Origin of the sequence: Streptomyces sp. NPDC058685 (genome assembly GCF_042714725.1) — a bacterium.
Taxonomy (GTDB): Bacteria; Actinomycetota; Actinomycetes; order Streptomycetales; family Streptomycetaceae; genus Streptomyces.
The window spans coordinates 216155-273825 of record NZ_JBHXSL010000005.1 but is presented as its reverse complement, the minus strand read 5'-3'; the positions used below and the strand labels follow the sequence as shown (position 1 = coordinate 273825).

Here is a 57671-nt window from a genome sequence, read left to right as displayed (position 1 = left end):
GGCATGCTCTACGAGCTGCTGGCCGACGCCGGCAAGGGCGCGTACCACAACGTGACCAGCTTCCGGGTCCAGGAACCGGCCGGGTTCGACGCCGAGGTGATGCAGCGTGCCGCCGACGCGGTGGTCCGCCGCTACGAGATCCTGCGCACCGGTTTCGACTGGAGCAGCTACGACGAGCCGCTGCAACTGGTGCACCCGGACGCCGACCTCCCGGTCGGTGTGGACGACCTGCGGGGGCTGGACGACGCCACTCAGGCCGACCGGGTCCGGGGACACCTGAACGCGGAGGCGGGGCGCTGGTTCGAGCTGTCCGTCCCTCCGCTGATCAGGCTGCATGTGCACGTGCTCAACGACGCCGAGTACCGGCTCACCATCACCGACTGCCACGCCGTCCTGGACGGCTGGAGCCTCACCTCCCTCGCCGCCGAGCTGATCGACCGGCACCGGCGGGAGCGCACCGGCGCGGCCGCAGCGCCCGCCGGGCCACCGGTGCCCCGGTTCGCCGAGTACGTGGTACTCGAACGGGAAGCCGTGGCCGACCCGGCAGCGCACGCTTTCTGGGACGCCATGGTGGAGTCGTTCCCGCCGGTACGGCTCCCGCGCTCGGCCGGCGGGGACCAGGCGGACAAGTCCACCTGCGAGGCGCTGAGAAGCTACGGTCACCTGCACGCGGGCATCGACGCTCTCGCCGCCCGCGCCGGGGTGCCCCGCAAGACGGTGCTGTTCACCGCCTACTACCACCTGATGGGGCAACTCGCCGACGGTGACTCCTACTCGACCGGGTTCGCCACCAACGGGCGTCCGGAGCGGGCCGGGTCGGAGGGGATGCGCGGTGTCTTCCTCAACGTGGTGCCGTTCGGCGTGCGTTCCACCGCGACCAGCTGGGTGGACCTGCTGCGTGACGTCTTCACCGCGGAACAGGAGGTCATCCCGCACCGCCGCTTCCCGCTGGCCGAGATGCAGCGCGGCCAGTGGGCCGGTGAGGTGCTCGTCGACACCGCCTTCAACTACGTGCATTTCCACGGCCTGGGCAGCGAGCACAAGCAGGAGATCGAGGAGATAGCCCGCACCAACTTCGGGCTCATGGTGACCACCGGCCCCGGAGGCGTGTCGTTCGAGTCCGATGCCGGCCGCATGTCGCAGAGCGAGGTCGAACGGCTCGCCGACGCGTACTGCGCGCTGCTCACCGCGATGGTCGACGAACCGGAGGGCGTCCCCGGCATCCCGGTCGAGGTGATGGCTCCCCGGTCGGGGGAGAGCGCCGACCAGGTCCGTGACGAGCGCAGTGTGGTGGCAGTCTTCGAGGCCCAGGTGGCCGCACACCCGGACGGGGTGGCGGTTGCCACCGCTGACGGTGAGTTGACGTACGCGCAGCTCAACGCGCGGGTCAACCGCGTCGCCCACCATCTGCGCAGACACGGCGCCGGACCGGAGGCGGTCGTCGGGCTGTGCGCGGAACGCTCCGTCGAGCTCGTCGTGGGCATGCTCGGCATCCTCAAGGCCGGGGCGGCCTACCTGCCCATGGACCCGCGCGATCCGGGCCGCCGTCTGGACCGGCTCATCCGCGACACCGGTGCGGACCTGGTGCTCGCCCAGCCCGCATGGCGCCACGTCGTGCCCGAGCGGGCCGGCACCGTCATCACCCTCGCCGGCGCGAGCTTCGACGGCGAGCCGACGACCGACCCGGACCGCGGCCCGGACACCGACAACCTGGCCTGTGTGCTCTACACCTCGGGCTCCACGGGTCTGCCCAAGGGGATAGCACTGCCGCAACGGGCCATCGTCGACACCCTGGTGGAGCAGCGGGACATCGCCCTCGACTCCGGCGAGACGGTCCTGCACCTGAGCAGTTTCAACTGGGACGCGGCCATCTTCGAGATCTTCGGGCCGCTGCTGACCGGCGGCACCTGTGCCGTCTACCCGGCGGAACCCATCACGCCGGCCGGTATCGTCGCCGCGATCCGCCGGCACGGCGTCACCACGGCATTCCTCACCACCACACTGTTCAACCTCGTGGTGGAGGAGGGACTGGAGGACCTGGGAGGACTGCGCCAGATCTTCTTCGGGGGAGAGGCGGCGTCCCCGACCCATGTTCGCGAACTGCGGACCCGCTGGTCGGACATGCGCATCGCCAACGGTTACGGCCCGGTGGAATGCACCTTCGTCGCCACCACCCACCCGGTGCGCACCGTTCCTGCAGACGCGGTCAGCGTCCCGATCGGCCGCCCGCTGGACCGCACCACCGTCCTGGTACTCGACGACGAGCTCCACCCCGTCCCGGCCGGCGTCGCCGGGGAGCTCTGCATCGGCGGTGACTCCCTCGCCCGCGGCTACGCCGGGCAGGCCGGACTGACCGCGGACCGCTTCGTTCCCGACCCCCGCGGCGGTGGCCGGCGGCTCTACCGCACCGGCGACCGGGGACGTTGGCGGGCGGACGGCACCCTGGAGTTCGGCGGACGTCTCGACGGCCAGGTGAAGATCCGGGGCCGCCGGATCGAGCTCGGGGAGATCGAGGCGGTGCTGTCCTCGCGGCCGGACGTGGCGGTCGCGGCCGCGGTCGCCCGCACCGACGAGCCCGGCGACGCCCGGCTCGTGGCCTACCTGGTTCCGGCGGCCGGCGTCGCCGCGCCCACCGCGGACGAGCTGCGCCGCTGGCTGCGCGACCGCCTCCCGGCCTACCTGGTGCCGACGGCGTTCGTGCCGATGCCCGCACTGCCGGTGACGGCCAACGGCAAGCTCGACCGGGCGGCCCTGCCGGCACCGACCGGGCCCGCCGTCACGGACCGTCCGTACGTGGCGCCGCGCACCGACACCGAAGAGAGGCTGGCCAAGCTCTGGGCCGAGACGCTGCGGCAGAACCGGGTCGGCGTGCACGACGACTTCTTCGAACTCGGCGGCAGCTCGCTCGCCGTCGTCAGGGTCGCCGCCCGAGCCTGCGACCTCGGACTGCCGGTAGGCGTCGCCGACCTCCTGGAGCACCCCACCGTGGCGTCGCTCGCCGCCGCCATCGCCACACGGGAACCAGCCGGCGAAGGAGCCGCGCTGCGCCGGGAAGGCGATGTGCTGGTCGTGCTGCGCGAGGGCACGCAGCGTCCGCTGTTCTGCGTGCACCCGAGCGGCGGCAGCGTCGCCTGGTACCTCCCACTGGCCAAGGCACTCCCGCCCGGGCGGCCCGTGATCGGGCTGCAGGCCCGGGGCATCGACGGCGGCGTCGACGCCCACACGATGCAGGGCCTGGCCGAGGACTACGTGCGGAGGCTGCGCGCCCATCAACCGGAGGGGCCGTACGCCCTGTTCGGCTGGTCGATGGGCGGCAACATCGCCCAGGAGATGGCGATTCAGCTCACCGCGCAGGGCGAGCAGGTCGACACCCTGCTGCTGCTGGAGCCGGCCGTGCCGGACGAGGCCGGGATGTTCGCCGTCACCGAGGCGCTCGAGCTGCTCGACCGCGCGGTCGCCATGCGCGAGGCGATCCGTGAACTCTCCCCGGGCACCCCGGCCCGGCTGAGCCAGGAGCGGGAGCTGGTGACCACGCTGCTCGCCGCCGGCGTCAACAGCGCGGAGGCCGATCTCGGCGCCGACTGGCCGGTGGCGATGTGGACGGCACTGCTGCGCGCCGCCTCCACCTACCGCCCCGATCCGTACTACGGGCCGGTGCACCTGCTGGTCACCGCCGAGGCGGCGGACGCCGGGCCCGGACGCCCGTCCGTGGTCGCGGGCGAGAGCTACCCGGCCTACGAGCGGCGGTGCCGCGAGCTGTTCCCGGAGGGCCTCACCCTCCACCACCTGCCCGGCACCCACCGGAGCATGGTCGCCGATCCCGAGGTCGCGGCCGTTGCCGCCCTCGCCGCCGAGTTGATGGAGCGCACGGCATGACCACCACCGGTCAGGTCACCGACCGTTACCTGCTGGACGACGAGATCGTCGCCGATCCGTTCCCCTACTTCGCGCACCTGCGCACCACCGCACCCGTGCACTGGAGCCCGGTCCACCGGGCCTGGCTGGTCACCGGATACGACGAGGCGACCGCCTGCTTCAGCGACCCCGCGGTGTCGGCCGACCGGATATCCCCGATGCTGGCGCAGACACCGCTGCACCTGCTCAGCCCGGAGGCGTCCCGCGCTTTCGGGATCATGGCCGGCTGGATGGTCTTCGTCGACCCGCCCGAGCACCGCCGACTGCGCAGCGTCTTCCGCGGCGCGTTCGGTCCCCGGCAGATCCGCCGCAACCGGCCGATGGTGCAGGAGGCGGTGGCCCGGCTGACGGCCCGGGCCAGGGACGGCGGCGACGTCACCGATCTGGTGGCCGACTTCGCCCGGCCTCTGCCGGCCACCGTGGCGGCGGCCTGGATGGGGGTACCGGAGCAGGACACCGAACGGTTCCAGCGCTGGGCGATCCAGGTCGGTGACCTGGCCCTCGGTTCGGTGCAGTCGGCGGAGGAGCACGAGAGCTCCCAACAGGCCCTGCTGGATCTCTTCGACTATCTGCGGCGGCTGGTCCGTCGGCGGAGCGACGACCCGCAGGCCGACTTGATCAGCGCGGCGCTGGAGAGCGGTCTGGTCGGTGACTCCGTCAGCGAGGACGAGTTCGTCGCCATGCTCACCCATGTCGCGTTCGCCGGCGGGGAGACCACCAGCAACCTGATCGCCGTCGGGGTGTGGAACCTGCTGCGCCGGCCCGACCAGCTCGATCTGCTGCGCGCCGAGCCCGAGTTGGCGCCCGGCGCCGTGGAGGAGCTGCTGCGTTTCGACGGGCCGTCGAAGATGTCCGTCCGGCAGGCGAAGACCGATCTCTCGCTCGGCGAGCGGCTGTTGCGGGCGGGAGACCGGCTCTACCTGGTCACCGCGGCGGCCAACCGGGACCCGTCCCGGTTCGACCGCCCCGACGAACTGGACCTGCGCCGGCACCCGAATCCCCACCTCGGATTCGGGCAGGGAGCGCACTTCTGCCTGGGAGCACCGCTGGCCCGGCTGGTGGCCGGGGCCGCGCTCACCGACCTCCTGGCCGCCGCGCCGGATCTGGCGCTCACCGGCGCCCCGGCGAACTGGCAGTCCTCGCTCCTCAACCGGAGCCTCCAGTCGCTGCCGGTACGGCTCAAGTAGCGGCTCCCGCACCCCCATACGGGACCGGCCCTCCGGCCGGGCCCCTTCATCCGTCACCGGACATCAGCCGGGACAACCAACCCACCAGCACGAACGAGGAGAACCGACATGTCCGTCGACGAGGACAACCGCAGCTACCGGGTCGTGGTGAACCACGAGGAGCAGTACTCGATCTGGTTCGCCGGGCGCGAGCTGCCGGCCGGCTGGACGGCCACCGGATTCGAGGGGTCCAAGAGCGAGTGCCTGACCCACATCGACGAGGTGTGGACGGACATGCGGCCGCTCAGCCTGCGCCTGCGGATGGCCGCATCCGAGCAGTGACTCGACGGCATCGCGGCGGGTGGCCGGTGTTCGGCCGGGCCACCCGCCGCGATCCACCGGCCGGCGGTGCCGGCAACCCGGCACCCCTGTGCCGAAAGCAACCATGAGAAGAACAGCACACAGAGTGAGGCAGCGGGTAATGAGGGTCTTTTCCCATGGGCGTCTGGAGCGACTCGCCCGCGATCGAGGCATGCCCGAGGAGTACCTGCACGATCTGCGGGTGGTCTCGTCGGTGTTGCCGTTCAAGGTCAACGAGTACGTCGTGGACGAGCTCATCGACTGGTCCGCCGCTCCGGACGACCCGATCTTCCGGCTCACCTTCCCGCATCGCGACATGCTGCCGCCGGACATCTTCGACAGCATGTCGGCGCTGCACCTGGCCGCCGCCTCTCCCGAGGTCATCCGCAAGGCCGCCCGGGAGGTCCATGGCCGGCTCAACCCCAACCCGGGCGCCCAACTGGACACGAACGTACCGACACACGGCGGAGAGCCACTGGGCGGCGTCCAGCACAAGTACGCGGAGACGGTCCTGGTCTTCCCCTCCCAGGGGCAGACCTGCCACTCCTATTGCGGCTACTGCTTCCGCTGGCCCCAGTTCGTGGGCAACGCCGACATCCGGCAGGCCGCATCGGATATCGACCGGGTCGTCTCGTACCTGGCCGCCACCCCGTCGGTCACCGACGTCCTCTTCACCGGCGGTGACCCCATGATCATGAGTTCCACGGTGCTGGAACGGTGGATCGAGCCGCTGCTCGCCCCGGCCCTGGAGCGGATTCGTACGATCCGCTTCGGCACCAAGGCGCTCTCCTACTGGCCGGCCCGCTTCACCACGGACCGTGACGCCGACGATGTGCTGCGGCTGTTCGACCGTGCGGTGGCCCGCGGCCGGCACGTGGCCGTGATGGCCCACTTCTCCCACCCGCGCGAGCTGGAGAGCCCGGCGGTGCGGGAAGCGATCCGCCGCATACGCGCCACCGGTGCCGTCATCCGGGCCCAGGCACCGCTCATCGCCCACGTCAACGACCGCCCCGAGGACTGGGCCACGCTCTGGCAGAAACTGGTCGAACTCGGGGTGGTGCCCTACTACATGTTCGTCGAACGCGACACGGGCGCCCGCAGCTACTTCGGTCTGCCCCTGACCCGGGCGGTGCAGATCTACACGGACGCCATCCGGAGTGTGTCCGGCCTGGCCCGTACCGCCCGGGGACCCGTGATGTCGGCCGCCCCCGGCAAGGTGCTCATCGACGGCGTCGCCGACATCTGCGGCACCGAGGTGTTCACCCTGCGGATGCTGCAGGCCCGCGATGCCCGCCTGGTGGGCCGGCAGTTCCTGGCGCACCACGACCCGACAGCCGAATGGCTGGACGACCTGCGGCCCGCGCTCGGCTCGTGGTGGCCGCAATGAGGCGCGCCTCCGTTCCATCCCCGTGGCGCCGGACCCGGCCGGAGCCCCAACCCCCGCACGACTTGGAGGACATGATGGGGCCGACCGGCACCGACGCCGCCCGCACGGAGAGCGGCAGACCACCGAGCCTGTGGCGCAACCGTGAGTTCAATCTGCTCTGGGCCGGCCAGTGCCTCTCCGACCTGGGCAGCGCCATGGCCAATCTGGCCCTGCCCCTGCTCGTACTCCACTTGACCGGATCCCCGGCACAAGCAGGTCTCGTCGGCACCACCGGCCTGCTGGTCACCCTGGTCTGCCGGCTCCCCGCCGGCGTCCTCGCCGACCGCCTCGACCGGCGCCGGCTGATGATCGTCTGCGATGTACTGCGCATCGCCGCGTACACCGTCCTCGGATGCGCGGTCGTGGCGGGTACGGCGAGTCTCGTGATGGTGCTGGTCGTCGTGATCGCCGGAGCCGCGGCCAACGCCCTGTTCAGCACCGCCGAGCATGCCGCGATACGCAACCTGGTCCACTCCGACCAGCTCTCCACCGCGGTCGCCCGTAACGAGGCACGGTCCTACGGCACTTCGCTGGCCGGACCGCCCATCGGGGGACTGCTGTTCGGACTGGGCAGGTCACTGCCGTTCCTCGGCAACGCCCTCAGTCACCTCCTGTCGCTGGTGGCCGTCCTGCTCATCCGCCGGCCACTGCAGCAACCCCGGCAGGAGCCGCCCACGTCGGGCGGCGCGGCGGGGCTCGAGGGCGTGCGGTTCGTGCTGGGCAACCCGTTCCTGCGCGCCCTGCTGATGATCGCGGCCCCGCTCAACATGGCCTTCACCGGCATGATCTTCGCGATCGTCGTCTCCTTGCAGCGCTCCGGCACCTCCTCGTTCCTGGTGGGCCTGGCGAGCATGATCTTCGGCCTGGGAGGGTTCCTGGGCGCCTTCGCCGCCCCGGTCATCCAGAAGTGGCTGCGTCTGCCGCGACTCATCCTGGTACTGGCGTGGGCCACCGCCGCACTGATAGCGGTCAGCGCCCTGTTCTCCACCAGCGTGCTGGCCGCGGTACCGCTGGCCGCCGCGGTCTTCCTCGGCCCCACCTGCAACGCCGCCCTCTTCGGATACCAGGCGGCCATCACCCCGGACCACCTCCAGGGCCGAGTCGTCAGCGTGATCTTCCTGGCCGCCACCTCGGCGGCAGCCCTCGCACCCGGGCTGGCCGGCCTGCTCCTGGCGCACTTCTCCAGCGGGTCGGCGATGCTCGTCTTCTCCCTGCTCGTGGCCATCGCCGCGGTCACCGCCACCTTCAGCAGCGGGATCAGGTCGATGTCCACCACGCCGTGAGGCGCGGTCCCGCGACAACACCCGGTCTTCGCCGAATTCCCCTGCCCTTCCTGCGCACCGCGGGGACCCGCCGTACGAAGCGTGCCTGCACCGCCGCCGGCCACCGCGCCCACGGCGGCCCGACCTCCTGCCTTCCGAATGGAGCCCCATGAACACCGTCACGCCCGACCGAGCCGCCGAAGGCGGTACCACCGGCCGGACCGCGACACCGCGCCACTACCTGATGTGCGCTCCGACCCACTTCACGGTCAGCTACGCCATCAACCCCTGGATGGATCCCTCGAAGCCGGTCGACACCGCGCTCGCTCTTTTCCAGTGGGAACGGCTGCGCGCTCTCTACGAACGCCTGGGCCACCGCGTGGACCTGATCGAACCCGTCGCCGACCTGCCCGACATGGTCTACGCGGCCAACGGCGCCACCGTCATCGACGGCAAGGTACTCGGCGCGCGGTTCCGCAACGCCGAGCGAGCGGCGGAAGGTTCGGCGTACCTGGACTGGTTCCGGTCCGCCGGCTACACCGCGGTGCACGACCCCGAGCAGGTGAACGAGGGGGAGGGCGACTTCCTCCTCACCGACAGCTTCATCCTCGCCGGACAGGGCTTCCGCACCAGCCCGGAGGCCCATACCGAGGCCCAGAAGTTCTTCGGCAGACCGGTCATCGGCCTCGAACTCGTCGACCCCGCCTACTACCACCTGGACACGGCACTGTCCGTGCTCGACGGCGACGAGATCATGTACTACCCGGAGGCGTTCTCGGCGGACAGCAGGGCCGAGCTGAAGCGACTCTTCCCGGACGCGGTCCTGGCCACGGCCGAGGACGCCTCGGTCCTGGGCCTCAACGCGGTCAGTGACGGACGGCATGTGGTCCTGCCGCAGGCCGCGACCCACCTGGCCGAGCGGCTGTCGGCCCGCGGCTTCGAGCCCCTGGGAGTGGATCTGTCGGAACTCCTCAAGGGCGGCGGAAGCGTCAAGTGCTGCACCCTGACGCTGCGGGGGTGACCTGACCCGGGCATCCGGCCGAGTGTCTGCTCCACCTCCCCGGCGGCCCGGGCCGGTGGCGGCCTCCCGCCGCACCGTCCCGGGGCCGGGTGAGTCCTCGTCACTCGGTGGAGCGGCGGGGGGAATCGACGGAGGCCCCGAAGCCACCGGGAGAGCCATCGATCTCGGCCAACGCTGCCAGCGCGACGCGCAGTTGGGTACGCGAATCGATCCCGAGCTTCGCGTACGCGTGCAGCAGATGGTTGTCGACCGTCCGGATCGACACCATCAGCCGGCTCGCGATCTCCTGGCTCGCGAGGCCCTCCGCCGCCAGCGCGGCGATCTCGGACTCCCGGCGCGTCAGCGGGCGGACCACACCGACGCCCAGCGCCGGGGTCCGTGCACCGCCACACCGAGCGAGCGACTGCCCGGCCAGGATCGCCGCCGCGGCGGCCGAGCGGGTGTCTCCCTCCCGTTCAGCGGCTCGCGACGCCTCACGCGCGGTCTCGGCGGCCAGCAGATCCGCACCGGCCGACCGGCACAGCTCCGCCGCGTCACGCAACAACCGCGCCGAACCCGCCGCCTGAGCAGCGGCGGCGGCCGCCCGCGCCCGTGCCAGGGCGCTGTCACTGATCCGGGCCAGTTCGCCCAGGCGCTCGTGCACCCCGGCAGCCCCTCCCAGCCGGGCGACATCGCTGAGCAGCCAGCCTTCGTAGGCGTACATGCCCACTTCACCGGCCCGCACCGCCGCGTCCGTCAGCAGCCTCCTGGCGCGTGTGAGGTCTCCCTCCGCCGCCGCGGCCCAGGCAGCGGCCAGCTCCATGGAGAAGGTCGCCGACTGCTGCTGGTCCGCCGGTGCCCGGCCGATGGCCTCGAACATCGCCCGCGCGTCCGCGGCCGACCCCGCCTGGGCGTGCACCACGGCCATTCCGGCACAACTGATCACCAGCGGTCGGGGGTAGTTGTTCGCCCTGGCGAGCGAAATGGCCTCGCCGTACCAGTCGCGAGCCCTTTCCAGCCGTCCGGCCATCAGCTCGCACCGCCCCAGGTGGGCGGCGATCCATGCCTGGAGGTAGACCGCCTGGGCGCCCACCGCGCCGGTGTACGCCTCTTCGCCCACGGCCCGCGCCTCGTCCGGGCGGCCCGCCTCGGTGAGGGCGACCACCCGGTAGATGGCGGGCCCGCTGCAGTGCGCGGACGGGTCGGATCGGCCGCCCTCACCTGCGGCGTCCGTCATCTCCTCGTGGACCCGCCTGCTCAGCTCCACCGCTTCGCGGGTCCGTCCCAGATACGCGAGGGCGAGCGACTTCTGCAACTGGCCCCACATTCGCAGCCGCGGGACCTGCACCTGTTCGGCGTCCTCGAGCAGCGGCAGCACCCGGCGTATGTCGCCGCAGTACATGAGGTAGCCGGCCTCATTGATCCGCAGGACCCGGCGGGCGCCCGGGCCGAGTCCGGCACCGGCGGACGTGTTCACCTCGAAGGTGCGCTGCGCGTCCCCGAATCCCCAGAAGAGGTTCTGGGTGCGTTCCATGACCGCGGTCAGCAACTCCGTGTCCCCGACCGCCTTTTCCTGTGCCCTGGCCAGACAGTGCTCGGCTCGCTCCCAGTCACCGGTGTGGTGGTAGGCCTCCCCGCGCATGAGCCACACGCTGAAGGGAGCCGACGCGCCGTCGGACACCGAGCCCTGGGACGGGCCCGAGAGAAGCTCGAGTACGGTGGGGTAGTCGCGTACGTGGCGGGCCATGGCAGCGGCGGACATCAGCAATTCGGGGTCGACCGGGAGACCAGCGGCCAACTGCCAGGACGCCAGCCTCAACGCGTCCTCACGGCGGCGCACTCCGTGGGATCGCAGCGTCTCGACCTGCGCGGTGTAGATGGCCTGGCGCCGCCCCGGTGGGATGCGCCCGCGCAGCACATCGCCGTACAGGGGATGGACCAGCGTGCAGTACGTCCGCCTGCCCGTGGCATGGATCTGGATCAGCCCATGCCTCTCCAGCCATTCGACGTCACCGGGATCGGTGCCCACCGAGCGCAATGCGCCCAGGGGGACCGGCTCGCAGAGCGCCACCAGTTCCATGATGTCCTCGCGAGGACCGGACAGCCCATCGAGGCGCCGGCGGATGATCGACGACAGCCGTTTCGTCCCGCCGGGGCGGCCGTTGAGATGCCACAGACCGTCGCCGAGTGTCAGGGTGCCGTCGCCGACAGCACCGCTGACCAGCTCGTAGAGAAAGAGCGCGTTCCCCCGGGACGAGCCCACCAGGGTCTCGAGAGCGGCGTGCTCGATCGGGTGCCTGAGGCAGCGGCGCAGAAGGTTCCGCACCTGTGCGCGGGTGAAGGGGTGCACGGCGATACGGCGGGTGGAGTCGCTGCGGTCGATCGATTCGACCGCGTCGGACGGCGGTGCGCCGTCACGGACCGTGGCGATGAGGAAGACGGCCCGGGCCCACAGCAGATGGCCGAGCAGGACGGCCGACGCGCTGTCCAGCAGATGCAGGTCGTCGACAAGGAGCACGGCACGCCGGCCGGCTCTCTGCGAGCCGTCGTTGCGTCCCGGGTACAGCCCGAAGGTCTGGGCCGCGGCCTGGAACGCGGTGACCGCGTCGTCCGAGACGGCGTCCGAAGGCAGCAGGTGTGCCAGCGCCCCGAGCGGCAAGGTGGCCGCTGAGGCGGTGGCGACGGCTCGCTCGACCCGGTGGCCGTTCCGCGCGGCCAGACTCAGGCACTCCTCGGCGATGCGGCTCTTGCCCACTCCTGCCTCTCCGTGAATGAGCACGGCGGTGGTGGCGGGACTCTCCAGACAGGCTGCGAAAGCGTCGAGTTCGGCCTGCCTGGCGGTGAAGGGCCACCGTTGGCGCACGGGGGACGCCGGTCCCGAGGAGGGGCCGGACGGGAGATCCGGCCGCCCGACGGGAAGGGCAGAGAACCGGTTGGACTTCACGCACTACTCCCTATCGTCCGGACACACGATCCGGAGAAGCTGACGATGCGGCCCGGAGACCACTGCCAGCATGGACGTTCGATCGCCCACCGCGCATGAGTCGTGCCTACTCATACCCGCGGCCGATGGGCGGCCGACGACGTTCCACAGGCTGCCTCCTCCGGTCCCGCGGACCGTCCACGCGCCTGTCATGGGGCACGGGTTCGGGGCACAGGGCCTGACCCAGCACCCGGCGATCGCGAACGCCGACCTTCGCATAGACGCGGTGCAGGTGATTGCCCACCGTGCGCACCGACAGGGCGAGCTGGTCCGCGATCTGCGCGTTGCCCAGGCCTCTCGCCGCCAGCAGCGCGATCTCCATCTCCCGATCGGTCAGATTGTCCCGGACACCCTGCGGTGCCAGCCCGGGCGTACGGGCCCCGCACAGGGGCGCGAGCCGCTCGGCCCGGGCTCGGCAGGAGGCCGCCTTCCGCTGTGATCCGGCGCGGCCGTGGGCTCCGGCCGCCGCCGTCCATGTCTCGGCCGCCATCAGCCGCGCGCCCATGACGTCCGCTTCCTCGGCACACCGCTCCAGCTCGGCGCCGGCGTGCGCGGCCAGCGCCCCGGCCGTACGGGCACGGAGTGCGATCAAGGGGTTCGGACAGCGGATCGCGAGTTCGGTCAGCTGCGGGTGGACGCCGTGGGCGTCACCCAAGCGGGCGACGTCGTACAGGAGATGGGACGCGAGGACCACCAGCCCGGTCCGGAGGGCTGTCCGCGCACCGTCGCTCAGCAGTTCGCGCGCATCGCCGTAGCGTCCCAGGGCAGCGGCCCGCCATGCTTCGACGAGCCGGCATTCGGGACGTCGGCCGTGGTCGGGGAGCATCCGGTCGGCCTCGGCCCAGGCGTCGTCCGAAGCGGCCCGGTCACCGGTCACGGCGCAGACGAGAGCCCGCCCTGCCTGCCCCCACCAGAGACCGGACAGGAAGCCCTGGTCCCGTGAGGTGGAGACGACCGAGGCGAACCAGTAGCGCGCCCGGGGCATGTCGCCCTGGAGGTAGGCGATCCAGGCGAGGTCCGTGGCGGCACGGATCTGGGCCGTCCCCGCCCGCGTGTCCACCGCATGGTCGTACGCCTGGTGGGCCAGGTCCTCCGCCTCGTCGAGCCGCCCGGCCTCCGCGAGTGTCCGGGCCCGGGCGCTTCGCAGCATGGCGGGGTGTGCCACGCTGGCCGCACGGGCGCAGTCGGGCCGGTCGGCGTGCTGATCGGCGGCGGCCAGGGCGTCCTCCGGGCGCCCGGACTCGGACAGGCAGTAGACGCTCGGAACGGCGGCCATCAGCGCCGACCGGCTACTTCCGTCCGCCACCTCCTCCAGGAGCGTGTGTGCCCGGCCGACGTCACCGACGAGGGTCCACAGGGCTGCTTCGTTGGCCTTGAGCACGGCGGCGCTGTCGCCGTGAGGCGCACCCTTGAGCTCCCGATGGTTGACGGCGAAGGCCTCGTCGATCCGCAGGAGGCCCTGGGCCAGATTCTGGGTGCGCAGCACCACGCCGAGGAGTCGCTCGTCGGGTGTGGTGGCCAGCTCCAGCGCGCGCGCCAACGCGTCCTCCGCCTGCTGGGGGCAGCCGCACGCGTGCTGGAACTCGCCGAGCAGCAGGTACGACTGCGCGTCGGGCCGGACGTCGACCAGGGCGGTGACGAGGCGCAGCGCGGCCCGGAAGTCGTGTGCGTCGCGGGCGAGTTGGACGGCCTGCAGGAGGTCCTCCGGGGGGACCCCGACCGCGGCGTCGAGTCGCCAGAGCGTCGACCGCAGCAGCTCCGCACCGGCCGGACCGTCGCCGCTGGGGACGGCGGCAAGCTCGGCTCGCGCCAGCAGCATCGTGCGCTTGCGGTGCAACGTGGCGGTGGTGCGCAGCACTTCGCCGTACAGCGGGTCGGTCAGGTCGGCCAGCGCCTGCGGGCCTTCCCCCTGGATACGCAGCAGTCCGGCTTCCCGCAGTGTGTCGAGCACGTCCGGCGGGAAAAGCGCCGGCCGGTCCGGCCCGCACAGGGAGAGATGCTCCAGCACGGCGTGGCTCGGGGGCGCGAGTGTCGCCAGGCGGAACCGGACGAGTTCCACGAGGCGCGGCGGCGGAGCGAGCGGGGTGGTGATCCGCCACAGGCCGGTCTCGCGTACCAACTGCTGCCCGTTCAGCGCTCCGCCGACAAGTTCCCTGAGGTAGAGGGGCCTTCCTCCGCTGACACGGTGGAGCTGTCGTGCGGTGCGCCGTTCCACCGGGCCGTCGAGGACGCGTTCGAGCAGGGTCTGTACCGCTGTCCAGGGGAGGGGTTCCAGAGGTACGGGGTTCAGGTCCTGGGCGAGGTGGGCGCCGGCGGACTCCTGTCGGCTCTCCGGTGTGGCCGTGGCGATGAGCAGGAACTCACCTGCCGCCAGGAGCGGTTGGAGAAGCCCGACGGACTCGTCGTCCAGCAGGTGGATGTCGTCCACGAAGAGCACCGGCCGCCGCCCACGGCTCTGGGCCGTCCGGAGCCGGTCGGTGCGGAGTGTGAGGCGGCCGTGCGGGCCCGGAGAGAGCAATGGAGCCAGCGCACCGAGCGCCACGGAGCGTGAGGCGTGGGTCGCCGCGGCCCGGATGACCGGGTGTCCGAGCTTCCGGGCCGATTCCCACACCTCGTGCCCGAGTCGGGTGGCACCGGCACCGGCCGGGCCGCGGATGATGACGCCGCGACCGCCGGGAGCGGTCAGGAGGTCTGTGGCGTCTGCCAGTTCGGCCGTCCTGCCGATGAGCGGCCACGGCGGTGCGAGGGGGGATGTGTTCATGTGCTTCTCCAGGGAGCGGCATGGGTGCGCGACGGGTGAGATGCGTGTCGCGTGCCGTCCGGCGTGCGTGAGGGGTGGCGAGAGATGGTGCGCAGAGCGGCGCTGGGTGCTGAGAACAGAGATCCTCAGCGTTCGACCCAGGCGTGTGGCGCGGAGACCGCTGCGGCGGTCGGTGGCGGGAAGGGGCCGGGTCCGGAAGCCGGATAAGGGGCTAGATCCAGCCGATCGCGAAGCGGAAGGCGATCGACTGGAGAGCGGGCGCACGCCAGGGGCGGGTCGCCGCGAGGTGTCCCCGTGTGTCCGCTGCCAGGTGGAGGCTCGAGCACACGGACATGATCAGCTCCTCTGCACCATGGTGGCTCAGTGGTCCAGCCACTGGATGGTCGATTCCAGTCATTCACACACGTGCGCAAGGCGTCAAGATTGCGGATGCGAGGACATGGTGCCGCAGAGTTTGTTGATTGTTTGAGCATCAGGTGCGATCTCTCCGCTCAAACCGGTGCGTGGCGCAGGCGAGTTGGATGAGCAGGTGCGGAGGTCTCTTCCTTCGCGCCATGAAGGCGAGGGCGTTTGCGGCGGGCAAGCCGGACGAAGGGCTTCTCGATCGCAGGGCAACGCGGTGCCGCCGCCTCGGCTGGGCCTGGCCGGATGGCGCTGGACGTCTCCACAGGTCGTGCTGAGAAGATCGGTGGCGTACGGTCCGAGCCACCAGGACGTCGTGGCCGGCCGGTGGAACGAAGGAATGAGGACAGAGGTGTCAGTGGAACCGATCTCCCGGGAATCCGCGGTCGACCAGCTCGAGCGACGTCTGCAGGAGGACATACTCGGAGGCCGGTACGCCGTGGGCACCCTCCTTCCTCCGGAACGTGAACTGGCCGCCCGGTACGGCGTGAACCGCAACACGCTCAAGCACGCGTTCGTACGACTCGTCCAGGTCGGTCTCGTGGAGACCCGCCACGGTGTGGGCACGCGAGTCCGGGATTTTCACCGGCTGGGCAGTGCGGATCTGCTTCCGGCCCTCGTCGTCGCGTATCCGGCATGGCTGGCCGAGGTCTTCGAGGTCCGGCAGAGCGTGGGTGCGCTGATCGCGGTCCGGGCGGCGACGGAGTCCTCCCCGGAGGATCACGCGGCTCTGCGCCGGCAGGTGAAGGCGGTCGGTGAGGCGCAGTCCGTGGACGACACACAGCTCGCCGACGCGGAGTTCCACCGCCTGCTCGCCGTGGCCTCCCGCAACCGGGTCTACACCCTGCTGACGAACACGCTGCTCAACGCGTACCTGCCGTTGCGCGCTGCGCTCTCGGAGCCGTTCCGGGACGCGAAGGTGGCTGCGGCACGGCTGGAGCCTCTCGCGGAGGCGGTGTGCGCACGCGACACGGCGGCCGCTCGTGAAGCGTCGGAGGCGTATATGGCGGAGACGGAACGCTTGATGACTGCGGGACTGACGGCGGCGTCATGAGCGTGTTTTCTCGCGGCAGTCGGGGGTCCCTGCCCGTAGGCCGTCACGGCCCAGGCCGCTCCCGAAATCTGCAGGATTCTGGGAACCCCGCGTGAGCGACAGGCAATTCGTAGAGCAACTCTGTGCCAGGCCGGGCATGTACGGTTTGAACGGCACCTACCACCCAACCGCCATGCTTCTTATGGGATTCGACCTGGCCAGGGACGGTGCCCTGCTGCGGGGCTTCAGGGAGTGGTTGACCGTACGCAAGGGTGAACCCTCCAGCCTCGTTTGGTACGCGCTCGTGTTTCAGGAAGCACTCCCTGGCGTCAGCCTCCTGAACTGGGGACGTCTGGAGCCAGAGCAGGATCTGCGGGCTGTGGATCACCTCTTCTCGCTCGTCCTCGAATTCTTGGACGTGCGGGATGATGCTGATGTGTTGGCCCGGATGTACATGGAATACCACGGCCTGCACGCGCTGAATGGGACGGCGGATCAGGGGAGTCGGAATCCCTGACTCCCAGCAGCCCCGCCCGGGACGGAACGGCGCAGCTGTGCCTCGGCGACGTGATGGTCGGGGACCTCGATACTGCTGCGTGCCCAGGTGCCTGCGACGAGGACCTCGCCGAGGAGTCGAACATCGACATGGCCTGACACGCCCACGCGCGCCACTACGTACTGGTCGATCTGATCCGCACGCCGGTGCAGATACCCTCCGTGCCCGGCCAACCAGCCCCGGCCATCGCCTCCCTGACATCACGCCACTCCGCCGGCCGGCGCACCCCAATCAGTGCTGTGTGTTCGGGCGGGGCTGCCCTCCACGATGTACCGTGCCGAGCGCAGTTTGCTCGGGTGGTCGTCGTTCAGCAGTCTGGTGGTGATAAGAATTGCTTGGATGATGCTGACGCCTTTGTCTTTCAGATGCTGCTGGACGGTGTCCATATCGATGTTCGCGTCCAGTAGTTGTCTGCATTCATCGATCTGATCGCCGATCTGTTGCGCGCGTTCAAGGGTCAGCCCTTGTATGTTGGCGAGGAGCTCTTCCGCGGTGTCGCTTGGCATGTCCGGGATTCTCTCAGGAGCTTGCAGCCGCTCACAGAGGATATTGCTCCCGGCCCGCCCGGCTGCGCGCCCGGCGGTGCTCATCGGGCCGCGCCCCAGTCTCCCGGGCTGTAGGAGCACGCCCGGGGTTCCCTTGATCGTGTTGGTCTGGTCGGGGCGGTCACCGGACCCAGACGCCGGCTCAGGCTCGGGGAGTGGCTTTTCGCACGGCCGCGTGGACGGAGCGGGCCAGGCGGGCTCCCCAGAGGGAGCGTGGCCCGGCGAATGCGTGGATCTCGTCTCCGGGCTTCGGGATTCGGGCGGCGATGCACACGGCATCGGTCGGGGTGCCGGAGCAGTCGTGTCCCAGATCGAGGAGGGCCTGGACCTTCGCTTCGGTGGCCGTGGCTACGGCGTTGACCAGTGCCGCGTCGGACAGTGCCACGGGAACGGCGGCGACGATGTTGATGGTCCCCGGCCCCACCGGGGTTCTGGCGCCTTCGTCCGGCGCGGCGGCCCAGCCCCGTACCGAGATGCCGGAGGTGGCAACGGCCTCCACGCCCCCGTCCCGTGCGAGGCCGGGACGGGAGACGTCCGCGGCGGTCATCAGTCCGACGCCCGCGCCCTGCATTCCCGCGGCAGAAGCAAGGTCCGCGAGGTGACGGTCCGGATCCGTGCGCCGATAGCCGTGCGCGACCTGGGCGTTGAGGACCCAGTGCCGCTCCCCGATTCCGCCGCCGAGGACCGCGCTGCTGATCATGCGCCAGCCCTCGCCCGCTCGCCACAGCACGGCGTGCAGTTCCCGGCCGTCCTCGGATCGGGTCAGCCACTGGATGGGCAGCAGCCCGACGACGGTGCGGGCGGACGGAACGACGGCGGTCACCGGGGCGGAACTCCTCGCGGATGGGGATCCCGCTGATCGTACGTTTCCTCCGCACTCTCCTTCTCACCCGGTGGATCCCAAGGGGGCCGCTCGTCGGCGTCCCGGCCGTCCATTCCCGCCGCTCCCGCTCGCCTGCGGATCCTCTGCCTGAGGACACCGACCTCATTCCGCAAGAGATCGGCTAGCGCGTCCCCTGCGCGTCCGTGACCGTGACCGTGAAGGCAGCGGGTCCCAGGGTGAGCACGCCGTCGGAAAGCGGTGCACAGCGCACACCGCCCTTACCCATCAAAGCCCGCTGCGCGCCTGCTCCGATCGTGGCGTTCATCCAGGCACACGGCCGCGCCGCGCTGTTCACCGCCAGCAGGACCGGGCCGCTGCCGCTGTCCAAGGAGATCGTCGAACCCACGTACGCATCGATTTCCACTCCTCGTAGGAGCACGTTCCGACGGGTCTGCCGAAGGTCGACTGCCGCATTGATATGTGTGGGAAGGTTCTCCACCGCCATGAGGGTAATGGCGGCGCGGCGGTGCGCCGGATGACCGAAGTACCGGTCGCCGACGATCCCCAGATTCCGTCGTACTTCGACTGTCTCGACCAGCTCGTCTTCAATCGCCGCAGCCGGGCCGTCGGCAGGTCGCCCCATATAGCGATGGACTGGTGACAGCAGGAGCTGAATCACTTCCACCATGGACATACGTTCACTCTACGGCGGGTCGACAGACGCTGGCAGGAGCGGACGCGGAACTGAGCGCCCCGGGCGTGGTCGCCGCTCGATCCGCCGGTCTGTCCTGATCCGGGAGGTCAGCGGTCGGTCGAGGCGAGCTGCTGCGGGGTGTACCGTGCGCCGCTGACGGTGTCCGGCCGGACGGCCTCGTCCAGGGAGGACAGTTCCTCGGCGGTCAGTTCGATGTCCTGCGCGGCGGCGTTCTCCTCGAGGAAGCTGCGGCGCTTCGTTCCCGGGATCGCCACGGCACCCTGTGCGCTCACCCAGGCCAACGCCACCTGGGCCGGCGTGGCACCACGTCGCTCGGCGATGGCACGTACGTGGTCGACCAGCGCGAGGTTGGCCGCGATGTTCTCCGGCGAGAAGCGGGGGAGTCCTCGGCGCGAGTCGTCGGGAGCCAGGTCGTCCACGCTGCGGATGGAGCCGGACAGGAATCCGCGGCCGATGGGCGAGTACGCGACGGTCCCGATGCCGAGTTCGTCCAGGACGGCCTTGGTCCCGTTGTCCAGCAGGTCGCGGCTGAAGAGCGACATCTCCGACTGCACGGCCGTCAGCGGGTGCACCGCGTGGGCGCGCCGGATCGTCGCGGCGGACACTTCCGACAGGCCGATGTAACGCACCTTGCCGGCCGCGACGAGTTCTGCCATGCCGCCCACGGTCTCTTCGACAGGGGTGTCGGGGTCCAGCCGGTGCATGTAGTAGAGGTCGATCACGTCGGTGCCCAGGTGGCGCAGCGACCGTTCGACGGCGCGGCGGATGTGTTCGGGCCGGCCGTCCAGCGGTCCGGGTGCACCGTCGTCGGTGAAGTCGAGGCCGAACTTCGTGGCAAGGACGATTTCGTCGCGGCGATGGCCGAGCGCGCGACGCAGGAGTCGTTCGTTCTCGAACGGGCCGTAGGACTCCGCCGTGTCGAAGAGGGTGATCCCGAGGTCCACGGCGTGATTGAGCGTGGCGACGGAATCCGCCTCGTCATGACTGGCGCCGTACACCCCGCTCATGCTCATGGCGCCGAATCCCTGAGCGGACACGGTCAGTCCCTGACTGCCCAGTTCAACTGTCTTCATCGCTTGTCTCCCACATGACCTGTGTCGCACAGCGCTGCTTGGAGCTCGCCCTCGGTTTGCCTGATGCCACGGAGCATGTGACAAGGGCCCCGGGGCCGGAAGTCCCGGCCGGCCCGGCACATGCACTGTACACAGCGCTTTATTGAACGCTAAATCATTACTGGCGTAGTCCGGGTCTCCTCCATCACCCCCGCCCGGCAATCCGTCATGTGCCCGGTTCGCAGGCGCGTCTCCTCTCCGAGGGCCGCTCCGGGGAGAGGACACATGCCCGTCCGGCCACGCGGAATGTGACGTGGATCCCAGCTTGGCGTGCGGTGTCACAACCGCGGCACGGGCCCTGTCCTACGTGTGGTGAGTCGGCGTCGTCGACGCTGCCTCGCCATGACACATCGGTCGTCGGTAGTGGCGGCCACCGACCCGCCCCGGTGCCGCACAGGCCCATGCTGTGAGAAGGCTGCAATGAGTGATCCGGCCACCCAGCCCACCGCCCTGTCCGCAATCAGCGAGCTCGACCAGCTTCCCGACCGTGACTCCGAGGAGACCGCCGAGTGGCAGGCCTCCCTCGATGCCGTCGTGGAAAGCGCGGGGCCGGAGCGCGCGGCGTACCTGATGCGACGGGTGTACGAGCACGCGACCAGATCCGGGATCGTTCTGCCGGGCCTGGTGTCGTCGGACTACATCAACACCATCCCTGTGGCGGCGCAGCCGGACTTTCCCGGCGATCTTGCGATGGAGTCCCGGATCACCGCCGTGAACCGGTGGAACGCCGCAGCGATGGTCTCCCGCGGCTCCCGTCTGGGCCTGGGCGGCCACATCTCGACGTATGCCTCGGCGGCCTGGCTCTACGAGATCGGGTTCAACCACTTCTTCAGAGGCAAGGACGGCGACGGTTCCGGCGACCAGCTGTTTCTGCAAGGCCATGCCACGCCGGGCATCTACGCCCGCCTGTTTCTGGAAGGTCGCCTGAGCGAGAAGCAGTTGGACGCCTTCCGGCGTGAGGCGGACGGCCACGGGCTGCCGTCCTACCCCCACCCCCGGCGGCTGCCGTGGCTGTGGGAGTTTCCGACGGTATCCATGGGGCTGGGCCCGCTCGGCGCGATCTACCAGGCGCGATTCAACCGCTACCTTCAGGCCCGGGGTATCAAGGACACCTCCGGGTCTCGTGTGTGGGCCTTTCTCGGGGACGGGGAGATGGACGAGCCCGAGTCGATGGCAGCTCTCGCTCTCGCCGCACGCGAACGGCTGGACAACCTCACTTTCGTCGTCAACTGCAACCTCCAGCGGCTGGACGGACCGGTCCGCTCCAACTCCAAGATCGTCCAGGAGTTGGAGGCCCGGTTCCGCGGCGCGGGCTGGAACGTGATCAAGTCCTTGTGGGGCGAGACCTGGGACCCGGTGTTCCAGCAGGAGACCACAGGTGCCCTGGTACGGCGCCTGGGCGAGGTACCCGATGCGCAGATGCAGACCTACGCCACGAGAGACGCGGCCTACATCCGTAAGAACTTCTTCACAGGGGACGCGCTGTCCGGTGTGGCCGCAGGACTCGGCGACGCGCAGTTGACGGAGATGTTCGCCACCTCGCGCGGCGGGCACGAACCGCTCAAGGTCCATGCCGCCTACAGGGCCGCAGTGGAGCACAAGGGCGCGCCGACGGTGATCCTCGCGCAGACGGTGAAGGGATACACACTCGGCCCGGCGTTCGAGGCGCGGAACGCGAACCACCAGATGAAGAAGCTGACGATGGAGCAGTTCCGGCAGATGAGAGACCGACTGGAACTTCCCATCCCCGACGGTGCGTTCAGCGGCGACATCGTGCCCTACTTCCATCCCGGCGAGAACTCGCCGGAGGTGCGCTATGTGCGTGATCGGCGGACCGCTCTGGGCGGGCCCGCTCCGGTGCGCCGGGTGGTGGCCAAACCCCTGCCGCAACCGGCGGAGCGGCCCTTCGAATCCCTTAAGAAGGGCTTCGGCAACCAGGAGGTGGCCACCACCATGGCTCTCGTGCGCCTGGTGAAGGACCTGATGCGCGGCGAGGAGACCGGCGCCCGGTGGGTGCCGATCATTCCCGACGAGGCCCGCACCTTCGGTATGGAATCGCTGTTCCCGTCCGCCGGCATCTACTCACCCGACGGGCAGACCTATGACCCGGTCGACGCCGACCAGTTGCTGTACTACAAGGAGGCACGCGACGGCCAGCTGATCGACGAGGGCATCACCGAGGCCGGCTCCATGGCCGAGTTCGCCGCCGCGGCGACCGCGTACGCCACACACGGCGAGCCGATGATCCCGTTCTACATCTTCTACGCCATGTTCGGGTTCCAGCGCACCGGCGACCAGTTCTGGGCGCTCGCCGACCAGATGGGCCGCGGATTCGCCGTCGGGGCGACGGCTGGGCGCACCACGATGACCGGTGAGGGTCTGCAGCACGCCGACGGGCACTCCCACCTGCTGGCCGCGACGAATCCGGCGGCGATCAGCTACGACCCTGCCTTCGCCTACGAGATAGCGGTGATCGTCCGAGAAGGGCTGCGCCGCATGTACGGCGAGCAGCCGGAGAGCGTCTTCTACTACCTGACGGTGTACAACGAGCCCAAGCTGCAGCCGCCCATGCCGACCGACCCGTCGGTGGAGGACGGTATCGTCCGTGGCATCTACCGGTTCCGGCAGGGGGATTCGGCGGTGACGGGCCCGCATGTCCAACTGCTGTCCTCGGGCACCGCTATCCACTGGGCGTTGAAGGCCCAGGAACTTCTCGCCTCGGACTGGGGCGTGCACGCCGACGTCTGGTCGGTGACGTCCTGGACGGAGCTGCGCCGCGACGCGCTGGAGGCGGACGCCGCGCGGCTGCGCGGAGAGGAGCGTACGCCGTTCGTGGCCAGGGCACTGTCGGATGCCCAGGGTCCGGTCCTCGCGGTCAGCGACTGGATGCGGCAGGTGCCCGACCAGATCAGCCAGTGGGTCGAGCAGGACTACACGTCGCTGGGCACGGACGGCTTCGGCCTGTCGGACACCCGGGACGCGGTACGCCGCTACTTCCAGGTGGACGCCGAGTCGATCGTGGTGGCCGCCCTCGACCAACTGGCTCGTCGCGGTGAGGTACCGCCGGAGACGGTGGCGGAAGCACGCCGGCGCTACGGCTTGCAGGGGTGACCCGGCCACGCGCCGGTGCTCACCCTCCCGCGCAATCGACTCGGAGGGACGAAATCCCTGCGGCACGGCAGTGACAGCCGACGTCGCTGTCTCCGTCGACGCCGCCCAGGCCGGCCCGCTGCCGCCGTCTCCCTGCTTGCTGAAGCGCCGTCAGAGCTTCCCCGTCCTCGCCGTTCGTGCCTGCAGGGGAGCCGGCCCGTGAGTGACGACCTGGTCGAGCGCGGCGTCGCACGACCGAGGTTTCGGCGGGGTGAGTCACCGAGCCGTGAGCCACACGGGGTCCGTGGCGATGGCCTTCAGTTCCTCCATCGTGATCAGCGGCTTCTTCCCACTCTTGAGCGACTTGGGAGTGGGGGCGTTGTAGGCGGAGACCTGGGTCTCCAAGCCTTTCGGCCGGAACGTGTCGACCTGCCACTGCTGCACACCCGGATACATGCCGATGAGTCTGCGGGCTTCCGCCGGTCATCTCTTGAGGAACACAATCGATTCATCGGGAGTAAGTCATGGGCCTCATCGACATCGAGATGTTCGCGACTCTCGACCTTGTCGGGCAGGCGCCCGGCGGACCTGACGAGGACCCGGTGGGGTTCCCGTTCGGCGGCTGGCAGGCGCCCCTGCTGGACGAGGTCTCAGCGGCGCAGATCGGTGCCGCGTACGAGGGCACGGACGCCCTTCTGCTCGGCCGGCGGACGTACGACATCTTCGCCGCCTTCTGGCCTCACCAGGAGGGCGGCGAGGACAACGAGATCGCCACACTCTTCAACCGTGTCCCGAAGTACGTGGCCTCTCGCGGCAGGCCCGACCTCTCGTGGGCCGGGTCCACGCAACTCGGCCCGGACCTCGCCGACTCGGTGCGCGAGATCCGTGACCGGCACGAGCACGTGAAGGTCGTCGGGAGCCTGAACCTCGTGCAGACCCTCCTGCGCGAGAAGCTCTTCGACCGCCTCGACCTCTGGCTGCATCCGATCGTGCTCGGTGTCGGGAAGAAGGTGTTCGACGATGGTGCGGTGCCGTCCAACGTCAGGCTCCTCGCGCCACCGGTGGCCGGCCCGAAGGGCACCGTGTACCTGCGCTACGGGCTCGCCGACGGCACGCCCGCGACGGGGGACATGAGCGCACCTGATCGCGGTGCCGGAAGCGCCGACTGAGGCCCTGGGTGAGGCCGAACAGGCGCCGGCGTATGCGCATGCAGTGCCGGATGAGCGAGGCGCTGTGCGGCCAGGCTGGTGCACCGTGCCCCGACACGCCTCCCACCAGATCGCCGACAGGGCCGTGTCGGGCGAAAATCCCCCATGGACTCCACGCACAAAGTCGCCGTCATCACCGGCGCCTCGCGGGGCATCGGGGCAGCCTTGGTCACGGCTTATCGGCAGCTCGGCTACGCGGTCACCGCGGCCGCCCGCTCCATTCAGCCGTCTGACGACCACAACGTGCTCGCCGTAAGCGACGATGTGGCCACCCCGGGGGCAGGCGCGCGGATCGTCGAGGCCACGATGGAGCGATTCGGCCGCCTGGACACGCTGGTCAACTGCGCCGGAGTTTTCGTCGCCAAGCCGTTCACCGAGTACACCGACGAGGACTACGCGGCCGTGGTGGGGGTGAACGTGCGCGGCTTCTTCGAGGTCTCGCGCAGTGCGATCGGCGCGATGATCTCCCGCGAGGGTGGCGGCCACGTCGTGAATGTCTCCACGAGCCTTGTCGACAACGCCGACGCCCGGGTGACGGCAGCGCTCGCGTCTTTGACGAAGGGCGGGCTGAACGCGGTCACCAAATCGCTGGCGATCGAGTACGCGACGCGCGACATCCGGGTGAACGCTGTTGCCCTCGGTGTCATCCGAACCTCGATGCACCCGACCGATCCCGGCGGTGTGCAGGCCGCGCTTCACCCGGTCCGCCGGATGGGCGAGGTGGACGATGTCGTGCGGGCCGTCCTCTACCTGGAGCAGGCCCCGTTCGTCACCGGAGAGATCTCGCATGTGGACGGCGGACAGAGCGCGGGGCACTGATGACGCGTGGGAGCCGTCCGGATGCCTCGGGCTGCGGGGGAGTGGCTCCCATGACCACCGCCGTGCCCGGCGAGCCGGCCGTCCTGCTTGCTGATGGCTCTCGGTCCGGCCCTCGGGTCAGTCCGGCTGCGGCGGCGCCGTGCTCTTTCGGACCACCAGGCTCGTCGCCAGTTCCAGCCTCGTCGACGACGGTTCCTCCGTGCGCAACCGCAGCAGCATCTGTGCCGCTTCCTCGGCCATCTGGCGCAAGGGCTGGTGGACCGTGGTCAGTGCCGGGCTGGACCAGCGGGCGACCTGGACGTCGTCGTAGCCGACCACCGAGAGGTCGTGCGGAACGCGCAGCCCGTTGACGCGTGCCGCCTCCAGGACGCCGAGGGCCTGCAGGTCGCTGCCGGCGAAGACGGCGGTCGGCCGCTCCGGCAGGCTCAGCATCTCCATGGCCCGGTCGTACCCGCCTTCCACGTGGAAGTCGCCGAACCGGATGAGTTCGGGTGGGGTTGCCAGTCCGGCCATGCTCATGGCCGAGCGGTAGCCGTCGAGGCGGGCCAGGGAGCAGAGCATGTCGTCGGGTCCCGTGATGATCCCGATTCGCCGGTGTCCGAGCTCGATGAGATGCCGTGTGGCGGCGAGTCCGCCGGCCCAGTTGGCGGATCCCACGGACGGTACGTCGGGGTCGGGATCGCCGGCCGGATCGATGATGACGAAAGGAATGGAACGGGCTCTGAGTTGCTGCTTCACCGCCTGAGGGAGGGCGGAGAAGACCAGGACGACGCCGATGGGCCTGCGCTGGAGGACCCCTTCGATCCAGTCGGGATCCGGTGAGTGGCGGGTGCCGCTCTCGGTCAGCACCACGCTGGCTTGGTTGGCCTTCGCGATGTTCTCCACGCCGCGGATCAACTCGAGCGCCCAGATGCTGTCGAGCTCGTGGAAGACGATCTCGATGAGCGGTGCCTCCTGGGACGACCTCGTCGTGCGTCGGTAGGCGTGGGTCTCCAGGATGCGTTCCACCCTGGTCCGCGTGGGAGGAGCCACGTCCTGTCGGCCGTTGAGGACTTTCGAAACTGTCGAAATGGAGACGCCGGCCTTCTGGGCCACCTGAGCCAGGGTGATGCGGCCCATCTCCTCGTCATCGCGCATGGCAGGGAGCATAAGGCACAGGGAACCGCCGTAACAGCGTAACGCTTTGGTAACGCACTGTTCCAGGGTTGACCCCCCAGGTGGGCAAGCCTAGCGTCCCCACTCGTGAACTTTCGGTAGTCGTACCGAAATAGTTTCGAGAGGCGAGGCGATGAAGCAACGCGTACGGTTCTCCCGGGCCGCCGTCATCGGCGGGGTGGCGCTGGCCATGACGCTCGCACTGTCCGCTTGCGGCGGGGACTCCGACGGCTCCGCGGGCGGGGCCAACGAGATTCACGTCCTGGTCTACGGTGATGCGGCCAACAAGGTCGAGAAGCAGCTGGTCGACACCTTCAACAAGACCTCCGACGTGAAGGCCGTCCTGGACACCATCCCGGGCGCCGACTACCAGGCCAAGCTGCAGACGATCATCAGTGGCAAGCAGGCTCCGGACGTCTTCTTCAACTGGGGTGGCGGCTCCATCAAGCCGTTCGTCGATGCCGGCCTGCTGATGCCGCTCGACGACTTCATCGCCAAGGACCAGAACCTCAAGGACAAGTTCCTGCCCTCGGTGTTCAACACCGCGGTCGTCGACGGCAAGCCGTACGGCGTGCCCATGCGCGGCACCCAGCCCGTCATGATGTTCCACAACAAGAAGGTCCTCGCCGACGCCGGTGTCACCACGCCGAAGACCTGGGACGACCTGCTCGCGGCAGTCAAGACCCTGAAGGGCAAGGGCGTCACCCCCATCGCGCTCGGCGGCGGCGACAAGTGGCCGACGCAGATGTGGTACCAGTACGTGTACGACCGCGTAGCCGGGCCCGAGCTGTTCCAGAAGGCCATGACGGGCGACAAGAGCGCCTGGGAGAGCGCCGAGAGCAAGAAGGCCCTTTCCATGATCAAGGAGCTGGTCGACGCGGGCGCCTTCGGCACGAACTTCGACTCGGTGAAGTTCACCGACGGCGGTTCCCCGGCCCTGCTCGCCACGGGCAAGGCCGCCTTCGAACTGATGGGATCCTGGGAGTACTCGACCCTCCAGGACGCCCACCCGGACTTCGCCAAGAGCGACCTCGGCTACGGAACCTTCCCGACCATATCCGGCGGCAAGGGCGACCCGGGCAATCTCGCGGGCAACACCAACAACTACTACTCGGTGCTGAAGAAGACCAAGCACCCCGAGGCGGTCGCCGACTTCCTCAAGCTCATGTACTCGGACGAGTTCGTGAAGGCGCAGCTGTCCATCGGCAATCTGCCCACGACGACGAACACCCCCGATTTCCTGGACACCTCGGCGAGCCCGGAGTACTCGACGTTCCAGTACGACCTGGTGGCGAAGGCCCCGGCGTTCCAGCTCTCCTGGGACCAGGCGTACCCGCCCGCGGCGACGACCACGATCCACGCTGCTGTCCAGCAGTTCTTCAACGGCCAGATCGACGCGGAAGCCTTCATCAAGCAGATGCAGTCCCTGCCGGCCGCCTGACCCCCACCACTGATCCGGATCAGGTGACATGACCTTCGCAACCGCATCCGCCGTGGACAGCGAGCAGTCCGAACGGACCGGCCGGACCTCCGAACGGACCGGCCGGCCCTCCGGACGAGCCGGCACCGGCGTGGGCCGCCCGGGCTTCGCCTGGGCTGCCCCTGCCGCCGTGTTCTTCGGGCTCTTCGCCATCGTCCCGCTCGGCATGCTCGTCGTGCTGTCCTTCGCGAGCTGGAACGGCCTCGGCGAACCGGAGTTCGTCGGTCTCGACAACTGGTCGAAGCTCCTCGACGACCCCGTCATGCTGGAGAGTCTCTGGCTGAGCGTCCTGCTCACCCTCCTCGGCGTCGTCGTCCAGACCCCGGTCAGCATCCTGCTGGGTGTCTGGGCCGCGGGCCGGCAGCGGAACCGGGCGGTCCTGACCGCCATTTACTTCGTCCCGCTGCTGCTCTCCATCACGGCCGTCTCCGTGCTGTGGCGCGCCGTGCTCGACCCCAACTTCGGCGTGCCCTCGCAGGCCGAGTGGCTCTTCGGGGACGGCAATCTGCTCGGCAAGCAGGCGACCGCGGTCGGCGTTCTGGTCTTCGTCGCCACGTGGCAGTTCACGCCTCTGCACACGCTCATCTACCAGGGCGCCGCCCGCGCCGTCCCTCAAGTGCTCTATCAGGCCGCCCAGATCGACGGGGCCGGCCGGGTGCGGCAGTTCATCCACATCACGCTGCCGCAGCTGCGCAACAGCATCATCACCTCGGTGATCCTCATGGTCGTCGGTGGTCTCACGACCTTCGACACCGTGCTCATCCTCACCCAGGGCGGCCCCGGCACCGACACCACGATCAGCGCCTACTACATGTACCAAAAGGCTTTCAAGAGCTTCGACTTCGGCACGGGCGCCGCCATCGCGCTGCTCCTCGTGGTCGTCGCCACGGTCATTTCGCTGATCATGGTCCGGCTGTCGGGCTACGACAAGATGCGCAGCACCCAGGAGGGCGTGTGATGAAGAGCCGTCCCAACTACCTGGCGGGGTTCGGCTCGCTCCTATGGCTCTTCCTGGTCGGTCTGCCGCTGTACGTCATGCTGATCGCGACCTTCCAGAGCCGGGCGGACTACGCGGCGAACGGCCCGCTCGCCTTCCCCGACAACTTCACGCTCGACAACTACATCAACGATCTCAACGACGGCTTCGCGCAGTACTTCCTCAACACGGTGATCGTCACCGTGGCGGTCGTCGGCATCGTCCTGCTGCTCGTACCGCCACTGGCGTACGCGATCGTCCGCAGCCGGGGCCGGACCACCGGGGTCGTCTTCCGGCTCTTCCTCCTCGGCCTCGCGATCCCCTCGCAGGCCGTGATCGTCCCGATGTTCTACGTCATCAGCAAGGCCGGTCTCTATGACAACCTCATCGGCGTCATCCTGCCGACCGCGGCCTTCGCGATGCCGGTGTGTGCGCTGATCCTCACCGGGGTGATGCGTGACATCACCCCGGAGCTGTACGAGGCGATGACCGTGGACGGCGCATCGCCCTGGCGGACCTTCTTCCAACTCGTCGTCCCCCTCTCCAGGAGCGGTCTGTCGACGATCGTGGTCTTCTCCGCCCTCCAGGCGTGGAACGGCTTCCTGTTCCCTCTGGTGCTCACCCAGTCGGCCGAGACCAAGGTGATCACCATGGGGCTGTACGACTTCCAGACGGAACACGGGGTCGACATCCCCGGCCTGCTCGCCGCCGTGGTCCTGTCCATGCTTCCCATCCTGCTCGTCTACCTGTTCGCCCGTCGTGCTCTGGTCCAAGGGCTGATGGGGGTCGGAGGAAAGTGACCGACAACGTGGCTGTAGAGGACAACGTGGCTGTAGAGGACAACGCGGCCGTGGAGACCGACTCGACCGCCCCCCTCTGGAGCGATCCTTCCCTCGACGCCGGTAGCCGCGCCGACGCCCTGATCGCCGAGATGACCCTCCAGGAGAAGGTCGCCCAGCTCTTCGGGGTCTGGGTGGGAGCGTCCGACGAGGGCGGCGAAGTCGCCCCCCACCAGCACGACATGGAGGAGGCGATCGACCTCGACGAGCTGCTGCCGTACGGTCTCGGCCAGCTGACCCGGCCGTTCGGCACGGCACCGGTCGACCCGGCGGTCGGCGCGCTCTCGCTGGCCCGCACCCAGCGGCGGATCGCCCGCGCGAACCGCTTCGGCATCCCGGCCCTGGCCCATGAGGAGTGCCTCGCGGGCTTCGCCACCTGGGGCGCCACCGCCTACCCCGTCCCGCTGTCGTGGGGCGCCACCTTCAACCCCGGGCTGATCCGTGAGATGGCCGTCGCCATCGGCCGCGACATGCGCTCCGTCGGCATCCACCAAGGTCTCGCCCCGGTACTCGACGTCGTGCGCGACGCACGCTGGGGCCGGGTGGAGGAGACCATCGGCGAGGACCCCTATCTCGTGGGCACCGTCGCCACCGCCTACGTACAGGGCCTGGAGTCGGCCGGCATCGTCGCCACGCTCAAGCACTTCGCCGGCTACTCCGCTTCCCGGGCCGGGCGCAATCTGGCTCCGGTCGGCATGGGAGCACGCGAGCGCGCCGATGTCATCCTCCCGCCGTTCGAGATGGCTGTGCGGGAGGGCGGCGTGGGGTCCGTCATGCACGCCTACACCGACACCGACGGCATCCCCTCCGCCGCCGACGAACGGCTGCTGACCGGGCTGCTGCGGGACACCTGGGGCTTCACCGGGACCGTCGTGGCCGACTACTTCGGCATCGCGTTCCTCAAGACCCTGCACGGAGTCGCCGGGACCTTCGGCGAGGCGGCCGGTGCCGCGCTCGCCGCGGGTGTCGACGTGGAGCTGCCCACGGTCAAGGCGTTCGGCGAACCCCTGCTGGAAGCGGTCGCGGAGGGACGCGTGCCCGAGGCGCTGGTGGACCGCGCCGTGCGCCGCGTCCTCGTGCAGAAGGCCGAACTCGGTCTGCTCGACCGGGACTGGAGCGCTGTGCCGCCGGCACTCGCCGGAGCGGACCCGGACAACGGTGCCGACCCGGACGCCGGGACGGAACGCGGCTCGGTGCGCCTGGACTCCGACGACAACCGGGCCCTCGCCCGCCGGGTCGCCGAACAGGCCGTCGTACTCCTTCGCAACGACGGCACCCTGCCGTTGTCCCCCGCCCACAGACCGGATCGGAGCGCACCGCCGGCCAGGATCGCGCTCATCGGCCCCCACGCTGAGGCGCCGACAGCGGTGCTGGGCTGCTATGCCTTTCCGGTCCACGTCGGCGTCCAGTACCCCGAGGTCCCGGTCGGAATCGAACTGCCCACGCTGCGCGAAGCGTTGGCGGCGGAGTTTCCCGACAGCGAGATCGTCGTCGCTCCGGGCGCGAGCGTGGACGGCACCGACACCACCGGGTTCGCGGCGGCCGCCGAACTCGCCCGGGGCGCCGACATCGTCATCGCGGCCCTCGGCGACCGTGCCGGACTCTTCGGCCGCGGTACCAGTGGTGAGGGCTGCGACGCCGAGTCGCTGGCCCTGCCCGGCGTCCAGCAGCAACTGCTCGACACGCTTCTCGACGCCGGGGCCCCGGTCGTGGTGACGCTGGTGGCCGGCCGGCCCTACGCGCTGGGCCGTGCGGCGACCGAATCGGCCGCCGTCGTTCAGTCCTTCTTCCCCGGCGAGGAGGGCACACGAGCGATCGCCTCCGTACTCGGCGGGCGGACCGCTCCGGCCGGCCGGCTCCCGGTCAGCGTCCCGCGTCACCCGGGGGCCCAGCCCTCCACCTATCTGGCGGCACGCCTCGGTCACTCCAGCGAGGTTTCCAACATCGACCCGACACCGGCCTTCGGCTTCGGGCACGGCCTGACGTACACCACCTTCGCGTGGACGGACCTGACCGTGGAGCGCGACGAGGCGGCCACGGACGGCGAGTTCGGGCTGGCGTTCACCGTCCGCAACACGGGTACGCGCGAGGGCACCGAGCTGGTGCAGCTCTATCTGCACGACCCGGTCGCCTCGGTGGTCCAGCCCGTTCAGCGCCTCATCGGCTACATCCGGCTGGAACTCGCCCCGGGCCAGGGCGTACGCGTCCATGTGACGGTCCCCGCGGACCTGGCCGCCTTCACCGGCAGGGACGGGCTCCGCATCGTGGAACCGGGGGAGCTGGAGCTGAGGTTCGGGGCGTCGAGTACGGAGCCACGGCTCACCTCACGGGTCACGCTCACCGGCCCCGTACGGGAAGTGGACCATCTTCGCCGCCTGCACGCCGAGTTCAGCACGGAGCCGACTGCCTGAAGCGGGACGCGAGTCACCGGACGGGACCCGCTCAGGGCCGGTCACGGCGGTGCCTGCCGTGGCCCGAGCGGTCTTCGTCCGGCGCGTGGGAGTCGCCGCCCTCGTCGTTCTGCTCGTATTGCGTACGGTCGGAATCGCCGCGTCCCCGGTCAGGGCTGTCCGTCTCCCTCGCCGGGACCGGCCGGCCGCGCGGTGGCGATGCCGGCTGCGGCCGCCGTGCGAATCCTTGCGGCGTGCCGCCTCCCGATGCGGTTCGTCGGGCAGAACCGGTGCCTGCCGCGGGCCGCGTGTCCTCGGCGCTGCTTCGAGCTGTCGTGTCCGCTGCTGTCGTGTCCGCTGTGTCCTGGTCTCGGGCGGCCATGCCGTACGGGCGGTCGGTCCCAGCGCCGAGGTGATCCCGGTCCTCGGCGTGGACCGCGTCCCGCTCCTGCTGCTCGTGGCGGGCGTTGCGCACGGCCCGGGACTCGCGTCCACCCATGACGGCCGAACCGATCAGCATGAGGAGGCCGCCGAGGAGGGCGAGTGCCACTCCGCTGCCGAGCCCGTTGCTGTCTCCCGTGACCGTCAGACTGCCCTGTGCCTGCCCCTGTCGGACCATCCACAGGATGGCGAACCCGAGAGTGATGATTCCGGCGACGAGGACCAGCAGTCGCGATCGAAAGATCACGCCGAGGACGGTGACGATCGCGCCGACGAGGAGGGGCAGGAACATGGACGCGAACAGCCCCGCGCCCGAGTTCGTCACGCCGGCTCCGGTGAAGAGTTCCCATACCCGGAAGTCATGTCCGAGACGGCCGTTGTACCAACTGCGAAAGGGCGCCCAGAGCGCCGCGGCGGCGCCGACGAGTGCCAAGATCAGTCCAACTGTGTTGCGGATACCCCGTACCATGCCGCAACCTCCCGGCAAGTCGTTCGGTGCACGCAGGAGACCCACGTGCCCCATCTCGCCCCCCATCGACGCTACGCCTGCCCCGTACGCCACGCCACGCGGCGATGCCCGGATCCACGCGTGCCCCACTGGCCCGGGGGTGGGCCACCTACGCGGGGTGTTCCTGGGCTCCGGGGTCCGGGCACCGCACGGCGAGGGCCGCGATGTCGTCGTTGAGCCTTCCGCCGCTGTAGTGGAGCAGGGCCCGGTGAAGTCGGTCGAGCAGCTCGCGAGGCGGCACCGGGCCCTGTCGCCGCATCCACTCCGGCAGGGGGAAGAACTCGCCGGTCCTGTCCCGGGTCTCCGTGACGCCGTCGGTGTAGAGCAGGAGCTGGTCGCCCGGGGTGAAGGCGACGGTGTCGACGCAGTAGCGGTCTCCGATGAGCGTCGCGAGGTTGAGGGGCGGTGAGGGGGCGGTGGGGTCCAGGACGCGGATCTCCCCGCTGTGCACGAGCAGTGGCGGGGGGTGCCCGCAGTTGAGGAGTCTGATGTGGCCGCTGCCGTGGGGGATCTCGACGAGAAGAGCGGTGGCGAAGCGCTCCGGCAGGTCCTGGGCGGGGAACGTGGCGCTGTGGCGGGTGATGCTGGTCTCCAGGCGATGGATGAGGCCCGTCAGGTCCGGCTCGTCGTACGCGGCCTCCCTGAAGCTGCTGACCACCGCCGCGGCCGCTCCGACCGCGGGCAGGCCCTTGCCCCGTACGTCGCCGATCAGCATCCGGACCCCGTGCGGCGTATCGGCCACCTCGTAGAAGTCGCCGCCGATGCGGGCCTGCTCCTGGGCTGCCAGATACAGCGACTCGATTTCCATGTGCGCGACAAGGCGTGGCAGCGGACGGAGCAGCACCCTCTGGGCCGCGTCGGCGACGAGTCGGACGTGGAAGAGGGTCTCCTCCCGCTGGAGGCGGACATGGCTCGCGTACGCGGCCGCCAAGGTGACCGCGACGATCGCGGCCGCCGTGTAGGGCGTCCCCAGGTCGGTGTAGACGAAGCTGAGGCTGATCATGACCAGCAGGCAGAACGCCCCCAGCAGGAGCGTGGGGAGCACGGGCCACATCGCGGCTGCGAGGGCGGGCGCGGCGGGCAGGAGGCGGCTGAAGGCGATCTCCCGCGGCGTGGAGAACGCCAGGCCGACGACGACGATGGTGAGGATCACCGGTGACAGCAGGGCAGCGTCCCACCGGCCGCCGTGGGGACGACGACGCCGCAGCCGCCCGGGCGTGATCACAAAACGCATCATATCCGGGCGAAGCCTGCCGTCATCTGGGCCGAGGTTCGAGCGGTTGTGCTTCGACGTCCGTGATGTGGTTCTGGGCGAATCGTGAACCGCGCCACGCACCGCCGCGCCCGCGATCTCGGAGGGCCGGCTTCGTCGCCCCGCGCCGCAGGAGCGCCTGGGGGTCAGCCGGGGACCATCAGGTTTCGCCTGGTCGCGGAGGCGATGTGGTGGCGAGTCACTCGAGCACACTCGTGCCAGAACGGTATGGCCGTCAGGTATGCGCCGAGTGCGGACAGGATGCCGAGGGAGACGTCCACACTGAGGCGTCCTTGCTGGGTCCAGTAGACGTCTTGCAGGTCGAGGAGCAGGGCGAATTCGTCGGCGATGAGTGCGGTTCCCGCGCCGTAGGCGGCGGCGACGGCGGGGTGGCCGACGGCGCGTTCATCGCCGCGTACGGCGATGATGCCGACGCCGGCCAGGGTGCCGATGCCGATGTTGTAGTGGTGCAGGTGCCGGCCGCCGGCGGAGATGTTCCCCCAGGGAAGCCATCCGCCGCGGATGCCATGGGTGATGGTGCGCACGGTGCCCCAGGTGACGCCGAACGCGATCCACGTCACGATCAGTGACTTCTTCGTGGGGGTCAGGTGCTGAGTTGCCGAATCGCGCCATCGGGTGACCAGCCGCGGTCGATGCCGGTTCACCTGGGGGGAGGTGTCAGCAACCATGAGGGTCGCCCCCCACACCCGGCGTACGTGGATTCCCCACCAGAACGGGAGAAAGGCGAACTGCCCCGGCGACGGCGTTCATACGACTGCAGCAGTGGTCCTCGCGGTCGCACCCACCGTCCGGTGTCTGCACCGCGTTGAAACTCCGGGCGCACAAGGCAGTGCGATCGCCGTCGGCTCCATGCCACAGCATGCCGGTGCCGGTCTCCGCTTCTACGCGGTCGGCGTACATGTTGTACATCGGCCACCTCCCACTCGAACGCTGTTGCGGTCCAGATAAAGGGAAGCCCGCGCCAGTCGCGGCGGCCATTCAAACGCGCCGACCAGGTGAATTTCGAGATGCCCGCCTCGGACCCTTCTGCGCCCTGCAGCCGGTCCGTGCCGTCGCCCCGCGGACCGGAGAGTGAAGAAGGCCCGATCGGGCGGCTTGTGTCCCCTCGGGCGGGCTCTCCGGTCCTGGCATCGACTCCCGGCAGGTACGTCAGGACCTTCGAAAGAAGGTGAACCTCCAGCGGTCCTCGATCCGCCGGGCCGGCAGCTCGCGCTGGTCCAGGATCTCAGAGGCCGCGTCGTTCTCCACGGAGACGGCATGCCGGTCAACTGTGGCCGGAAATACGCATGGTGAGCAGCAGCCAGCCTGATCGTTGCACCGCCTTCGCACTGGTCCGACAGCCGCGAGGCGAGCGGCTGAGAGGCAGCCTTACCGCCGCCGATCAGGGAACATGCGAGTGTTCCGGCCATTTCCCACGGGCTCGTCCAGACATGCGCCCCCTCGCGCGCCCCGCCGATCGGGTGAGGAAAGATCACATCCCCTTGCGGCATATTCCACGACCTGCGTCACTGTAAGTATCCAACCGGTGGGCAGCCCATCCCTCTCCGGGGGAGCGCGGCCTCCGGTACGGCCGCTGTCTGTCTTGCGCGCGGGGCAGCCCAGCGTCCAGCTTGATGTCGCGATGGGCACTTCCTGAGAGGGAGTGGATCCCCCAGCCGGTGCCATCTTCCAGGCACCGGCTGGGCGGTTGGGCTGGGTGCCGTCCAAGATGACGAACGCCTTGGTCGTCGCGCGCTCGACGACCGGACGGAGGGTCAGCCACGGATGATCAGTCAGCCTTGCGGTGGGACACGAAGACCTCCGGTGCCGTGGGCGCCTAGGGCTGCACCACACCGGAGGTCTTCCCCTATGAGCGGAACCCGGCAACTGCCAACAAGCTTGCGGGTTATCTCTCTGACGCGGGTACCGCTGGTTCTCCGTTCTCTACTTGTCCCCGGAGATGGTGACGGTGTTGTTGATGTCACCGACGGAGAAGTTGATCAGTCCGCCGCAGGCGAGGAGACAGAAGCCCGGGGGCGGACCGGGGGGCGTCGGGGCAGAGGTGACCTGGACGATCGTGGTGTCGTTGGAGGCGTCGCACTCCGCGGTGCCGTTGTACGCGGCGGTGATTTCGTGCGAGCCGGCGGTGGTGAACGTGGCGGTGTGGCTGGCCTGGCCGTTGGCATTCACGAGCACGGTGTCGAGCAGGACGTCGCCGTCGAAGAACGTCACGCCCAGCCCGCCAGTGACGGTGGCAGGACAGTCGACCGTGGCTGTCAGTTGCACCGCAGCGCCCACCACGGCGGACGGCGGAGCCGCCACTACCGTTGTGGTCGACGGTACGGCCCAGGCGGGCGAGGCCAACCCCAGCACGGCTGCCATAGCTGTGGCGACGACCAGTCTCCCTCTGCGCGGTGTGATCCTCACCGGTTCGGCTCCTTGTTCCAGCGCCGGGCCCGCCGATTGCGGGCACCGTGCAGCTTCACGCTATGGCGATCTCAGTTGCCTTCCAGGGAGGCGGCGCCCAAAAGTAGCCTGGTTGGATCATCAGCCTGCACCGGTCGTCGGGCAGCCAAATGGCCGAGCGGCACAAGGTGCTGTACGAGGCGTGTGCTCCCTTCCCCGACGTTCGTCGGTCAGATGCCGGGCGCGGCAACCCGGGTGTAGGTCAGCCCCGGGCTGGTGCCGCCCGCCGTGGTGACAGTCACCGTGACCGGACCTGCGGGGCCCGCGGCTGCCACGGCCGTGATCTGTGTGTCCGACACGACGGTGAACGAGACGGCCGTACCCCCGAAGGTAACGGCCGAGGCGGTGGCCAGGTTTGTGCCGGTGAGCGTGACCACGGTGCCCGCGGACGTCGGACCGCTACTGGGCACCAGTGCCGTCAGAGTGGGCGTGGCGACATAGGTGAAGGCGACGGGGTTGCTCGTGCCGCCCGGGGTGATCACCGTGATCGGTGAACTGCCCGTCCCCGGCGGCGCAGTGGCCGTGATCTGCGTCGCCGACACCACCGTGAAGGATGCGGCGTTGGTGCTGCCGAACCGCACGGCACTGGCGTTGAGCAGGCTGCTCCCGGTCAGTGTGACCACCACGCCTCCCGCCGTCGGGCCAAGGACGGGGCCGGCACTGTTGAGGACGGGCGGCGCGGCGTAGAAGAAGAAGGCATCCGGGGCGCTGACGCCCCCCGGCGTCGTGACGGTCACCACGGCGGCCCCGGCATTTCCGGCGGGTGTTACTGCGGTGATCTGGGTGGCCGAGTTCACGATGAATGACATGGCCGGCACCCCTGCGAAGGTGACCGCTGTTGCTCCGGTGAACCCGGTTCCCGTGAGGATGACACTGGTGCCGCCTGATGTCGGACCGTTGCTGGGCGCAACACCCGTGACCACCGGTACCTGCGCCACGACATAGGTGAAAGTCACCGAGTTGCTGTTGCCGGTTGGATGGACGACGATCACCGCCGCCGCCCCTGCGGCGCGGGGCGGGCTCACGGCTGTTATCTGCGTCGCCGACACCACGGTGAAGGAAGTGGCGTTGGTGCTGCCGAACCGTACGGCGGTGGATCCGGTCATCCCGGTGCCGGTGAGGGTGACGGTGGTTCCGCCGGTGGTGGGCCCTTGCGAGGGATTGATGGTACTGATCGTGGGCGGCATGAGGTGCTCCTATGGCAGCCTGGGCGAGGCCCGGGGTGACGTGGGTGCCGGTCCGGGCAAGGGGAACCGCCGTGCCTGCGGCGTCGGCGGACATGGCGAGAACTACCGCTCGGGGAGCGGTAGTCAAGGCAGGCTGCCGCCCGGTGAGGACCGGGCGGCAGCGTGGTTGAGGGTCAGATACCCGGAGCCGCGACGTAGGTGAACGCGCCGACGGCGGTGTCGGATCCGGCCGGGTTGGTCACCTCCACGTCAACCGCGCCGGCGGTGCCGGGCGGGGTCACCGCCGAGACCGTGGTGGAGCTCACCACGGAGAACGGAGCAGGGTTGCCGTCGAAGGTGACCGACTCGGTGGTGCCGAGGTTGGTGCCGGTGATCGTCACACCGGTACCGCCGGACGTCGGGCCTGAGGTCGGGGTCACGGAGGCCACCGTGGGGACGTCCACGTAGGTGTAGGACAGACCGTTGTTCGTCCCGCCTGCCGTGGTCACGCTCACTCCGACGGGGCCCGGCGCTGCGCCCGCAGGCACGGCGACGGTGAGCTGGGTGTCGGAGACGACCGTGGGCGTGGCGGTGTTGGCGCCGAAGGACACACTCGTGGCCGTTGCCAGCCCAACACCGTTGATCGTGACCGTGTTGGCGCCCGCCAGGGGTCCGGAGGTCGGATCGAGCGAGGACTTGAACGGGGCTCCCACGTAGAAGAACGGTATCGGGTTGCTCGTGCCACCCCCGGTGGTCACGGTCACGCCCACGCTGCCGGTGCCCGAGGGCGACACGGCCGTGACCTGGGTCGGAGAGACGTTGGTGAAGCTGGTGGCCGGCTTGGAGCCGAACTTGACGGCGGTGGTGCCGGACAGGTTCGTGCCGGTGATGGTCACCAGCGTGCCACCGCCGGTGGATCCCTGGTTCGGAGAGATAGGCATGGAGAACTCCTCGCTGACAGGACGGGACAGAGGACGCAGCGGAACCGGGGACCACGCCGGGCCGACCTTCGCGGAAGACCCTCACGGGGGTAGAACGGCTGAACCGTACCGACCGGGCTTCGGAGTTCCCTCGTAGGTGCACAAAGGAAAGAACCGGCGGGCACCGCCCCTTTACCAATTTCCCCGGCTATGGGATGGGCGGCCCACCGGTTCGCTGTTTCAAGTACGCCACGAGAAAGCGGCTCTGACAAGGCGTCAATCAAGGCACATTGATGGTTGAGTGCGCCAAGGCGGGCGCCTGCGTACCACCGGCGTACGCAGGGCCCTCTTCGGCGACAACGGCGGGGGTGACCAGTTCGCCTTCGTGCTCACGCCCGAACGTCCAGACATCTTTGTCTGGGACCACGAGAGTGACAGTCGGCTCTGGGCTGCACGGGAGTTGGAGGACTACCCGCACCGTTCCCTCGCGGGCGAGGCGACTGGTGGCGATAGCCACGCGAAGCCGATCCGGCAGCCCTCTGCCACCAGCGGGTGGCCCGAAAGGGGCTTCTTCACCGGACGGCGGCGTAGCGGCTCTTTCGCTTGGGGCGGGGTGTCGGGCGCCAGGTGGTCACGAGCGCGGCTGCCAGTAGGAGTTCGCCGATGTCTCCGCCGTAGTACATGATCTCCGCGCCGCCTTGGATCTGCTCGGCAGGGGCACGGACGCCGAGGTAGAGACCGGCATACATCATCTGCGCCAGGATGGCGTGGGCAGCGATCGCGATGCCCAGGACGACCAGCCGGGTGGGCACGCCCGGCCGGGCAGGGGCCGGGTCGGGACCGGCGATGACCCAGGCGAACAGACAACCTGAGAGCAGGAAATGGGCGTGGAGGACCTGGTGCCAGAGCAACTGCCCGTCGATCGCCTCGTACAGAGGTGTGAAGTACAGGGCACCGAGTGAGCCCACGCTCAGCACCAGGGCCAGGGCGGGGTGAGTGATCACCCGCAGCGGGCGGCTCCGCAGGATTCCGGACAGCTTCCGGGCCCGGTCCGTCGGCAGCGTGCGCAGCAGGAGCGTGACCGGAGCCCCGAGGACGAGGGCGAGGGGAGCGTACATCCCGACCAGCAGGTGCTGGACCATGTGGCCGCGGAAATCCTCGTGGGCGAAGGGTGCCACCGGCGGCAACTGAGCCAGCGCGAGGAGACCAAGGCCGGTCAGGAACCAGCCGGTGCGCCGGCGGCTCCATCCGGCTGCCGGGTTGCGGTGCCGGGCGAGTGCCGCCAGGAGCACATACAGCGAGCCCAGCGCCAAGAGCGCGGTCACCGGCAGCATCACGTCCAGCAACGGGCCCGGGACGCCGTGGTGTTGCTCCGCGGAGTGGCCGCTCATGCAGCGGCTGGGCCGGGCTGTGATGACTGGTCTTCACCCTCGGGGTCGAACGGCCGGCCGCGGCGCTGGACGGCCCAACCCCCTGCGACGAACAACGCGCCCAGGAGGAGGAAGCCCCCGTCCCACCATGCCTGCTGTGCTCCGGCGTAGACATGATGGATGCCGAGGATCTGATGGTCGACGAGTCCCTCGACGATGTTGAACAAGCCCCAGCCGACCAGGATCCAGCCCCACAGGGCGGGCGAGGTCCAGACCTGACGCCTGTGGTGGGTCACACGTGAGTACAGCAGGCCCAGTCCCGCAAGGACGGCGACCCAGCAGACGGCGTGGAAGATGCCGTCCCACAGCGTGTTCATCTTCAGGCCGTCGACGGTGGTGGCGGGGTAGTACTTCACGCCGATCCGGTCGTGATTCGTGCTCGTGAGCATGTGGTGCCACTGCAGAAGCTGGTGCAGCACAATGCCGTCGACGAACCCGCCGAGCCCCACTCCAAGGGTGACTCCCGGCAGCTGGAGCCTCCCGCGCGGAGCACTTGCACGTCTACTGCCGCTGGTGACGGCCATCACGACTCCCTACGTCGGTCTGCGCTCGGCGTTCAGGACCAATGCGGTACCCGTCACCCCCGTCGTGCGCAGCTCACGTCCGGCTCGCGCCGATTGCCCGTGCGCCGGTCCCGCGGAGCACCACGCTGTTCCACGGATCGGACGTCGTGCCATGGCCCTCCTCTGTGAGGGGTGGGGCGAAGTGCCCCCGCAATCGCACTAGAACTGCTCCGACTCCGCAAGAGCACCATTTGCCCATGCTTCGCGCGTCTCAAAAGCGTCCCCGTTGCACACGCCTGGTGAATCCGCAGGCTTCCCCACTCAAGGGGACGCGAAGACACTCGGCGTATTCCGGTACGAGAACGCCGTCTCACCATCGGACTGATGGCGCACCGATCGACTGCCAGGGGGCTGGCTCCGGTTCAGGCCAGACGAACCAGTGCGGTGATGTGCTTGCCTCGGGCATGGAGGGTGATCGTGACCTTGTCGGCGAGGCGCCGTACCAGTGGCCAGCCGTAGCCGCCGATCCGTGGAGGTTCCGTGGCGTCGTCGTCGTGGACGAGCGGTGTGCGGGTGCTGGTGTCACCGACGACGACGCGGAGTCCTTCGTCGGTGATTTCCGCGGTGAATTCGGTGAGACCGCCGCCGTGGCGGAATGCGTTTGTCACCAACTCCGAGGTCACCAGGAGTGCGTCTGCCACCACCACGTCCGCCAGACTTTCCCCGTGCAGTCCGCAAAAGCGTGAGTTCAGCAGTCTGGTGACCATGTCACGCGCTGCGGCGGCATTGTGCGGCACCGGTGTCACGGCGTGCGCCGCTTTCCCGCGCTTTCGCACGGCAGCCGTCTCGGCCTCGTCCGGTGCGTCTTCCGGACGAGGAGTCTGGTCAGGTGCCTCGAATTCCACATTCATCGCGTTGTCCTCGTGCCCGGTCGGCCGGGGCACACACCCGCGCGTGTGTTCGGAGTGCGGCTCGGCGGGGACGATCAGCACGTGCGCGCTTGTTCGACGGTGCTCGCGAATTGGAAGGCTTCCTGCGTTCCGGTGACCTCGAACAGGCGGAGTACCTTCACGTTCATCGGGCCCGCCAACACCAGCGGTACGCCGGTCGCCGCGTGACTGCGCCGGCCGTGCAGCAGGGCGTGCAGTGCTGTGGAATCGGCGAACGTCAGACCGGACAGGTCCACCACGGTCCGCCTGCCTGGGTCCTCGGCGGCTTGGGTCAAAGCGTCGACCAGCCGATCGCCGTCCGACCATCCGTCCAGGCTGCCCCGGACGCTGATCAGCACCACACCGTCGGCCGAGCGCTCTACAGCCACCACCAGTTCATCACTCGACATGGGGCATATTTTTACAACATCACCGCGTGCCGAGGTGACCCGCGGTCGCTTCCGGTGATCACGCTACCGGTCACCTGGAATGGCGTGCGGTACGGGCCCGTTGTGCGCGGGTGCCATGGCCGGAGGACCCCGCGGAAAGGCTGGACCGCCGGTTACCCGACCCCGCTGAACGGCAGGGCGTCGCTCGACCGGTCCGCCTGGATCGGTTCGTCGGCTGCCACGTCCGCGTCCACGCGCTCGTCCGGGGCGGAGTCGAACCCGGGGTCCAATGTGGCGAGCCGCACGGGCACCCCACCTTCACATATGTGCGGATGGTGGGGTGGGTAGGTGCTGAGTTGTCAGGAGGGTGTCCCGTGCGGGATGGTTGCCGGAAGGCAACGTTTCCGTACGAGTTGGTGAGGTGAGGGATTCGCCCAGCGGGTCCTCGATATTTGGTGTCCACTCAAGCGCAGACCGTCGCAGACACGGAGCCGGACTTTCCGTGGGGCCGTGCCCCGTACGCCGTGCTGGTCGCTGATCGGACAGGCACCGTCGTGCAGCGCAACGACGCCGCACAGGTACTGCTGCCCGCGGCCCTCCCCGGTACGCCCCTTGCGGACGTGGCCCCGGCCTGGCTGGTCGCGGCCCACCGGGCGATGCGTCCGACCGGCGCCACTGCCGCCCATGACGCTGACACACCGCTCTCCGGTGCGATCGACGGACGCCGTTTCGAGGCGCACCCCAGCGCGCGCGCCGACGGCACGGTTGCCTGGTGGCTGGTCGATGACACCGACCACCAGCTCGCCCGTGACGCACTCCTGATCGAGAGGGAACGGACCGCGTTTCTCGCGAAGGCGTCCAGCACGCTGCTGTCCTCCCTCAACCTGGGACGCTGCATGGACGTGACCGCGCAGATGGCCGCGGAGAACCTCGCGGATGCCGCCCTGGCCATCGCGCCCGCTCGGGGCTACCGGCTGCCGGTGGTGACCTGCCTGCGCGGTGGCACCCCCACCACGTCACAGGAAACGGTGGACCCGGACGACGTCCCCGGTCTCGGCGAGGCGCTGCGGGGATTCCCGCCGGTGCCCTCACGGTGGATCGACCCGTCTTCTGCCCCGGCGTGGATGATCCCGGACGGTTTCGGGCCCATCGGCTCGATAGTGATCACCCCGCTACCCGGGCACGGCGTCCCTGCCGGTGCCTTGGTGCTGCTTCGCAAGGCGGACAGTGCCTCGTTCACCGACGAGGAAGAGGTCTTCGCCCGACTCTTCGCGGCGCGTTCGGGGGCTGCCATGTCAGCTGCCCGCTTGTACGCGGAGCAGACGGCGATCACCGAGGTGCTGATGCGGGAGCTGCTGCCCCCGACCCTGCACCAGATCGCCGGGGTGGACTTCGCCGGCAGCTATCGCCCATCGGCCGACCATGAACGGATCGGCGGGGACTTCTACGACGTGTACCCCGCCACCGTCGAAGGGGAAGCCTCGCTCGTCACGCTCGGAGACGTATGCGGCAAGGGCCTGGAGGCCGCCGTCCTCACCGGCAAGATCCGCAACACCTTGCACGCTCTGCTGCCCATGGCCGACGACCACCAGCGCATGCTGACGCTGCTGAACACCGCGCTGCTGAACTCCCACAACACACGGTTCGCGACGCTGGTTCTGGCTTCCGCCGTCCGCCGGGGCAGCAACGTCGAGCTCGGGCTGACCAGCGCCGGACATGCGAAACCGCTGGTCATCCGCGTGGACGGGACCGTGGAGGAGGCTGACACCTGCGGGCGGCTGGTGGGGGTCATGCCGACCGTTCCCGCCAACACCGCGACGATCACCCTCGCGCCGGGGGAGTCCTGCATTCTGTACACCGACGGCATCACCGAGGCCCATGGCGGTCCGCTGGGCGACACCCAGTTCGGAGAGGAACGTCTCAAGCGCGCCCTCGCCGGGTGCGCCGGAATGCCTTCCGAGGGCATCGTGGAGCACATTCAGATGCTCGCGTCCCAGTGGCTCGGCAACCGTCGGCATGACGACATGGCCGTCGTCGCGATCTCTGCACCACGTACCCACCATTTGAGTGCGGTGGATGGCCGTACTCGGGGCAGGTACACCGCATGAGCACGAGCACACCACCTCGCCTCCGATGCAGCGCCGAGTTCGCACAGTTGGCCGATCAGTTGTGGAACGGCGTGGCGGCCGGAGACGAGTACGCCGCCACCGAGGTCGTCCTGCGCGCCCTCGACGACGGCCTGGAACCGGAGAGCGTGCTCCTGGACGTGATCGCGGCGGTGCAGGGCAAGGTCGGCGAGGAGTGGGCCGCGAACCGGATCAGCGTTGCGCAGGAGCATGCGGCGACGTCCATCAACGAACGGGCCGTTGCCGCGCTCGCCCTCCACCCGGCCGCCCGAAGGACCCCCACCCTGGGCCGGATCACCGTTGCGTGCGTGGACGGCGAGTGGCATGCACTGCCGGCCCGGCTGGTGGCGGAAGTGCTGAAGCTGCGTGGATGGCAGGTCGACTACCTCGGCGCGCAGGTCCCCGCCCCGCACCTGATCTCTCACCTGCACACCACCAAAGCCGATGCGGTCGCGCTGTCCAGCTCGATCGCAACGAGGCTGCCCACCGCGCACGCGGCGATCACGGCCTGCCAGGCCGTGGGCGTGCCCGTCCTGGTCGGCGGCGCCGCGTTCGGACCGGACGGCCGGTACGGGCGGTTGCTGGGGGCCGAGGCATGGGCGCCGGACGCCCGTACCGCGGCCGACCGGCTCGCCGAGGGGCCGCTGCCCCGCCCGCAGGTCGACCACCAGCAGATGGACGACCTGCCGCACCTGGCCGACCAGGAATACACGATGGTCACCCGCAACAGCGACAATCTGGTGCGAACCGTCTTCCACGCGCTGGAGGACGCGTTCCCCGCCATGCGCGTCTACGACGACATCCAGCGCGAGCGTACGGCCGAAGACCTCGCGCACATCGTGGAGTTCCTCGCGACCGCCCTCTACCTCGGTGACGAAAAGCTCTTCACCTGGTTCATCACCTGGACCGCGCAGATTCTTGTCGCACGGGGCGTGCCCGCGCAGTCCCTGCCGCCTGCTCTGAACCTCTTCGCCCGTGAGCTCAAGGACTTCCCGCGGGCGGCCCGCATCCTGCAGCGCGGCGTTGAAGCACTCACCACCGCACCTCAGACCACCACTGGAAAGCCCGCATGACCACGCTGCCCCCCGCCCTGCACCTGACCACTGTCGATGCCGAGGACAGAGTCCGCATAGAGATCAGCGGGAATCTCGACTACGACAACGCCGACCTGCTGCTGGACGAGGCCACCGCGCAGCTCTCCGCCCGCCCGCAGCTGACGGACTTGCATCTGCACTGCGCGGGTATCGGCACGGTCGACTCCATGGGGCTGTCCGTCCTGCTGATGATCGGCAGACGCACCGCCGCAGCAGGGGTGCGCCTCCACTTGGAGGACCGGCCCGAGAAGCTGAACCGGCTCCTCGACGTCACCGGTACGCTTGAGTACTTCACTGTGATGTCCCCCACCGGAGCCGCGATGTCGCACGAGGAGTCTGCGCTTCCCGTGGTCGAGAGGGAAGCGCGAGCGGCCCGCCCCACCGGACCCGACAGCACCACCTGAGAGCCACTGCCCGGCCGATCACCGGGCAGAAGCACCCACCGACGGGGAGCCATGCCCGCACCAGACGCCATCCCCAGCAGGATCTGCGACGAGGCGGCCCAGAGCGCCAGTGGCATCGCCGAACTCCTCGACGTGATGTGGGGGCGCGTCCAGGACTCCACTGCCGATGCCACCACCCCGGCCTCGGCCTCACAGCTGCGCCTGATGTACGTCGTCGAGCGACAGGACGGCATCCGGATGCGGGCGGTGTGCAAACTGCTTGCCGCCTCGCCTCCGAACGTCTCCCGCATGTGCGACCGTCTACAGGCCACTGGCTTCCTCGAACGGCTGCCGTGCCCCGACAGTGGACGCGAGATCACCCTGCGACTGACCACCGCGGGCAAGAGGCACCTGGAACGCATCCGTGAGCAGCGCAAGAGCATGCTTCACCGGGCCATCCACAACATGCCCTCCGTCGAACGCCGTGCCCTGGCCATAGGACTGGCAGAACTTCGGCATCAGCTCACCACCGCCGCCGGCGAGGAGCACGAGAGATCCGGTGCCCACAGCGCGGCCTGAATCCGTGCAGGAGTCCGGCCGGCCCGGGCCGTGCGACGTCCGGATTCGGCGCAGTGGAGTGTGCGAGAAGCCAGGCTCGTAGGGCTGACGGGCCCGTCGGCGCTCGGCGACATGGTCTTCGCCGCCTTTGCGGTGCCCGACGCTGATGATTCCGCGGGCTTTCCTCATCGAGGCCGCCTCACCCGGTCACTGTTGCCGGGCTCCCGGTCGTCCCCAGCAGGGTTCACCCGCTACGGCGCATGAGGGGAGGCACGTCCCCGCGGGTGGCGGTACGAGTGTCGGGGTGAATGGCAAAGACCTGTTCGAGCCCGAGGATCCGCAGGACGCGCAGCGTGTTGCCGGGGACGGCGGCCAGGGCGACGCCGGCCTGCGCCGCTTGTGCGTGGTTGCGCGCGACGATCAGGGCGCCTATGCCGCTGGAGTCGCAGAGCTCCAGGTGGGCGAGGTCCAGGACCAGCCGTTGCCCCGGGTGCAGGACCAGGGTGGTGATGAAGGCGCGCAGTTCGTGCGCGGTGTCGTAGTCGAGGTCGCCGGTGATCTCGACTACGGGACCGGTGGCCGCGTCGCGCGCGGCGATCTTCAGCTTGCTCATCTCGACAATTCGTAGCCGGGCGGGTTCGCGGATTGGTAGGGGAGCAGTGCGGTGTCGTCGTCCGCTACCCGCCCAGTGGTCTCCAGGAAGGCAGTCGACGCCTGAATCCGCGCCCCGGTCGGGGCGCCGACGTGAGGGATAACGAAGTTCCGTAGGCCGAGTCACCCTGGAGGCGCGGTCGGCTTCGGTGCGGGCAGCTGAGCCGACCGCGGCGGGAGCCGGGACTCGCGTCGTTGCAGGGGTGGGGTCGTTGGCTTGGGGCGGGCCTTCACTTGCGGTCTCGCGCCCGCCTCGGCGATCACCCACATGTGGATCGGCCGCTACGGTGACCGGCCGATTGCGCCGCGCGGTGCTCCGTGCAGGATAGAGTTGATAGTTGTCGTATGACAACGTTCTTGGTGGGTCATGGTGTTTCATGCAGGTGTGAACTCTCCGCATTCCTTTGAGCCGGATTGCAGGAGCCACGCTCCACGGCCGCGTGCCACCCCGCCTTCTGACCGCTTCCGAAGAAAAGGCGCCCAGCGTGACAGACTTTCAGGCCGTTGAGCGCGCTGTCCGCACAGGAGCGCCCAACGAACTCCTTGACACGGTGCGCGCCGCGTTGATCGAGCGCTTCGATGCCACCGAGGTCAACCTGCTGATGGCTGACTACAGCCTCACCGTTCTTCAGCCGGTGACCGCCCTTCCGCACACGGCCCAGCCCCTGTCCGTACAGACCAGTCCAGAGGGCCGTGCCTTCGGCAGCCAGGAGCCGTACGGCCAGTACATCGCTCAGGGCGGCGCGGTCGACCTGCATCTGCCGGTGACCGTACGCGGCGACAGACTCGGCATCCTGACCGTCCGCCTTCCCGAACACAGATGCACCCCTCAAGCGGTGGACGAAATGACAGGTCTCGCCGAGTTCTTGGGGCATGAAATCATCGTGGCGGAACGCGACACCGATCTCTACCTGCAGGCCCGCCGAAGCCAGCGGCTCACCCTGGCGGCGGAGATGCAATGGCAACTTCTACCCGCCCGTGCCTGCGCGCGCCGGGAATACGCCATCGGGGCTCAGTTGGAGCCCGCGTACGACATCCACGGCGACAATTTCGACTGGGCCACCACGGCCGACACCCTCACTCTCACCATCACCAATGGAATGGGCGAGGGAATCCAGGCCTCACTGCTGACGAATCTGGCGGTCAACGCCCTCCGCAACGCCCGCAGGGCCGGCATCGCCATCGCCGATCAGGCTGCGCTCGCCGATCAGGCGATCTACGCCCAGTATCGCGGTGAGCAATACGTCTCGACCCTGCTGCTGTCCTGTGAACTGGCCACGGGACGGGTGCAGGTGGTCGACGCCGGATCCCCACAGCTCTGGCGCTACCGCGACAAGGTCGTGGAGCGCGTGGATTTCAACGCACAGCTCCCGCTGGGGATGTTCGACGAGTCCTCCTACGAGGCGCAGGAGTTCCAGGCCCTGCCCGGCGACCGCTTGGTCTTCGTCAGCGACGGCGTCTACGGCGCCGTCTCGAAAGCGGGGGAGAGCTACGGCGAGCGTGCGCTTGCCCGAGCCATTCAGGCGGTCAGCTTCCTGCCTGCTGCCGCAGTCCCTCGAGCGGTGCTGCAAGAACTGACGGCGTACCGCGACGCCGACGCGGACGATGATGCCTTGGTCGTGTGTCTCGACTGGTTCGGCCGTAGCTCGTCGGAGGCGCACTGATCCACGGAGTCCGGGGGAGTTCCTCTCCCAGGATTCCCGGTCCGGACCGTCCACAGACTTCCAGGTCAGAGCGCGGGGCTCGTCCGTCGCCTCGTGTTGGAGAGTCGTGCGAGCAGCCTCCGTGAATCTGCGGCTCCCGGCGACCGACGCAGTCTTCTTCTCCCTGCGGACTTGCCTCCCGCGCCGAGTGTCGATCCCGCGGTTGAGCGGGGCGAGTTCCAACGTCGTACGGGCGCGGTCCTTCGCGGGGCAAGATCGTGTGGGCCCCTCGTCACAGGAGTGGGTCTTCGGCGGTCATGCGGGCCAGCAGCGTGCGGGCCTGTTGGACGCGGGGGTGATGGGGGTGCAGGAACTGCTCGCAGGCGCTCAGCGCGTGACGGGCTGTGGCTTCCGCCTCGGTGCGTCGACCCAGACCGTGAAGGGTTGTGGCGGTGACCATGTCCTGACTTCCGCTGCAGGAGCGGGGCCGATCCTGCTTGATCTGAAGGGTCTCGGCCAGGGCCTCTTCAAAACGGCCCTGCCCGTTCAAGCTGCGCACCAAGGCACACTGAAACCCGGCCGCGCGGTGTCCCTCCGCCCGGGATATGTTGCCGCGGGCTATGGCCTCGGCTTCCTCGTAGCGGCCCTGCCCGCACAGCGCAGCTGCCAGGCTGTCCAAAGCCGACAGCTCGACGTCCCACACCTCGGTGAGGTGCGCGAGACGGTTCGCTCCGCGCAGGATGTGCCGCGCCTCGGCCTCTGCCTGCGCATACTGCCCCTGGTCGACGTGCAATACCGCGCGGATTGCCCGGACAGCCAGCAGCAGACTTCTGTCGGCGCCCTCTGCCTGGTCCAACTCCGCGATCAAGGCGTCGAGTTCGGCCTCCAACTCCGCCCCGCGGCCGTGAGCGATGCCGGCTGCCAGGGCCGTGGCCTTGGTGAGACACACCCACATGAGGCTCTTGCGGCCGCGTCGCGCCGCGGCGGCACGAGCCTCGGCCTCGGCATCCTCGTACTGGCCCGCCTGCAACAGGTCCTGGACGCGGTCGAGAACCACCTGCTGCGAACGGGACACGCTACTGCTCGACCACCCGGGCCACGAGCGGCCCGACACGCTTCTTCTGAGCTTCATCATGCGCGAGGCTACGTGAAACCGGTCAGTCGGCATCGAGTGGGGGAGGAGAGCTTCGGCCTGCCAGATCGAAGCGGCAACATCCTGGACCGAACCGGCGGTTCGGTCCCTCAGGTGGTCGACGCCGGGGGCCTTCGGGTGCGGGCCATCCTCTTGGCCACGACAGCGCGTGGCAGGTGACGTGCAGCGACGGCAAACGCCTTGTACCGCCAACCAGTGATGCTGACAGGCCGTTTGTGGTCCAGGTCCTTCAACGCCTGCTTCACCACCGCGTCTGCTTCCAGCCATGCTGACGACGGCAGGGCGCTCACATCCATCCGTGCCCGTTCCTGGAACTCCGTGCGTGTGAAGCCCGGGCAGACAGCGAGCACACGGACCCCGAATGGCTCCATGTCAATGCGTAGAGACTCACTGAACGCCGTGACCCACGCTTTTGCGGCCCCGTACGTCCCGGTGGGCAGCAGACCGGCCACAGAGGAAATGTTCAGGATGGCCCCCCTCCTTCGCGTCCGCATCCCCAGGGCGGCGGCGTGACTGAGCCGCAGGGGTACGTGGACCAGGAGTTCCAGCATCCGCTCCTCGTCCTCCAGGGAGCTGTACGGGAAGGGGGTTGCCAGTCCGAAACCGGCGTTGTTCACCAGAACGTCGACGGGCACGTCCTCCGAAGCCACACGGTCCGACACCCTTCGGCACTCCGCGGGATCGAGGAGGTCTGCAACCAGGACTTCGACAGAGACTTCGAACTCCACCCGCAAGGCGTCGGCGGCGCTTTCGAGACGCGCCTTGTCGCGGGCGACCAGGACGAGATCGCAGCCTTGGGCCGCGAAGCGGCGAGCGAACGCCGCGCCGATGCCTGAGCTGGCACCAGTGATGAGAACCGTGGTCAAGTGAACGCCGCTTTCAGAGTCATGGCTTGAAGGTTTGCGTCGAGGCTGATCCGTAGGCACATACCGCGACGACGAGAACTTCTTCTCGCCCTTGAGGTTGTAGCACTCGGAGCCGATCGCGCGGCGTTCGGGTGTGATCTTGGCTGGTTCGCACTCAGGGTCCGGCATGGGCGTGGAGGATGCCGGCCGCCCCGTCCGTCAGCCGAGGATCTTGCGCTTCTGTTCGTTGAGTTCCTCTTCGGTCAGCACCCCTTGGGTCTTCAGCTCACCGAGTTCCTTGAGCTTCTCGGCGGTCGAAAGGCGTTGCTGCTCAGTGCCGCCGCTCAGTCGCTGTCGAAGCCGCCCGAGTCCACGTCGGCGCTGTCTCCACTGTCCCCCGAGTCGGACACGCTCGGCGGCCTGGACGCTTCGCGGAGCTGCGTCCTCACCTTGTCGGAGACGACCGTCGCGGTGATCAGGCCTGCCAAACAGGCCATCATGAGGGCCATCCCTGAGAAGAACACCGCGGCCCACAGCGGGCTGTTCACGTCCACATCGAAGAAGACGAGCAGGCTCGCACCCGGGAACACGCCAAAGATCCACGAACCGCAGACGGTAGCCACCGTCACGGATTGGTGGAGATCGGAGAAATCAGCGATCCTTCGTAGCGTCGCCGCATGTCCCGGCCACGCAACCGGGATCAGAGCGACCGCCTGGCAGACCAGGCAGGCGAGTTGGACGACGGCATAGCCCGCGAAGGAGAACGGGCGCGACCAGTAGTACACCAACCCGGCGAGGGCGCTGAGGAATGTGCCCGCATTGCCCACCACCACCCACGATGAGCGGGACCGTATGTAGTCGGACACCGCGTCGAACATGTCCTCCCAGAACCATGCCTGGGTGATCGTTCTCAGTCTGTTGTGGATCCTGATGCCGTCGAACATGAGCCGCCCCCATGTGTCGCCAATGTCCTCAGCGTCAATCATGCCCACGCCAGGGAAGCCGTAAATGGGCGGATGGTGGAGCGGGGTGGGAACCCGGAAGGTGAGGACGGCGCGGGGTGAGCCCCTGTGGGATTGCGTGGGCTCTGGAGGAAGTGCCCTGCCGAAGGTGTCGGTGAATGTCTCGACGGCGGGGGTGCGCAACCGGTCGGAAGATGTTGCCGGTTGCGCCTGGGCTCCGGGAGAGGCATCGGTGGCGACGTCCACGGCCGTGCAGCCGTCGAGCGCAGCCGGCAGCAGCTCGACCGGCGAGAACTCGGTGCCCTCTTTGCCGGCGCTGCCGCCGAGGCGATCGTGGCACCGCGGGTGTTGTCGATCGATCTCGGGGCGAGCTGGTGGTTCAGCAAGCGCAGGTCGCCCGCTACTCGTACCGATACTTCAGCGAATCCGCCTCCGCCTGCTCGATGCCGGCGATCGTCAGCTCCGGCATCCGGAGCTGGGCCAGCGTCACCTCGGCCGAAGTCGGCTGGGCGTCTGCCGGCAGCCACTGCTCCGGCTTCCAGGCCCCGCTGCGCAGAAGCGACTTGGGGCAGTGCGGGTAGACTTCCTCGATCCCCACCACCAGCGCGCTGGCCGGCGGCTTTCCCACGGCGGTCAGTTGCGACAGCAGGTCCGGGCGGGTGGAGACGCAGGCCCGGCCGTTCACCCTGAGCGTCGTGGTGCGCCCCGGGATGACGAACAGCAGCCCGGCCCGTCCGGTGGCGACGACGTTCTGCAGGGAGTCCAGACGCTTGTTGCCGGTCGCGTCCGGTATCGCCACCGTCCGTGAGTCCAGGACGGCGACGAACCCGGCGGGACCGCCGCGCGGGGAGACGTCACAGTTGCCCTCGGCGTCCGTACTGGCGACCAGGACCAGCGATGAGCAGCCGATCAACCGTCGGGTCTGATCGGTGAGTTCATCCATCTGCTTACGCAATGCCGCGGCCTTGGGGAGTTCGTAGGCCCGACGCAGCGTCTCCTGGTCGGGCACGGCGTCGAGGCGGAGCGAGTCGAAGGCGCTGCTGGCAAAGGGTGGCGTCATGCCCCGACCCTAATGGGCCGGCCTGCGAACCTCCGGGGTGGGCGACCGGCTCGATCGCGCCCTGCGGTCGATGGTTCCCGGCCGCCGGGATGGGCGGATCAGCGCAGTCCGGCGAAGAGATCGTTCTCGGGTACGGCCGCGCCGGTGGCGTCCTGGACACGTACGAAGGTCTCCATACCCATCAACTCGCTGAACCTCTCTTTGCCCATCTTGAGGAAGAAGATGTTCTCGCCCTGACTGGCGTGCGCGGCCAACGAGTCGAACTTCTGACCGCTGAACGCGGTGGTGTCCACCCACGTGGTGATCTCATCGTCGGGGAGGCCGATCTCGGCCATCGCGGCGGCCTCGGCAGGATCCGGCTCCGGCATCTCTTCACCGAACTCGCGCATGATCTCGCCGAACCGCCGCATCATCGAGCGAGGCATCGTGGTCCAGTACACCTTCGGTGTCAGCGCGGTCATCTCCAGCGCCGCCATGGTGATGCGGTGGGCCTGGATGTGGTCGGGGTGGCCGTAGAAGCCGTTCTCGTCGTAGGTGACGACCACATCAGGTCGGTAGTGCCGCATGAGTTCCGCGAGTCGGGCCGCGCCTTCCTGCACGGAGGTCTGCCAGAAGGATCCGGGGGCGTCGTTGCTCGGCCAGCCCGTCATCCCGGAGTCGGCATAGTCCAGCATCTCCAGATCGCTGACCTTCAGGACGTTGCAGCTCTCCTCAAGTTCTTGACGACGCATCGAGGCGACCGCCGCCGGATCGTGCCCGGGAGCGCCCGGCTTGACCCCGCCCGGTCCGTCACCGCAACCGCCGTCGGTACACGTCACGAGAACCGTGCGGATTCCTTCCGCCGCGTACCGCGCGAGAACCCCTCCGGTTCCGGTGGCCTCGTCGTCGGGGTGGGCGTGCACTGCCATGAGCGTCAAGGGCCGGTCAGCCATGAAACTGTCCTCCTGCGGAAATACGTCTTGGTCCGAGTGCGCGGCGGGCGTACCGCGATCTGGGGCCCGGATCCTGGTGGGGCGGACGGCCGTGTGGTCTCCGTGTCCCCCGCCCGTGCGGCGCCGGTTCCTCGATCGATACAACCGTGGCGGCCGGACCGGATGTTCCCGCCGCGGTGGCTTGGCCTTCCAGTCGTCGGCGTTCGACGCGAAGGAGTTGCGTACGCGAGCTGCATCGGGTCGTCCCGTGCGCCGGCCGCTGGTCGGACATTGTCTGGCCCTGCTCGCATTTGCCCGATGCGGGTTCCGATGGAGAGGTCGGTCATCAGGCCGAGCTGGTCAAGCCGAGGCTCGCTTCGGGGGCCCGCCCACGACGGTGAGCAGGTCCACCACGAAGATCAGCGTCGAGCCCGCCGGGATCAATGCGGAGGGTGACTGCCTGCCGTAACCCAGACGTGGGGGAACGATGATCTGGCGCCGGCCGCCGACCTTCATTCCCCTCACTCCCCGGTCCCAGCCCTTGATGACCCTGCCACCGCCCACGGCGAACTTGAACGGTCGATCCCGCTCCCAGGAGGAGTCGAATTCCCTTCCGGATGCGAACGTGACCCCTACATAGTGAACCTGGACGACAGTGCCCGGCAGCGCCTCTGGTCCGTCCCCGACCACGAGGTCCCGGATCGTCAGCTCGGTGGGCGCGTCACCCTCCGGAACCACGATTCTGGGCTTCGTCGGTTCGCTCATCACGGTCCCATCGCTCGCTACCGGAATCCCTCGCACGGGCAGGCCGGACGCATGGATATTCCATGCGGCAGGCGATCACGCTACCGGCAACGCGCATGCTCCGAGGTGCACCACCTGCCAGCTGCCGGCTTTCCTGGCTGTTCGTCGGCGATGAACGGCAGGTCCGTCCGATCTGGCTGGACTACGCTGGTGGAGCTGCCAACGTGAACGAAGGACGCATATGGCTCGCGCCTACAACCCCGGACCGAAACAGTTCGTCTTCGCTGTCGGTGATGGCAACGACCAACAGGTCTCCGTGGGCGACCCTCAGGAAGCCTACGTAGCGTTCTCTGCGTTCTTCCGTGATCGAGATGCTGACACCTACACCATCAACGATGAACCGTCGGGGCAGAGTTTGGTACTCATGCCCGGGCAAGGGGTGATCTCCCGGATCAAGGACGCGGACCAGCCCCGGTCGGAATACCTCCAGGTCGACCGGGCCAATCGCTACCTTCCGAGCGCGATGCTGTTCTTCGAGAACGGATATGCCGGCCTCGACCGCTTCGGCCAGTGGTTTCCCGACCTCGCCGACCTCGACGCGTCACCGGAGACTCGCGGCGCCGCCCGCGCCGCCACGATCACGACGGAAGCAGCGGCGATCGAAGAGATCGCTCGGATCTGGGCAGATTCGGGCTACGTGGACCCGAGCGACCAGTACTACATCTTCTTCGACTCGCATGATGTCGACGACGACAGAGCCGAACGAGCCGAACTGCTCAAGTTGATCGAGTTCCTCGGTATCGAACGAGTCGACGCCCCGGCCGAGGCCGCCGGGGGCGAAGTCTGGGTGCGCACCGACCCACGCCTCGACGCCGAATGTGCACGGTGGTCGTGAACACAGGGTGCGGGGTGGGGCTGCCGCATCACCGTGATGCCAGACCGGCGCCGTTCCGGGAAACACTGAGTCCATGAGAGACACCGTCTTCACGCGCATGAGCGGCTGGATCCCGAACGTGATCCGCGAAGGCGGCGAGCTGAAACTGATGCTCGCTGCCGGGGCCGACGCCAATCACGAGCCTCGCACGTTCACGTTCTCGATCGGCGAAGCCCACCTTGCGGTGATCCGGGAGGACCTGGCCAGACACCTGCTGCTGTGGAGTGCGGTCCTTCCGTTGTGCGACGACGCCGGAACCCGGGGCCGGCTCGACGAGAACGCTGCCGTCGCGCTCCTGGACCCGATCCTGCTTGCCGCGCCCGCAGACGTCGACGCGCTCTTCCAGCGCATTCGGTGGGACAGGAGCCGGCTCATCGCCCATGGGGCCGACACAGGTCTCCTTGAGCGCGGTCGGGTATGCGCGGCGATGCGCGCGGCGACAGAGACGTCGAACGGGAGACGAGCTCAGGAGTACCGAGCGGACCGCCGTCGCGCCGAGCGCGGAGCAGTACTCGGTCCGCTCGACGCCGCGATCCTGAGGTACACGGGCCAGTATGTGCACGGCGCGACGGTTCCGAGGCGGCTGCCGGATGCCGTCGACCCCGCTCTGCTCCCCGAGGTCGTGCGGGTGATCGCCACTGCGGAGCAGGCGTGCGCCGGGATGCGGATCAGCCGCGATCCACGACGGGGAAACCGCGCCACGGACAGGCGCGACTGGGGTCGGATGGAGACGACGGTCGAAGCGGCCGTGCGCCGTGCACACCCTGAGCTCGTCGATGACGCGGTGCGTACCGTGAGCTTCCTGATGTGCTCGGAGGCCGCGGACCGCTCCAGGAGCACACCTATGGAGGATGACGAGGAGGCTGCCGGCCACCGCGTCGACTTCGGCGGGGGTGCGAGGAAGACGGTCCTGTCGTTCACCGACGACAAGGGCGCCGAGAAGAAGTGGCTACGGGAGAGTTCCCGCACCGCCGCCGCGGAGTTCTGGGAGTTCGTCGGCGATCGTTCTGCCGGGGACAACGAAGTGTTCACCATCGAGGACGAGGAGATGGGCGAAGGGATCCAGCTCCACTTCTACGCGGACTCCATCGCCCGGATCACGACGCTGCGCGAGGGTGAAGGCGGGTCGGATCCGGAGTACCGGGTCGAGTACAGCCTGGTCGACGGGATCGGCGGGTACCGGAACCTGGTGAGCGCCTTCGTCCGCGGCGGCTGCGCCGCACTCGAACAGCACGGTCCCTGGATGTCGGATGTCGCCGAGTTCGAGCGCGCGCGTCGGCGGCGCGACGCCCGGTAGTCCCAGCGGGAGCCCGCGCCCGCGCCGTCGGAAGAACTTGCGAAGATCGGGGGGACGGGGCGGTCGCATGACGGTGACCTCGTCGTCGGCGCCGAACAGCGCACCCGTACCAGTTCGGCCGGTCTCGCGATGTGGCACCGCCGATCTCGCGAGGTGTCTGCGCAACGAACTCCCGCCCATCTCCGTTTCGTTGCTCTCGCAGGTTCCGGAGTCCCACACCGCCCGGGCCGGCCGAAGAGTGGCCACTGCCAGGCTGGGAGTGGACGCTGAGACGCGCCGTGACGGCGCTAGCAAACGCCCGCCTGGCAGAAGTGCGACAGGTGTTGAACCGAACAACACGGCATAACACTGCCGAATGAGGACGTCGATGCCCACATGGAAGGCCCCGCCATCGTCGTCGACACGATAGCCCTGTACTGAGGCCCTGGAGCCATGCATCTGCCGCCGAGGGCCTTGCGGAGCTCAGACGCCGGTCAGCTTTCTCCAGGTCTTGTTGCCCACGATTCCGTCTGCCGCAAGGCCGTTCCTTTGTTGGAAATGCCTCACAGCAGCATCGGTTTTTGCACCGAATATTCCATCCACGACCAGGGCGGGTGTCCACCCGAAATCATTGAGGTGCCTCTGGATGTTCTTGATCCCCTCCGCCTTGGGTGCGCCTACCTTAGCAAAAGGCTGGTCGGCCGCAGCACGCTCTGCCGGAGTGGGATGCTTTTCCAGCCACTCGCGCATATACCCCGGCAGGTCATCCATGTCGAAGTCCAGCCCCGTTGTCCACCCCTCTACTTGCCTGATCTTCTCAGCGAATTTCGTGATTTGTCCATCGCTCAAATCCTCGATTCGCGTGCTCGTAGTCACCCCTCCCCCGAGGGCGTCGACTATTGCCTGAGCGTATTTCTCTGGGGTGTTCGCTCCATGCCCGCTAGGCGCATAAATTTTCATCATCTCCAGGATCGTCTTAGTGCGACGGTTGGGATGTCGCAGGAATTTGCGGATGGCCTGGAACCCTGCCTCTTCGCTAGGGAAGATGGCGAACAGGTAGTTGTATTTCCCCGGATATGCGCCGTAGCTTTCCGCTTCACTGGATCGCACGATGTTGCCCGGGTTCTTGTTGGTCCAGGAGATGCTTCCCCCAGTTCGCATTCTGTCCGTGTAGAACACATGAGCAATCGCGAGGATGCTTACCGCCTCGCCGGCTTCCATGTCTTCAAATATTTTCGAGTACATGAGTCTCTCCGTGCTCCTGAGGAATGATGTCAGGCCTGAGTGGATTTCGCGCTTCTCCTCAATTGA

General features: G+C 68.8%; 50 protein-coding genes (1 of these 50 cut by a window edge). 22 read left to right on the top strand and 28 right to left on the bottom strand.

The window, feature by feature from the left end:
- The 6 genes from ACFWU3_RS07135 to ddaH form a co-directional block, all read left to right on the top strand.
- Window positions 1–3876 carry the 3' portion of an amino acid adenylation domain-containing protein gene (locus tag ACFWU3_RS07135; protein ID WP_384432393.1) on the top strand. 3324 nt of this gene lie to the left of the window's left edge, so the window shows 3876 of its 7200 coding nt (coding positions 3325–7200); the start codon falls outside the window, past its left edge; the stop codon is at window positions 3874–3876.
- Complete coding sequence (locus tag ACFWU3_RS07130; RefSeq protein ID WP_384432390.1) at window positions 3873–5102, top strand: cytochrome P450; 1230 nt, start codon at window positions 3873–3875, stop codon at window positions 5100–5102. The genes ACFWU3_RS07135 and ACFWU3_RS07130 overlap by 4 nt, the downstream gene beginning before the upstream one ends.
- A gap of 108 nt (window positions 5103–5210) precedes the next feature.
- Window positions 5211–5423, top strand: a complete 213-nt coding sequence (locus ACFWU3_RS07125) for an MbtH family NRPS accessory protein (protein ID WP_313942127.1) — start codon at window positions 5211–5213, stop codon at window positions 5421–5423.
- A 190-nt stretch (window positions 5424–5613) separates the two neighbouring features.
- On the top strand, window positions 5614–6828 hold the full coding sequence (locus ACFWU3_RS07120; RefSeq protein ID WP_384432386.1) for a KamA family radical SAM protein: 1215 nt from the start codon (window positions 5614–5616) through the stop codon (window positions 6826–6828).
- Window positions 6829–6902: 74 nt separating this feature from the next.
- Window positions 6903–8150, top strand: a complete 1248-nt coding sequence (locus ACFWU3_RS07115) for an MFS transporter (RefSeq protein WP_384432383.1) — start codon at window positions 6903–6905, stop codon at window positions 8148–8150.
- A gap of 148 nt (window positions 8151–8298) precedes the next feature.
- Window positions 8299–9150 (top strand): dimethylargininase, encoded by an 852-nt coding sequence (gene ddaH, locus ACFWU3_RS07110; RefSeq protein ID WP_384432380.1) that lies wholly within the window; start codon window positions 8299–8301, stop codon window positions 9148–9150.
- Window positions 9151–9250: 100 nt separating this feature from the next.
- Here the strand turns inward: ddaH and ACFWU3_RS07105 are convergent, their stop codons facing one another.
- The 3 genes from ACFWU3_RS07105 to ACFWU3_RS07095 form a co-directional block, all read right to left on the bottom strand.
- On the bottom strand, window positions 9251–12073 hold the full coding sequence (locus tag ACFWU3_RS07105; protein WP_384432377.1) for a LuxR C-terminal-related transcriptional regulator: 2823 nt from the start codon (window positions 12071–12073) through the stop codon (window positions 9251–9253).
- 106 nt (window positions 12074–12179) lie between these two features.
- Window positions 12180–14873, bottom strand: coding sequence for a LuxR C-terminal-related transcriptional regulator (locus ACFWU3_RS07100; protein ID WP_384432374.1), 2694 nt, complete (start codon window positions 14871–14873; stop codon window positions 12180–12182).
- 211 nt (window positions 14874–15084) lie between these two features.
- The gene (locus tag ACFWU3_RS07095) at window positions 15085–15207 is read right to left on the bottom strand and encodes a hypothetical protein (protein WP_384432371.1); all 123 of its coding nucleotides are present in this window, start codon (window positions 15205–15207) and stop codon (window positions 15085–15087) included.
- Window positions 15208–15627: 420 nt separating this feature from the next.
- Here ACFWU3_RS07095 and ACFWU3_RS07090 point away from each other — a divergent pair, with 420 nt between their 5' ends.
- Window positions 15628–16329, top strand: a complete 702-nt coding sequence (locus ACFWU3_RS07090; protein WP_384432368.1) for a FadR/GntR family transcriptional regulator — start codon at window positions 15628–15630, stop codon at window positions 16327–16329.
- Window positions 16330–16420: 91 nt separating this feature from the next.
- Window positions 16421–16825: a hypothetical protein gene (locus tag ACFWU3_RS07085; RefSeq protein ID WP_384432365.1), complete on the top strand. Its 405-nt coding sequence runs from the start codon at window positions 16421–16423 to the stop codon at window positions 16823–16825.
- 239 nt (window positions 16826–17064) lie between these two features.
- Here ACFWU3_RS07085 and ACFWU3_RS07080 read toward each other — a convergent pair whose 3' ends face one another.
- The 4 genes from ACFWU3_RS07080 to ACFWU3_RS07065 all read right to left on the bottom strand — a co-directional run bounded on the left by ACFWU3_RS07080 (window position 17065) and on the right by ACFWU3_RS07065 (window position 20020).
- Window positions 17065–17370, bottom strand: a complete 306-nt coding sequence (locus tag ACFWU3_RS07080; protein WP_384432362.1) for a hypothetical protein — start codon at window positions 17368–17370, stop codon at window positions 17065–17067.
- A gap of 181 nt (window positions 17371–17551) precedes the next feature.
- On the bottom strand, window positions 17552–18232 hold the full coding sequence (locus tag ACFWU3_RS07075; protein WP_384432359.1) for an adenosylcobinamide amidohydrolase: 681 nt from the start codon (window positions 18230–18232) through the stop codon (window positions 17552–17554).
- Between the two features lie 181 nt (window positions 18233–18413).
- Entirely contained in the window at window positions 18414–18926 is a 513-nt protein-coding gene (locus tag ACFWU3_RS07070; protein ID WP_384432356.1) for a molybdenum cofactor biosysynthesis protein, read from the bottom strand.
- Between the two features lie 107 nt (window positions 18927–19033).
- Window positions 19034–20020, bottom strand: a complete 987-nt coding sequence (locus ACFWU3_RS07065; protein WP_384432353.1) for an aldo/keto reductase — start codon at window positions 20018–20020, stop codon at window positions 19034–19036.
- Between the two features lie 459 nt (window positions 20021–20479).
- On the opposite strand from ACFWU3_RS07065, the gene aceE reads away from it, so the two are divergent.
- Window positions 20480–23170 carry a pyruvate dehydrogenase (acetyl-transferring), homodimeric type gene (gene aceE, locus ACFWU3_RS07060; protein ID WP_384432350.1) on the top strand — a complete coding sequence of 897 codons (2691 nt, stop codon included), beginning with the start codon at window positions 20480–20482 and terminating at the stop codon, window positions 23168–23170.
- Window positions 23171–23425: 255 nt separating this feature from the next.
- On the opposite strand, the gene ACFWU3_RS07055 is transcribed toward aceE, so the two are convergent.
- On the bottom strand, window positions 23426–23605 hold the full coding sequence (locus ACFWU3_RS07055) for a hypothetical protein (RefSeq protein ID WP_384432347.1): 180 nt from the start codon (window positions 23603–23605) through the stop codon (window positions 23426–23428).
- Window positions 23606–23673: 68 nt separating this feature from the next.
- On the opposite strand from ACFWU3_RS07055, the gene ACFWU3_RS07050 reads away from it, so the two are divergent.
- Window positions 23674–24318, top strand: a complete 645-nt coding sequence (locus ACFWU3_RS07050; protein WP_384432344.1) for a dihydrofolate reductase family protein — start codon at window positions 23674–23676, stop codon at window positions 24316–24318.
- Between the two features lie 144 nt (window positions 24319–24462).
- Window positions 24463–25176: an SDR family NAD(P)-dependent oxidoreductase gene (locus tag ACFWU3_RS07045; protein ID WP_384432340.1), complete on the top strand. Its 714-nt coding sequence runs from the start codon at window positions 24463–24465 to the stop codon at window positions 25174–25176.
- A gap of 117 nt (window positions 25177–25293) precedes the next feature.
- Here ACFWU3_RS07045 and ACFWU3_RS07040 read toward each other — a convergent pair whose 3' ends face one another.
- The gene (locus tag ACFWU3_RS07040) at window positions 25294–26325 is read right to left on the bottom strand and encodes a LacI family DNA-binding transcriptional regulator (protein ID WP_384432337.1); all 1032 of its coding nucleotides are present in this window, start codon (window positions 26323–26325) and stop codon (window positions 25294–25296) included.
- 139 nt (window positions 26326–26464) lie between these two features.
- Between ACFWU3_RS07040 and ACFWU3_RS07035 the strand changes: the two genes are divergently transcribed.
- From ACFWU3_RS07035 to ACFWU3_RS07020, 4 genes are all read left to right on the top strand, one after another.
- Window positions 26465–27772, top strand: coding sequence for an ABC transporter substrate-binding protein (locus ACFWU3_RS07035; RefSeq protein WP_384432334.1), 1308 nt, complete (start codon window positions 26465–26467; stop codon window positions 27770–27772).
- A gap of 28 nt (window positions 27773–27800) precedes the next feature.
- Entirely contained in the window at window positions 27801–28769 is a 969-nt protein-coding gene (locus tag ACFWU3_RS07030; protein WP_384432331.1) for a carbohydrate ABC transporter permease, read from the top strand.
- Window positions 28769–29587: a carbohydrate ABC transporter permease gene (locus ACFWU3_RS07025; protein ID WP_384432328.1), complete on the top strand. Its 819-nt coding sequence runs from the start codon at window positions 28769–28771 to the stop codon at window positions 29585–29587. The genes ACFWU3_RS07030 and ACFWU3_RS07025 overlap by 1 nt, the downstream gene beginning before the upstream one ends.
- Before the next feature lie 131 nt (window positions 29588–29718).
- A complete protein-coding gene (locus ACFWU3_RS07020) occupies window positions 29719–32037 on the top strand; it encodes a glycoside hydrolase family 3 N-terminal domain-containing protein (RefSeq protein WP_384432433.1) in 2319 nt (772 codons plus the stop codon).
- A gap of 31 nt (window positions 32038–32068) precedes the next feature.
- Here ACFWU3_RS07020 and ACFWU3_RS07015 read toward each other — a convergent pair whose 3' ends face one another.
- The 11 genes from ACFWU3_RS07015 to ACFWU3_RS06965 form a co-directional block, all read right to left on the bottom strand.
- Complete coding sequence (locus tag ACFWU3_RS07015; protein WP_384432325.1) at window positions 32069–32890, bottom strand: hypothetical protein; 822 nt, start codon at window positions 32888–32890, stop codon at window positions 32069–32071.
- 184 nt (window positions 32891–33074) lie between these two features.
- Window positions 33075–34190, bottom strand: coding sequence for a PP2C family protein-serine/threonine phosphatase (locus ACFWU3_RS07010; protein ID WP_384432322.1), 1116 nt, complete (start codon window positions 34188–34190; stop codon window positions 33075–33077).
- A 173-nt stretch (window positions 34191–34363) separates the two neighbouring features.
- Window positions 34364–34798: a hypothetical protein gene (locus tag ACFWU3_RS07005; RefSeq protein ID WP_384432319.1), complete on the bottom strand. Its 435-nt coding sequence runs from the start codon at window positions 34796–34798 to the stop codon at window positions 34364–34366.
- A gap of 1363 nt (window positions 34799–36161) precedes the next feature.
- Complete coding sequence (locus ACFWU3_RS07000; RefSeq protein ID WP_384432316.1) at window positions 36162–36644, bottom strand: Ig-like domain-containing protein; 483 nt, start codon at window positions 36642–36644, stop codon at window positions 36162–36164.
- Window positions 36645–36853: 209 nt separating this feature from the next.
- On the bottom strand, window positions 36854–37870 hold the full coding sequence (locus ACFWU3_RS06995) for an IPT/TIG domain-containing protein (protein ID WP_384432313.1): 1017 nt from the start codon (window positions 37868–37870) through the stop codon (window positions 36854–36856).
- Window positions 37871–38043: 173 nt separating this feature from the next.
- Window positions 38044–38790 (bottom strand): IPT/TIG domain-containing protein, encoded by a 747-nt coding sequence (locus tag ACFWU3_RS06990; protein ID WP_384432310.1) that lies wholly within the window; start codon window positions 38788–38790, stop codon window positions 38044–38046.
- A 551-nt stretch (window positions 38791–39341) separates the two neighbouring features.
- Entirely contained in the window at window positions 39342–40160 is an 819-nt protein-coding gene (locus ACFWU3_RS06985) for a cytochrome c oxidase assembly protein (protein WP_384432307.1), read from the bottom strand.
- On the bottom strand, window positions 40157–40723 hold the full coding sequence (locus tag ACFWU3_RS06980; RefSeq protein WP_384432305.1) for a DUF2243 domain-containing protein: 567 nt from the start codon (window positions 40721–40723) through the stop codon (window positions 40157–40159). Before ACFWU3_RS06980 ends, ACFWU3_RS06985 begins: the two co-directional genes overlap by 4 nt.
- 401 nt (window positions 40724–41124) lie before the next feature.
- Window positions 41125–41613, bottom strand: coding sequence for an ATP-binding protein (locus tag ACFWU3_RS06975; RefSeq protein WP_384432302.1), 489 nt, complete (start codon window positions 41611–41613; stop codon window positions 41125–41127).
- A 74-nt stretch (window positions 41614–41687) separates the two neighbouring features.
- The gene (locus ACFWU3_RS06970; RefSeq protein WP_384432299.1) at window positions 41688–42041 is read right to left on the bottom strand and encodes an STAS domain-containing protein; all 354 of its coding nucleotides are present in this window, start codon (window positions 42039–42041) and stop codon (window positions 41688–41690) included.
- 152 nt (window positions 42042–42193) lie between these two features.
- Window positions 42194–42325: a hypothetical protein gene (locus ACFWU3_RS06965; protein ID WP_384432296.1), complete on the bottom strand. Its 132-nt coding sequence runs from the start codon at window positions 42323–42325 to the stop codon at window positions 42194–42196.
- A 219-nt stretch (window positions 42326–42544) separates the two neighbouring features.
- On the opposite strand from ACFWU3_RS06965, the gene ACFWU3_RS06960 reads away from it, so the two are divergent.
- The 4 genes from ACFWU3_RS06960 to ACFWU3_RS06945 are packed head-to-tail and all read left to right on the top strand — an operon-like array spanning window position 42545 to window position 46202.
- Window positions 42545–44128, top strand: coding sequence for a PP2C family protein-serine/threonine phosphatase (locus ACFWU3_RS06960; RefSeq protein WP_384432293.1), 1584 nt, complete (start codon window positions 42545–42547; stop codon window positions 44126–44128).
- On the top strand, window positions 44125–45219 hold the full coding sequence (locus ACFWU3_RS06955) for a B12-binding domain-containing protein (protein WP_384432290.1): 1095 nt from the start codon (window positions 44125–44127) through the stop codon (window positions 45217–45219). The genes ACFWU3_RS06960 and ACFWU3_RS06955 overlap by 4 nt, the downstream gene beginning before the upstream one ends.
- A complete protein-coding gene (locus ACFWU3_RS06950; protein WP_384432287.1) occupies window positions 45216–45644 on the top strand; it encodes an STAS domain-containing protein in 429 nt (142 codons plus the stop codon). Before ACFWU3_RS06955 ends, ACFWU3_RS06950 begins: the two co-directional genes overlap by 4 nt.
- Window positions 45645–45695: 51 nt before the next feature.
- Window positions 45696–46202: a MarR family winged helix-turn-helix transcriptional regulator gene (locus ACFWU3_RS06945; protein WP_384432285.1), complete on the top strand. Its 507-nt coding sequence runs from the start codon at window positions 45696–45698 to the stop codon at window positions 46200–46202.
- A gap of 223 nt (window positions 46203–46425) precedes the next feature.
- Here ACFWU3_RS06945 and ACFWU3_RS06940 read toward each other — a convergent pair whose 3' ends face one another.
- Window positions 46426–46794, bottom strand: coding sequence for an STAS domain-containing protein (locus ACFWU3_RS06940; protein WP_384432282.1), 369 nt, complete (start codon window positions 46792–46794; stop codon window positions 46426–46428).
- Between the two features lie 523 nt (window positions 46795–47317).
- Between ACFWU3_RS06940 and ACFWU3_RS06935 the strand changes: the two genes are divergently transcribed.
- Window positions 47318–48496, top strand: coding sequence for a PP2C family protein-serine/threonine phosphatase (locus tag ACFWU3_RS06935; RefSeq protein ID WP_384432279.1), 1179 nt, complete (start codon window positions 47318–47320; stop codon window positions 48494–48496).
- 271 nt (window positions 48497–48767) lie between these two features.
- On the opposite strand, the gene ACFWU3_RS06930 is transcribed toward ACFWU3_RS06935, so the two are convergent.
- From ACFWU3_RS06930 to ACFWU3_RS06905, 6 genes are all read right to left on the bottom strand, one after another.
- A complete protein-coding gene (locus tag ACFWU3_RS06930; RefSeq protein ID WP_384432276.1) occupies window positions 48768–49610 on the bottom strand; it encodes a tetratricopeptide repeat protein in 843 nt (280 codons plus the stop codon).
- Between the two features lie 107 nt (window positions 49611–49717).
- Window positions 49718–50662: an SDR family NAD(P)-dependent oxidoreductase gene (locus ACFWU3_RS06925; protein ID WP_384432273.1), complete on the bottom strand. Its 945-nt coding sequence runs from the start codon at window positions 50660–50662 to the stop codon at window positions 49718–49720.
- 155 nt (window positions 50663–50817) lie between these two features.
- Entirely contained in the window at window positions 50818–51417 is a 600-nt protein-coding gene (locus ACFWU3_RS06920) for a hypothetical protein (RefSeq protein ID WP_384432270.1), read from the bottom strand.
- 418 nt (window positions 51418–51835) lie between these two features.
- Window positions 51836–52495, bottom strand: coding sequence for an MSMEG_1061 family FMN-dependent PPOX-type flavoprotein (locus ACFWU3_RS06915; protein ID WP_384432268.1), 660 nt, complete (start codon window positions 52493–52495; stop codon window positions 51836–51838).
- 98 nt (window positions 52496–52593) lie between these two features.
- Window positions 52594–53427, bottom strand: coding sequence for a PIG-L family deacetylase (locus tag ACFWU3_RS06910; RefSeq protein WP_384432265.1), 834 nt, complete (start codon window positions 53425–53427; stop codon window positions 52594–52596).
- A 339-nt stretch (window positions 53428–53766) separates the two neighbouring features.
- Window positions 53767–54171, bottom strand: coding sequence for an FKBP-type peptidyl-prolyl cis-trans isomerase (locus tag ACFWU3_RS06905; protein WP_384432262.1), 405 nt, complete (start codon window positions 54169–54171; stop codon window positions 53767–53769).
- 220 nt (window positions 54172–54391) lie between these two features.
- Between ACFWU3_RS06905 and ACFWU3_RS06900 the strand changes: the two genes are divergently transcribed.
- Window positions 54392–55045: a hypothetical protein gene (locus ACFWU3_RS06900; protein WP_384432259.1), complete on the top strand. Its 654-nt coding sequence runs from the start codon at window positions 54392–54394 to the stop codon at window positions 55043–55045.
- A 73-nt stretch (window positions 55046–55118) separates the two neighbouring features.
- The gene (locus ACFWU3_RS06895) at window positions 55119–56381 is read left to right on the top strand and encodes a DUF6357 family protein (protein WP_384432256.1); all 1263 of its coding nucleotides are present in this window, start codon (window positions 55119–55121) and stop codon (window positions 56379–56381) included.
- A gap of 462 nt (window positions 56382–56843) precedes the next feature.
- Here the strand turns inward: ACFWU3_RS06895 and ACFWU3_RS06890 are convergent, their stop codons facing one another.
- Window positions 56844–57605 carry a peptidoglycan-binding protein gene (locus tag ACFWU3_RS06890; protein ID WP_384432253.1) on the bottom strand — a complete coding sequence of 254 codons (762 nt, stop codon included), beginning with the start codon at window positions 57603–57605 and terminating at the stop codon, window positions 56844–56846.
- Window positions 57606–57671: the final 66 nt, after the last annotated feature.

Bases quoted from the DNA above. Each gene is read 5' to 3' on its own strand.
- ACFWU3_RS07120 (WP_384432386.1), top strand. From the start codon at position 5,614: ATGCCCGAGGAGTACCTGCACGATCTGCGGGTGGTCTCGTCGGTGTTG.
- ACFWU3_RS06890 (WP_384432253.1), bottom strand. From the start codon at position 57,605: ATGTACTCGAAAATATTTGAAGACATGGAAGCCGGCGAGGCGGTAAGC.
- ACFWU3_RS06925 (WP_384432273.1), bottom strand. From the start codon at position 50,662: ATGCCGGACCCTGAGTGCGAACCAGCCAAGATCACACCCGAACGCCGC.
- ACFWU3_RS07050 (WP_384432344.1), top strand. From the start codon at position 23,674: ATGGGCCTCATCGACATCGAGATGTTCGCGACTCTCGACCTTGTCGGG.
- ACFWU3_RS07095 (WP_384432371.1), bottom strand. From the start codon at position 15,207: ATGTCCGTGTGCTCGAGCCTCCACCTGGCAGCGGACACACGGGGACAC.
- ACFWU3_RS06990 (WP_384432310.1), bottom strand. From the start codon at position 38,790: ATGCCTATCTCTCCGAACCAGGGATCCACCGGCGGTGGCACGCTGGTG.
- ACFWU3_RS06945 (WP_384432285.1), top strand. From the start codon at position 45,696: ATGCCCGCACCAGACGCCATCCCCAGCAGGATCTGCGACGAGGCGGCC.
- ACFWU3_RS07035 (WP_384432334.1), top strand. From the start codon at position 26,465: ATGAAGCAACGCGTACGGTTCTCCCGGGCCGCCGTCATCGGCGGGGTG.
- aceE (WP_384432350.1), top strand. From the start codon at position 20,480: ATGAGTGATCCGGCCACCCAGCCCACCGCCCTGTCCGCAATCAGCGAG.
- ACFWU3_RS06995 (WP_384432313.1), bottom strand. From the start codon at position 37,870: ATGCCGCCCACGATCAGTACCATCAATCCCTCGCAAGGGCCCACCACC.
- ACFWU3_RS07055 (WP_384432347.1), bottom strand. From the start codon at position 23,605: ATGTATCCGGGTGTGCAGCAGTGGCAGGTCGACACGTTCCGGCCGAAA.
- ACFWU3_RS07130 (WP_384432390.1), top strand. From the start codon at position 3,873: ATGACCACCACCGGTCAGGTCACCGACCGTTACCTGCTGGACGACGAG.
- ACFWU3_RS06910 (WP_384432265.1), bottom strand. From the start codon at position 53,427: ATGGCTGACCGGCCCTTGACGCTCATGGCAGTGCACGCCCACCCCGAC.
- ACFWU3_RS06920 (WP_384432270.1), bottom strand. From the start codon at position 51,417: ATGTTCGACGGCATCAGGATCCACAACAGACTGAGAACGATCACCCAG.
- ACFWU3_RS07080 (WP_384432362.1), bottom strand. From the start codon at position 17,370: ATGCCAAGCGACACCGCGGAAGAGCTCCTCGCCAACATACAAGGGCTG.
- ACFWU3_RS07045 (WP_384432340.1), top strand. From the start codon at position 24,463: ATGGACTCCACGCACAAAGTCGCCGTCATCACCGGCGCCTCGCGGGGC.
- ACFWU3_RS06900 (WP_384432259.1), top strand. From the start codon at position 54,392: ATGGCTCGCGCCTACAACCCCGGACCGAAACAGTTCGTCTTCGCTGTC.
- ACFWU3_RS06895 (WP_384432256.1), top strand. From the start codon at position 55,119: ATGAGAGACACCGTCTTCACGCGCATGAGCGGCTGGATCCCGAACGTG.
- ACFWU3_RS07020 (WP_384432433.1), top strand. From the start codon at position 29,719: ATGACCCTCCAGGAGAAGGTCGCCCAGCTCTTCGGGGTCTGGGTGGGA.
- ACFWU3_RS06980 (WP_384432305.1), bottom strand. From the start codon at position 40,723: ATGGCCGTCACCAGCGGCAGTAGACGTGCAAGTGCTCCGCGCGGGAGG.
- ACFWU3_RS07125 (WP_313942127.1), top strand. From the start codon at position 5,211: ATGTCCGTCGACGAGGACAACCGCAGCTACCGGGTCGTGGTGAACCAC.
- ACFWU3_RS06915 (WP_384432268.1), bottom strand. From the start codon at position 52,495: ATGACGCCACCCTTTGCCAGCAGCGCCTTCGACTCGCTCCGCCTCGAC.
- ACFWU3_RS07030 (WP_384432331.1), top strand. From the start codon at position 27,801: ATGACCTTCGCAACCGCATCCGCCGTGGACAGCGAGCAGTCCGAACGG.
- ACFWU3_RS06970 (WP_384432299.1), bottom strand. From the start codon at position 42,041: ATGTCGAGTGATGAACTGGTGGTGGCTGTAGAGCGCTCGGCCGACGGT.
- ACFWU3_RS07040 (WP_384432337.1), bottom strand. From the start codon at position 26,325: ATGCTCCCTGCCATGCGCGATGACGAGGAGATGGGCCGCATCACCCTG.
- ddaH (WP_384432380.1), top strand. From the start codon at position 8,299: ATGAACACCGTCACGCCCGACCGAGCCGCCGAAGGCGGTACCACCGGC.
- ACFWU3_RS06950 (WP_384432287.1), top strand. From the start codon at position 45,216: ATGACCACGCTGCCCCCCGCCCTGCACCTGACCACTGTCGATGCCGAG.
- ACFWU3_RS07065 (WP_384432353.1), bottom strand. From the start codon at position 20,020: ATGAAGACAGTTGAACTGGGCAGTCAGGGACTGACCGTGTCCGCTCAG.
- ACFWU3_RS07070 (WP_384432356.1), bottom strand. From the start codon at position 18,926: ATGTCCATGGTGGAAGTGATTCAGCTCCTGCTGTCACCAGTCCATCGC.
- ACFWU3_RS07025 (WP_384432328.1), top strand. From the start codon at position 28,769: ATGAAGAGCCGTCCCAACTACCTGGCGGGGTTCGGCTCGCTCCTATGG.
- ACFWU3_RS06940 (WP_384432282.1), bottom strand. From the start codon at position 46,794: ATGAGCAAGCTGAAGATCGCCGCGCGCGACGCGGCCACCGGTCCCGTA.
- ACFWU3_RS06955 (WP_384432290.1), top strand. From the start codon at position 44,125: ATGAGCACGAGCACACCACCTCGCCTCCGATGCAGCGCCGAGTTCGCA.
- ACFWU3_RS06930 (WP_384432276.1), bottom strand. From the start codon at position 49,610: ATGATGAAGCTCAGAAGAAGCGTGTCGGGCCGCTCGTGGCCCGGGTGG.
- ACFWU3_RS06985 (WP_384432307.1), bottom strand. From the start codon at position 40,160: ATGAGCGGCCACTCCGCGGAGCAACACCACGGCGTCCCGGGCCCGTTG.
- ACFWU3_RS07115 (WP_384432383.1), top strand. From the start codon at position 6,903: ATGGGGCCGACCGGCACCGACGCCGCCCGCACGGAGAGCGGCAGACCA.
- ACFWU3_RS07100 (WP_384432374.1), bottom strand. From the start codon at position 14,873: ATGAACACATCCCCCCTCGCACCGCCGTGGCCGCTCATCGGCAGGACG.
- ACFWU3_RS06905 (WP_384432262.1), bottom strand. From the start codon at position 54,171: ATGAGCGAACCGACGAAGCCCAGAATCGTGGTTCCGGAGGGTGACGCG.
- ACFWU3_RS06975 (WP_384432302.1), bottom strand. From the start codon at position 41,613: ATGAATGTGGAATTCGAGGCACCTGACCAGACTCCTCGTCCGGAAGAC.